This is a genomic window from Yersinia similis (genome assembly GCF_001053095.1).
Lineage (GTDB): Bacteria > Pseudomonadota > Gammaproteobacteria > Enterobacterales > Enterobacteriaceae > Yersinia > Yersinia similis.
Genome location: NZ_CGBP01000008.1, coordinates 115,344 through 169,620 on the forward strand (window position 1 = coordinate 115,344; position 54,277 = coordinate 169,620).

The following is a 54,277-nucleotide window of genomic DNA, read 5'->3' on the forward strand; positions in this document are numbered from 1 at the left end:
TACAATAAATCAAAAGGAGGCTAAAAAAGAATAGAGAGAGAGACAATACGTAATGATTTTCGTTTTTTTAACGAATATCATTATCGTTATCGATTATTTGTTAAAAATAATTGTGATCTCCGTTACGAAACCCCAGTCTTCAGGCTAGAATTTCGTGAAAATCAACTTCTTTATGTGTTAAGAATCACATTTCAATCTATTGTTTTTACATTATTTTATTCTTTTTATCTTTAGAGGATGTTTTTGATCTAATATCCCAATTGTCACGTCATTAGAAAGCCGTGCAGCTATAGATATGATAAATGTGTATGCGTAAGTTTTCGCAAACATAAAACCAATAAAACGAAGCTTTGTGAAAGAGATCATAACTTTTGATCTTTCTCATTGAAGATAAACGTAAGCGTAGTAATCTTAATTCGAAGCCAAACGAATATAATTCGATTGGCTTCGTAAGGGGACAGAAGTGAAAGCGGCAATCGAAAGGCGCATGGAAATCTTCAATATCGTAACCCAGCAAGGGAAAGCTCGTGTCGAAGATCTAGCCGAAAGATTCAATGTCTCAAGTGTCACCATTCGTAGTGACCTGAGTTTTTTAGAGAAAAACGGGTACATCGTCAGATCGCACGGTTCGGCTATTCCGAACACCGGCGTTATCGCCGAGCTGACTGTCCATGAAAAGCGACGCCGTAATTCCGGCGTGAAATCGCTGATTGGTCAGGCAGCGGCGAAACTGATTAACAGTGGTGACACCGTCATTCTGGATTCAGGAACGACCACACGGGAAATTGCGGCCAACTTGAGGTCGGTAGAGAACGTAGTGGTTATGACGAATGGTCTTGATGTGGCTATGGAGTTAGCATCAGCCCCCGGCGTGGAAGTCCTCATCTCCGGTGGTGTGTTGCGTAAGAGTGCGATGTCTTTTTCTGGTTCTCAAGCCGAAGCCAGCCTGAAAAACTTTCGTTTTGACAAAGTTTTTCTGGGTGTTGATGGTTTTGACTTGCGAGTTGGTATCACCACATATAATGAGCAGGAAGCGAGTCTTAACCGCCTAATGTGTGACATCTCGGAACAAATTATTGCAGTGGCTGATTCGACCAAATTTGGGAAACGTAGCTGCCACATGATTCGAGAGTTTGGTGATATCGATATTTTGGTGACGGATTCGGATATTCCTGAAGAGTATGTGCAGCGACTACGGGATATGCGAATTGAAGTGATCATAGCTGAAAAAGAGAAGTAACACCTTGACTCCATAGTGACATTCTTAATGTTAATTGTGGAGTTAATGTATGCATCCTTTAGAAAAGCTGGTTCAGCGCCATAAAGCTGGGGAACAAATTGGGATTTACTCAGTTTGTTCTGCCCATCCTCTTGTCATCGAAGCTGCGCTGGAGCAAGCGTTAGAAAATGACTCAGAACTGTTAATCGAAGCCACCTCTAATCAGGTTGACCAATTTGGTGGCTATACCGGTATGACTCCGGCTGATTTTCGTGATTACGTTTTTGCTAAAGCTGATGCTCTGCACTTCCCTCTCGAAAAACTCATTTTAGGCGGCGATCATTTAGGGCCAAACCGTTGGCAGCACTTGCCTGCCAACGAAGCCATGGCGCATGCCGATGATCTGATCGCGGCGTATGTCGCGGCGGGCTTCAAAAAAATTCACCTCGATTGCAGCATGTCCTGCGCTGATGATCCTGTTCCCTTATCCGATGAAATTGTGGCCGAGCGTGCCGCACGTCTGGCCGCCATTGCAGAAGCAACGGAATATCAACACTTCAATATACACACCGCCGTTTATGTCATCGGAACAGAAGTGCCTATCCCTGGTGGCGCGACCGAAGAGTTGAATGAAATCGAAGTCACCTCACCAGAAGCCGCACGTAAAACGATTGAATGCCATCAAAAAGCGTTTGAGAAAGCAGGTGTTGCTGAGTGCTGGCCACGGGTGATTGGTCTGGTAGTGCAGCCTGGTGTTGAGTTTGATCACACCGGTGTGATTGATTTCTGTCCAGAGAAAGCCCATGAACTCAGTAAAGTCATGGATGATTACGATTATCAGGTATTCGAAGCCCACTCCACCGATTATCAAACCGATGATGCCTACCGCGCACTGGTTAAAGGCCATTTTGCCATTCTGAAAGTAGGCCCGGCGCTGACATTTGCTCTGCGTGAAGCCCTGTTCAGTTTATGTCATATCGAAGAAGAGTTATTCCCGGCAGAACAGTGTTCCCGGCTTCGTCAGGTAATGGAAGACGTAATGCTGAAATCGCCGGAATACTGGAAAAAATATTATCTCGGTGATGCTGAACAAGTGCGCTTAGCCCGCGTTTACAGTTTCAGTGACCGTATGCGCTATTACTGGCCGATGGAAGCGGTGCAGGCCGCACAGGAAAAATTGTTTGCCAATCTGAATAGCGCACCGATCCCGCTGCCACTCTTGAGCCAGTACATGCCACGCCAGTTTACTGCGGTTCGCGAAGGCACACTGCCTTTTGAAGCGACGGCATTGGTCAAACAACAAATCAAAAATACGCTTATTGGCTATGTTAATGCATGCCACCTTTTTAACGGGAACTCATCGAAATGACGCAATATTTAGGATACAACCTGGAAGAACTCACTCGCTTACATGCCAGTTGGACTGCACAGGAAATTGAGCAGCAGCCTGTATGTTGGGGAAAAACACAGCGTATTGTAGAAGAGAGCCAGGCCGCGATTAATGATTTTCTGCATCAGGCATTAGCCGCAAGTAACACGCGGATTATTTTTACCGGTGCTGGAACATCAGCCTTTGCCGGGCGTGCGCTGGTTCCACTGTTAGCACCTTATCTATCCCATCGTATTGAAGCGATTGCGACAACGGATTTGGTGGCAACACCAGAACAATACTTCGCCGAAGATATCCCGACACTGCTGGTTTCATTTGCCCGTTCCGGCAACAGCCCGGAAAGTGTGGCTGCGTTACAAGTGGCATCGGCCTGTTTATCTCGCTGTTTCCACTTGGTATTGACCTGTAATCAGAGCGGCCAGTTATATCAATATTGCCAGACGGCACCAGGCGCACTGGCCGTACTGATGCCAGCAGAAACCAATGACCAATCACTGGCGATGACCTCCAGTTTTTCCTCCATGATGATGGCAGCGATGGCCATTTTTGCCGGTATCGACAAGTATTCGAAAGAAATTGAAAGATTTTGTAAGGGATCTGCGGATTGGTTCAAAGAAATGAATCGTAAAATCATCGATAATACTAAAAGTTCCCAATACCAAAGAGTTATCTACTTAGGTAGTGGCGGATTACAGGGGCTGGCCCAAGAGTCAGCACTGAAGTTACTCGAATTAACCGCAGGTAAAGTTGTGGCTACTTTTGACACTCCGTTGGGGTTCCGCCATGGTCCGAAATCAATCGTTAATCCGGACACTTTGGTTGTTGTTTACATCTCTAATGACCCCTACACACGTCAATATGATCTCGACCTGTTAGCTGAGATCCGCGCCAACAACGTTGCCGGTAAGGTTATTGCTGTCGCAGCACAATCAGATGCTTATGTCACGGCTGGCGACCATATTCTGGTGCCAGGTATGACAGAAAGTTCTGACTTAGGCCTGCTGTTTGCCTATCTGATGTTCGCACAGTCCTTCGCTTTTCATAGCTCAGTTGCCTTAAACAACACACCGGATAGCCCATCTCCAACGGGCGAAATCAATCGTGTGGTGCAAGGTGTGACTATTTATCCATTTAAAAAATAACACACAGGAATATCCCTATGACTCGGCCAAATATCGTCTGGACTCGTATCGATGAACGTTTACTTCATGGACAGATCCGCATTACCTGGGGAAAGCACACAGAAGCCAATTTAATTCTGGTGGCCAATGATGACGCTGCCGATGGCCCTAACTCGGCTTTCATGCAGGCGGGAATGAAAGCCTCCGCTGGCGGTGAATATGCAGTGCGCTTTTTCAGTATCCAGAAAACAATTGATGTCATCCATAAAGCCTCTCCTCAGCAGAAGGTTTTCATTCTGTGTAACTCCCCGACGGATGTTGCGCGTTTGGTCGAAGGCGGTGTGCCAATTACTCAGTGTAACGTGGGCAATATGCACTACCACGAGGGTAAACGTCAGATTGCCAAAACAGTCTCCGTGGATGAAAAAGATCTGGACGCTTTCCAACGTATGGCCGCGCTTGGCGTGACCTGTACAGTACAGAACACGCCAGATCAAACGCCAATTAATGTGATTGAACTGGCCGCCAGAGCATAAATCCACGACGTATTACGCCAAGACATAGGGAATTAAAGGATAAATTATGCTTTTTGAAGCTACGTTAGTCGGAATTTGGGCCTTCTTGTGCGGTATCGACAAGTATGACGTTGCCCTGAATATTCACCGCCCGTTGATCACCGGCCCAGTTGTCGGTTTGATCATGGGCAATATGGAAGTGGGTTTAATCGCAGGTGCGACGCTGGAACTGGCTTGGCTGGGTCTGGTGCCTAATGCGGGTGCTCAGCCACCCGATGTGACCATGGGGACTATCGCCGCAGTTGCCTTTGCGGTGATGACCGGTCAGTCGCCAGAAGTGGCTATGGGCGTTGGTATGCCAATTGCTGTCCTGATGCAGATGATTATTATCGGTTTCTTTGCCATGACAGCATTCACCATGGGCAGAGCAGATAAGTATGCAGAGCAGGCAGATACGGCGGGAATATCGCGCTTGTTGATAGGCACGCTACTCACCCGTTCGATGCTCTATTTTGTCATCGCCTTTGTCACCGTCTACTTCGGTGAACATGCGGCAACCTGGATTGATGAAAATACACCAACCGCCCTGTTAGAAGGCTTAGGTATCGGTGCGAAGATGGTTCCGGCAATCGGCTTTGCTATGTTGCTGAAAATTATGTGGTCGAAAGAAGTGGCTGGTGTGTTCTTTATCGGCTTTGTGATGACGACTTATCTAAAACTGCCAATCATGGCGATCGCCATTCTGGGTGCTGCTGTTGCTGTCCTGTACTACTTCTTCAGTGGCAACAATAACGGCAGCAATAACAACGATAACAACACCAACAAACAACCAGAGGATTTCGAAGATGGCATCTGATATCACAGTAGATAAAGACCACACTGCAAAAGCGAAAACGGACAGCCTGGTGGATAAAATTGACTCCTATCAGGATCTTGAAGTTCGCAAAGTGGTTACCCGTAAAGATCTGTGGAAGTGTGCTATCCGTGGCCTGTTCATGGAAGGTAACTTTAACTTCGAACGTATGCAGGCCGGTGGTTTTGCTTATTCGATGATCCCTGCATTGAAGAAAATCCACGGTAACAACCGTGCAGATTTGGCGAAATCGCTGAAGAACCATTTGCAGTTCTTTAATGCCAGTCCAAAGCTGTTCACCTTCCTGTTAGGCACCGCGGTGGCGATGGAAGAGAACAAAGAAAAGCCGTCAATGATCAACGTGATGAAAGTCGCGGGCATGGGGCCAACTGGCGGTATCGGCGATGCGATTGACCACATGACGCTGATGCCACTGACGCTGGCGCTGGGGGCTTCCATTGCAATTGAAGGCTCCATCGCTGGCCCATTTGTGTTCTTCATTCTGTACCAGACCGTGCACTTCCTGGTCTATTTCGGCCTGATGTTTATGGGCTACCGCGCAGGTACTGCAGCAATGGTGAACATGGGGGATGCCACAGAGAAACTGGCAAAAGCCGCCAATATCATGGGTATCTTTGTTATCGGCGCGTTGTGCGCCACCTTTATCAGGCTACAAACCACCGCGGCGATAGATCTTGGCGGGAAAACAGTGGAGTTACAAACCGCTCTGTTTGACAAGATCATGCCGAATTTACTCCCGCTGGCATTAGTGTTCTTTATGTTCAAGATGGTGAAAGGCACGGGTTTCTGGGCGAAACCACCGGTGTTGATTTTCTCCACGCTGGCGGCCGGGGTCGTCGGTCATCTGCTGGGCATTGTCTAATCGCCATCGCCGCATCGTGGCTATGCATGATGCGGCGTAACAGAACAGCCTGAATATCCGGGCAGTAAGGATGTTGTAAATGATTGGAATTGTTGTTTCTGGCCACATTAATTTTGCTTCTGGTATGGCTTCCGCAGTACGTGCGATTACCGGTGAGCAATCTCAAATGCTGTTCATTGATTTCGTTGAGAGTATGTCAACAGACATGCTGGAAAGCGAACTGCGCCATGCGGCACATGAGGTAGACAGCGGCGAAGGTGTACTGTTTTTAACCGATATTCCTGGTGGTTCGCCTTGTAATCGCGCACTGAATATTTTGATGAGTGGCAGCAACGTTGAGCTGCTTGCCGGGGTTAACCTGCCAATGATTGCAAATGCCGCCTTTGAACGTGAAGGGGCTTCACTGTCAGAGCTGGTCGAAATACTGATGGATATTGGCGCGTCCAGTGTACAGAACCTACGTGCTGAACTGGACACTGCTCTGGTTACTGATGACTGCGAAAACGAGGATGGGCTCTAATTATGCGTACTGCCTATCTTGCTGAGCGTACATTTACCCCGCAAGGCATTGAAACCGGCGTCGCGGTTATCGTCGAGCAAGGCGAAATTGTGGCAGTAACACGCGAGCTACCAGCGGATGCAGAAATTGTGCATCTGACAGGGAAAACCCTGATCCCAGGCCTGATCGACATTCATATTCATGGCCGTCAGGGGGCGGATGTCATGGATGCATCTGCGGATGCATTACGCACCATTGCTCGCGCCCTACCCCAAACGGGGGTTGTCGCTTGGGTCGGCACCACCGTCAGTGCGCCAATACAGGATATCTTTGCGGCTCTGGCGCAGGTGCGTGATTTTATTGCAGACCCGGATAACGCACGTGATACCCGCACCGCAACACTGCTGGGCAGTTTTCTGGAGGGGCCATATTTCACCGCGCCTTTTCGGGGTTCACACCCTAAAAAATATCTGACGACACCAACACCACAAGAGCTGGAACAATTACGGCATTCGGCAGGCAACACCTTGTTACGTGCCGCTATCGCACCGGAGTCACCCGAAGCGTTGGCCGCGATCCGCTGGCTGGTGGATCACGGGATCAAAACCTCAGTGGCACACACCGCTGCTAATTTTGAGCAAGTCACGGCGGCCTATCAGCAAGGTGCGGATTGCGGCGTACATTTGTATAACGGCATGTCAGGGTTGCATCACCGGGAACCGGGCTGCTGTGGTGCCGTGTTGTATCACGACATGCTGGCAGAGCTGATTGCCGATGGCATTCATGTGCATCCTGTGATGATGAATCTGGCGTATCGCATGAAAGGTTATCGCCGCATTGCACTGATCACAGACTGTATGCGCGCAGGGGGGCTGGGTGAGGGGCGCTATTTACTCGGCGCACAGCATATCACTGTACGTCAGGGGGAAGCGCGCACCGATGATGGTTCACTGGCAGGCAGTACCTGTAGTCTGGATCAAGCGCTGCGTAACATGATCCAACATGCGCAAGTCCCCGAGTGGGAAGCGGTACAAATGGCCAGCGCAGTACCCGCCGCTTATCTGGGATTAGCGCCAACGCTGGGGTCGATCCAAACAGGTGCTCAAGCCAGCATGGTGGTGATGGAGAGCGACTTTACCGTTGCCGCAACACTGATTAAAGGTGAATGGGCTTATCATCACCCAGCCATAGTGCCGTGCTGCTCACGGCCAGGTCCTATGCCGATCGCTTCACTGACATAACACCTTTTATGCTTATTTACACCTCATAGATTTCAGGATGTAGTCAACGCATCTGCCTTCTGAAAAGTAACTCAATATTAGCATGGTGCCGCCGTTGTGATGGGCGGCAGGCATCGTGCGCCCAAATTATAGGAAGACACAACATGCAATTATTTGATTTGAAGGGAAAAGTGGCAATTATCACCGGATGTAATACGGGTTTGGGCCAAGGCATGGCCATCGGCCTGGCAAAAGCCGGTGCAGATATTGTTGGTGTGGGAGTCGCTGAAGCCCCGGAAACGCAGGCACAGGTTGAAGCATTGGGGCGTAAATTCCACTTCATCACTGCTGACCTGATACAACAGAAAGACATTGATAGCATTGTCAGTCAGGCGGTGGAAGTGATGGGGCATATTGATATTCTGATCAACAACGCCGGGATTATTCGTCGTCAGGACCTGCTGGAATTTGGCAACAAAGATTGGGATGACGTGATCAATATTAACCAAAAAACCGTGTTCTTCCTGTCACAGGCCGTGGCGAAACAGTTTGTGAAACAGGGTAATGGCGGCAAGATCATCAATATCGCCTCCATGTTGTCATTCCAAGGGGGGATCCGCGTGCCCTCTTACACCGCCAGTAAATCCGCAGTAATGGGCTTAACCCGTGCATTGGCGACTGAACTGTCGCAGTACAATATTAACGTAAACGCGATTGCGCCGGGTTATATGGCAACCGATAACACCGCAGCACTGCGCGCAGACACGGCCCGTAACGAGGCTATTTTGGAGCGGATCCCCGCATCCCGCTGGGGAACACCAGACGATTTAGCGGGCCCGGCGATTTTCCTTTCGTCCTCTGCCAGCGACTATGTGACCGGGTATACATTAGCAGTGGATGGCGGCTGGCTGGCGCGTTAAGTAAGGGAGTATCACATGAGCAATATGACACAGCAGACACGTGCGCAACAGGCGCGTGAAACGATGAAACAGGTATATCGCTATCAGGCGGCAAACCAAACACGCAGTGTGATCCGTCGAAGTGGCAAGACGCGTTTTATTAAAGACACAGACTGGGAGCGTGGTGTGTTCTGGTCATGCGTTGCCGCCGCCTGGCAGGCAACCGATGACGCAGAGTATCTGGATGGCGTCATGAATTACACGCTGCATACCGGGTTCCGCCCTGGGCCAAATCTGCGCTTTGCCGATGATCTGATTTGCTGTCAGGCCTATCTGGATGTCTGGCCGCAGATAGCAGTACCGGAAGCATTAGAGCCAACCATCAAAGCCGTCTCTGCCATGGTGGATGCGCCAAAACCGGGCCGTGAAGATTGGTGGTGGTGTGACTCATTGTTTATGGCCCCTGCCACCTTTGCGGCATTGAGTCAATCTACCGGTGACGCCCGTTATCTGTCTTATATGGATACCGCATTCTGGGACGCAGTTGATTATCTGCGCGACCCTGACAGCGGTTTGTTCTACCGTGATCATCGCTATATTCCTGACGGTAACGGCAGTGAGTTACGTGAAGAGAATGGCGAGAAAGTTTTCTGGAGCCGGGGTATTGGCTGGGTATTGGCTGCCATCCCACGCCTGCTCGCGCGGATGCCAGAAGATTATACTCATCGTCAGCGTTATCTCGATCTGTTTACTGATCTGGCGAGTAAAGTGATCCGTTATCAGCAAACGGATGGTTTATGGCGTACCAGCCTGCTCGATCCTCAACGTTTTCCAGCACCAGAGAGCAGTGCAACAGCGCTGTTCTGCTATGGGCTGAGCTGGGGGGTTAACCAAGGTATTCTGGCACCAGAAACCTATCTGCCCGTGGTGGAAAAAGCCTGGGATGCCTTGCAGGGTTGTATCCACGATAACGGCATGATGGGCTGGGTTCAGCTACCGGCCTTTAATCCGCGTGATGTGAAATTTGAACACAACATGGATTATGGCGCGGGGGCTTATTTATTGGCCGCGACGGAAATGATACGTCTGGCCTAACAAGGTTGTTCTGTTTGCCCGTTCGCGGGGGAACTCAGTAGCCGTGATGTGTTATTCATTTTGTTGCACTGGCGCACATCACCTGATGTGCGTGAGGTTATTGACAAAGTGCCCGCGACGGAGAGAACAGGCAGATCGTAAAGACGCCGTAAATACATCCATGTAGGCTCGAGCCGCGCCATCCTTGGCGCGGACGCTTTACTCCTCTGCCTATCCTCACCGTTCAAGATCACGTCATCGGGGTTTGTCAGCAGTCTGGCGCACATCACCTGATGTGCGTTTTTTATAGGCGACACCTTGGCCAACAACCTTCCGAAACCTTGCGATTATATTGCGTTAACTTTCATATATGTGATTCAGCGCCTTTTAGTTCTCTTTTTATTTGCGTAAATTAGTCAGTATTGTTTCACTTTCTCGGAACGTCTATCTGATGGCACAGCCACATACTCAACAAGCCTATTTTCACATGATGGCAAAGCCCACCAGCTATCGTTGTAATTTGGATTGTGAATACTGTTTTTATCTTGAAAAAGAGACGGTACTCCCTCCCCAGAAAAATCCCTCACCGACCATGAGCGACAGCATGTTACGGCGCTATGTGCGTGATTACTTGCGTTCTCATGCCGGAGATACAGTTGATTTTGCCTGGCAAGGTGGCGAACCAACGCTGGCTGGGCTGGATTTTTATCGCAAAGCGGTGGAATACCAACAGCACTATGCGAACGGTAAAACCGTTACAAACAGCTTTCAAACCAACGGTATTGCCATTAATCGGCAATGGGCCGCATTTTTTGCCGAACATCGTTTTCTGATCGGCCTGTCGGTGGATGGTATTGAAGCGGTACATGATAAATACCGTATTGCCGTAAATGGTCAACCCACCTTTGCCCGCGTGAAGAAAGCGCTTGATCTACTGCGTGAATATCAGGTGGATTTCAATACGTTAACCGTGGTGAATGATCAAAACTGGGATAAAGGACGTGAAACCTATCAGGCGCTGAAAGCGCTGGGGTCAACCTTTATGCAATTTATTCCGATTGTGGAAGTGGATACCCGTTGCCTATCGCGGACAACAGGCCATTACTCACCGCCAGCCAACCCTCCCATGGCTCCCTTTACTGTACCTGCGGCGGGATATGGGCGTTTTATGAATGACGTGTTTGATGCCTGGGTGACGGAGGATGTGGGAAGCGTCTATGTCCGTGAATTTGACAGTTTGCTCGGGACCTGGATGGGCTACCCCGCCGCTAGCTGCATACAGTCGGTGACCTGTGGTCAGGCGCTGATCATCGAAGCGAATGGGGATATCTACAGCTGTGATCACTATGTGTACCCAGCGAATCGTTTGGGTAACATCGCTGACACCTCGCTAGTGAAATTAGCGACATCTCGCCAGCAGCAACGCTTTGGTGATGCCAAACAGGAAAAACTGACACAGGCGTGTATTCGCTGTGAAGTGAAGGCGCTTTGTCAGGGCGGTTGCCCAAAGCACCGCATCATGGCGTTGCCAGATGAAAAACATAAACACAATTACCTCTGCGCCTCCTATAAACACTTTTTTAATCACACCGCCCCGCTGATGCAGGCCATGTGCCAGATTATTCAACGCGGGGGCGTTGCTGCGGACATTATGCCGCGACTGGCACAGTCTAAATAACTTTTGAGGAACACATAATAATGAAGTTACCCGCAGGAAAAAGAAGCCTGTTGGCAGGGATGATCGCTGCCGCTGGTATGAGTATGACACCTGTGACTCTGGCGGCACCGGCAGAAAAACCAAATGTGTTGCTGGTAATAATGGATGATCTGGGTACCGGGCAGTTAGATTTCACCCTCAATAATCTGGATAAAAAAGCACTAAGCCAGCGCCCAGTACCCGTGCGCTATCAAGGCGATCTGGACAAGATGATCGATGCGGCACAGCGGGCGATGCCGAATGTGTCTCTGTTGGCAAAAAACGGGGTCAAAATGACCAATGCGTTTGTGGCGCATCCAGTATGCGGGCCTTCCCGCGCGGGTATTTATACAGGTCGCCACCCAACCAGTTTTGGTACTTACAGTAATGATGATGCCATGCAGGGGATCCCACTGGATATTAAACTGCTGCCCGCATTGTTTCAGGAGCATGGCTATGCAACCGCGAATATCGGCAAATGGCACAATGCACGCATAGAGAAAAAAGCGTTCGTCGCCGATGAGGTCAAAAGCCGCGATTATCACGACAACATGATCTCCGTCAGCGCTCCCGGATATGCACCTGAAAAACGGGGTTTTGACTATTCCTACAGTTATTACGCCTCAGGCGCGGCATTGTGGCACTCTCCGGCAATCTGGCAAAACAGTAAAAACATTGCCGCCCCAGGTTATCTGACCCATAACCTGACAGATGAAACGCTGAAATTTATTGATGACTCAGGGAAGAAACCATTTTTTATCAGCCTGGCTTACAGCGTGCCGCATATTCCATTAGAGCAAGCATCACCCGCGAAATATATGGATCGGTTTAATACAGGCAACGTTGAAGCAGATAAATATTTTGCTGCCATTAATGCCGCAGATGAGGGTATTGGTAAAATTATTCAGCACCTACAAGAGAAAGGTGAGCTGGATAACACACTGATTTTCTTCATTTCGGATAACGGGGCGGTTCATGAATCCCCAATGCCAATGAACGGTATGGACCGTGGTCATAAAGGACAAATGTATAACGGTGGGGTGCATATTCCGTTCGTCGCTTACTGGCCAAAACAGATCCCCGCAGGTACGCAAAGTGATGCGTTGGTGAGTGCATTAGATATTTTACCGACGGCATTGAAAGCAGCAGGTATTACCATCCCAGCGGAGATGAAAGTAGATGGTAAAGATATTCTACCGGTGCTGGCAGGCAAAGAACAAACCTCGCCGCATCAATATATGTACTGGGCAGGACCGGGGGCAAAACATTACAGTGATGAGAATCAGTCGTTCTGGCATGACTACTGGAAATGGATCACTTACGAAAATCAACAGGCCCCTAAAAATGATCATGTAGAGACATTATCGAAAGCCTCTTGGGCGATCCGCGATCAAGAGTGGGCGCTCTACTTCTATGATGACGGCACCAATACACCAAAATTATTTAATGATAAGCATGATCCGATGGAATCAAAGGATTTAGCTGATCAGTATCCTGAGCGTGTCAGCGCGATGAAATCGGCATTCTATGACTGGATCAAAGATAAACCCAAACCCGTGGCTTGGGGGCAAGATCGCTATCAGATCTTAGAAGGTTCTGCTAAAGGTTAAGCTATTGCGCTGTAACGGGGGGAGATGAGGTGGCGCGGGTGTTTTCGTCCCCTCCCTTATCCCCTATTACCACTCTTTTTATTACCGTTTTCCTTATCATAATGACTTGCAGGAACACTGATCATGAGTGTTGAAATTAGCGCCAAACCCCGCCCGATCATTCCTTATGAACATCCTGATGCGGCGATGTATTACCAGTTGTTTAAACAGCATATGATCCGCCAGTGGCATAAAAAACGGCCTTATGCGAGACATGATGCTCGCTTACAAGCCCTGTTTCAGAATCAAAAGGTGTCGTTGCAAAGCCAGTGTGACTACCTGGTGCGTTATGTGGCTGAAGCATTTGATCATTATGCCGTCTGGGATTATACCCATGCTTATTATCCGGGGCGCCCCAGCCAGCAAAATGCGCGCACTGATGCACTGGAAGGTGTAAGCCGTGTACTGCCGACGCTAGCGGCTTGGTTACACAGCCAACCTATGGGTCTGGATAATGCGCGACTTGCCGATCTGAAAGGCGGGGAGCTAGACATTGTGGCTATCTTACGTCGCACGTTCTTAGCCGGAACCGACCCGACCCATCGTGGGTATTGGGGCACACTGCATGATTATGATCAGCGTATTTGTGAAAGTGCAGACTTGGCATTGGCTTTATGGTTGAGCCGTGAGTCGGTCTGGCAGGCGTTTACGCCACCAGAGCAGCAACAAGTGACACGCTGGTTCAGTCAGGTTAATACTCTACAAACAGTGGATAATAACTGGCATCTCTTCCCGTTAACTGTTCAGTTTGTGATGCGAGCACTGAACGGCACTGGCAATATCAGTGATGATAAATACCAGCGTATCAAAGAGTTCCATGTCGGTGAGGGCTGGTTTCGCGATGGAGCACAGGGCAATTATGATTACTATAACGCTTGGGGGTTCCACTACTCTCTCTACTGGCTCGATCAAATAAATCCAGATTATGACCAACAGTTTATTCGTTCCTGCATGGCGGAATTCGTCGCCGCTTATCGCCATCTGATCACCCCACAGGGGATCCCCTTCTTTGGCCGTAGTGCCTGTTATCGTCTGGCTGCATCAGCGCCGTTACTGGCAGTTGCCAGTCACTCACCGGACGTCGTTCATACCGGTGAAGCCAAAAGAGCATTAGAAGCAACGCTGCGCTATTTCATTGGTCACGGTGCTATGCGTTTCGGTGCTCCCACACAGGGATTATTCGCAGATGATGAAAGGCTGGTGGACAACTACAGTGGGCCAGCTAGCAGTTTTTGGTCACTACGGGCGTTGAATATTGCGCTGTATTGCGCCAATGACTGTGGGTTATGGCAGTGTGAAAGTGGCAAATTGCCTGTTGAGACCGAGGATTTTAGTTTCAGTATTAATGCCATCGATCTCTTTGTTATGGGAACTTTCGAAACGAAAGAGGTTGTTGTTACTTTTCGTCATGATTACACCAAAGAGCAGACACCACTGACCCGTCGTTTAGTGTCACAGTCGTGGCTAGATCGTGTGAAAGAGAGCGTTATCGGCCGTGCTGAACGGCCGATAAACAATTTACTTCGCAAAGGCGTGACCAGCTACAGCTCAAAAATGATGTCACTCTTCTAACTGCGTTTGCTTTCGATGTGATGTAACACTCTTTTAATTGATTTCTTTTTGTTTGTATAAGCTTTTTTTTATGGTTAAATGAAAGGAAATGAAATCACGGAGGTTTAGTTATGTTTTTGGTTTCTTCCCGAGAAATGTTACGTCAGGCACAGATCGGAGGCTACGCAATCCCAGCCTTCAATATCCATAATCTGGAGACCATTCAGGCCGTAGTTGAAACAGCGGCTGAAATGGCTTCGCCAGTCATTTTGGCCGGAACACCGAGCACCTTTTCTTATGCGGGCACGGAATATCTGGTGCAGATCTGCCAACAAGCGGCGCGCAATTACCGTATGCCTTTTGCACTGCATCTGGATCACCATGAGTCGTATGACGATATTGTCCAGAAAGTCGCGGCGGGCATCAAATCCATAATGATTGATGGCTCTCATTTTAACTTTGAGCAAAATATCGCGCTGACACGCCAGGTGGTGGAGTATTGCCATCGCTGGGATGGTACTGTCGAAGCAGAACTGGGCCGCTTGGGTGGCCAAGAAGATGATCTCACGGTTGATGCTAAAGATGCGCTGTATACCGATCCTGATTCGGCGGCACATTTTATTCAGGCGACAGGGATCGACTCTCTGGCCATTGCCATCGGCACTGCCCATGGGATGTACAAAGAGGCCCCTCGTCTGGACTTTGATCGCTTGGCTCTCATTCGCCGTAATACTGATATACCTCTGGTACTGCATGGCGGATCAGGGATCCCAGATGAAGATGTTCGTCGTTGCATTGAATTGGGGATCAGTAAAGTGAATGTGGGTACAGAGCTAAAGATCGCATTCTCTGGTGCACTGAAAGCCTATTTCCTTGAAAATAAGGGCGCGAATGATCCCCGTCACTATATGGTTCCGGCTAAAACCGCCATGAAAAAAGTGATTCAGGATAAAATTAACGTCTGCGGCAGCGCTGGCAAACTGTAAAGCGCCAGGAGAGGAAGCAGATTATGACGAAACACGTTGCCGTATTGCTGGCGCACGGTTTTGAAGAAGCAGAAGCCGTTATTTTCATCGACATCATGCGCCGTCTGGATATCCGGGTTGATATTCTCTCCTGCGAAGCAACCACGGCCTTGAACACCTATTTTGAAACACCGATCAGCGCAGATGCGCTGTTAAGTGACCGTCTGGATCACAACTATGATGCGGTCATGATGCCCGGTGGACCAAAAGGCACAGACAGCCTGACGGCGGATCCACAAGTGATTACGTTTCTAAAACGCCATATTGCTCAGGATAAATATATCTGCGCCTTGTGTTCCTCTGGGGCCAAGGTCTTGGCGGCTCATCATTTGCTGGCCGGGCGAACTTACAGTACCGGTGATAAGTTGGCTGATAAATTTGATGATGGTGTCTATCTGGATCAGGATGTGGTCGTTGATGGCAAATTTATTACAGCCAAAGGGCTGGGAGTTAGCTTTGAGTTTGCCTTCACCGTTGCCCGCCATTTGCTCAGTGATAACCTGTCAAAGGTTGAACACCAGGCCAGCCATATCTATTTTAAACATTGGTCAGCACAGACGTAATTATCACCATTAGCCCCTGTACACGATGTTCTCCCCACAACGGCATTATCAGTACCATTTTCGTTTATATCGTCAGTACCGTTGCCGTTTATATAGCCAGCACCGTTGATGAACCGCATAGTCTGCGGTTCGTCTCTTCGACTACGCGAAACCGGTATTGAAGCCACCACAACGATCCCTTGCCCTCCCCTGCGTAACCTTCCTGTTCATCGAATCAACCTTATAAATCATAGAGCAGGTCCGTCGGCTTAGTTACTGCGGGCATCGCCCTATTCTGATTGACCTGCTTTACCGAGGAACGGACCACCAGCTTACCTTGCAATAATAGATTGCTAAAAGGTGCATCCGGGCGTAACACCCGCCGCTGTAACAATTGGATAGCCTCTGCCCCCAGTTCATCACGAGGAACATGCACCGCGGTCAGTGGAACATCATGGATCTCCGCCAAATTAAAGCCATCCATACTCATGACTGACACCCTGTTGGGCACATTCAAGTTGAGTTTATTCAGCGCATTAACCGCGCCAACAGCCATATAGTCGCCACCGACCAAAATTGCCGTCGGTAGTCGGCTTTCATCCTCACAGGCCGTGAAAAATACCGTTATCGCCTGCTCCGCCTCTTCAGCGCCAAAGCCGTGAGTGGTGATCAGATGCTGATGATCATCGAAGCACATATTATTACTGGCAAACGCGTCTTTAATTCCCACCAACCGCAACTCCATGGTATTGCGGCGCAAACACTGTAGCGTCAAAATACGGCGATGCCCTTGCTGTATCAGATAATGGGCAGAAAACTCGCCAATCGATTGGTGGTCAGGAGAAACGCTATCCAGTGACATTTCTTTATCGCGACAATTAATTAATACCGCTGGCTTATGAAGACTAGCGGCCAAGGCATGGACCCGTGGATCATCAATGCCAATAATAATCGCCGCCTCACTCTGTGGGTGGGTCATTTTATCTAAAAATAGCGAAATATCACTGTGGGTTTCGGATAACCCGCAGTACCGGATCATCACTTCATGTTGGCTAACCGCCTGAGTAATCCCTTGTATGACTTTGTAGTAAAAAATATCTGTTCGTACATCAAAAGCGCGATGAGGAGCGAACACCATAATATTATTCAACATCAACCGCCCGCTGGATAAATTCTGCAAAATCCCCTGCGATTTCGCATACGCCATTACCTGCTGTTTCGCTTTGGTGCTGGTATTCCCTTTACCCGCTAACACTCTTGATACCGTGCTAATCGAAAGACCGGTTTGATTAGCTATTTCTTGTATTTTTAGCTTTCCATTCATTTTGTGATCTCTCTCAAATTAGCAAATGAAAAAATTTTCATTACCATAAAATGGCTAGATAAGGGCGATACGAAATATAAATGATGAAATATTAGCCGCCTTATGAAAATTCTTTCAAAGAAAGGCATATTAAAGCCAATTCAAGCTGGTTACCTTGGTTTTTATAAAAATATTGTGTTTTGGTGAACCAATATTTTTAATTTATCAGTCCAGTTAGCTTTGATTAAATATAAAAAAACTCAACATTATCAATTGAGTATATTTTATTGCTCTGTTTTATTGTGAACAAGATCACATTATAACGCTGCGTAATCTTAATAACTGAAGATGGAACATACAAAAATAACAAGTTGGTCCAATTAATTTTATATGGACTAACACAAGGGGACTGGGATGAGTATTGATATTAATCAATCAGCTAAAGTTGTAGGACGGCGGAAAATAAAATCATTACGTTGGTGGATGCTGGCCTTATTTTTACTTGGGGTCACCGTTAACTATATAACCCGTAACTCTCTAGGGATTCTAGCCCCTGAGTTAAAAACCAGTCTGAATATGACTACCGAGCAATACTCATGGATTGTAGCCTCTTTCCAACTGGCTTATACCGTGTTCCAACCACTTTGTGGCTGGTTGATCGATGTCATCGGTTTAAAAATGGGGTTTCTGATTTGCGCCAGTGTCTGGGCAGTGGTCTGCATGATGCATGCCGGAGCGGGTACTTGGTTCCAACTGGCAGTATTACGCTTCTTTATGGGCAGTGCCGAAGCCGCAGCAACACCGGCAAACGCCAAAGCCATTTCGGATTGGTTCCCGAAAAAAGAACGGCCCATTGCTGCTGGATGGGCTGGGGTGGGGTTCTCTATCGGTGCGATGTTGGCCCCCCCTATTATCGTACTCGCACATGTAGCACTCGGTTGGCAAGGGGCATTCTTGTTCTCCGGCGCATTAGCCATGATTTGGGTTCTGCTGTGGTGGCGTTTTTACCATTCACCGGATACTCATCCAAATCTAAGTCAAGAAGAGTTTGAACTGATTCACCAAGATAATGAACCCGTACTACCACGACTGCCATTCCTTAAATCCTTAGCCATTCTAAGTAAAAATAAGAAATTTTACGGTATCGCTATTCCCGCATTTCTGGCGGAACCGGCCTGGGCCGTGTTTAGTTTCTGGGTACCGCTGTATTTGGCCACCGAACGCGGCATGGACCTAAAACAGATCGCCATGTTCGCCTGGCTGCCATTCCTGGCGGCAGATATTGGCAGTGTCGCCAGTGGCTATTTAACCAAACTCTATCAGAAATGGTTTGGTTGCAGCCGAGTCAACTCGGTGGTTGCCAGTTCGGTAACCGGTGCTTTTATGATGGTGTCATTGGCCTTTGTTGCCATCACCAAAGATCCTTATTTGGCCATTGCTTTAATCTCCGTTGGCGGCTTTGGGCACCAAGTCATCTCCTGCATGCTCAGTGCATTAGTGGTTGAATCTTTCGATAAAAATCAGGTCGCTACCGTCAATGGCCTCCGTGGTTCTTCCGCCTGGATCGCCAGCTTCCTGTTTACATTATTAATCGGGGCCGTTTCAGACACCATCGGCTTTAACCCGCTGTTTATCGCTATGGGGTTCTTCGATCTGATTGGGGCCGTATTCCTGATTGCCCTGTTCGCTGAGCGCCGCAACAAAACCCAACCGGCGGTCTGATTTTATTGACCCAACTGATGTTATTGACCCAACTGATGCGATTAAACCATCAGACGCGATTAACCCAGCAGCAGCACTGTCTGTGCTGTTGCCAGAAAGAAGATGAGCTGTGATGAAAACATTAAAAAACTGGCTGTTAATAAATGCGTATCCCGATCACCTTGAACTGCGGGTCGATGACCGTCATATTTTTTGTCTGTATGTATTAGAACCAAACTTATGCAGGGTGCTGATTAAACGCGAGGGGGAACTGGCGTTGAGCCGCACCTGGAGTATTGCCCCGCAAAGTGATGTGCCATGGTCAGGCCGCGATCGCCTGAGTCTGGAAGGCTTTTCCCTCCCCGGTTATCAATTGGAGAAACATGAACAGCAACTGATAGTCACGACGGAGTGCCTTCGGGTAACCATCCATCAACCACTGCATCTGACATGGGAATATAAAAGCCAGCATGGTGAGTGGCTACCGCTGGCCGCAGACCGGCCAACCAGCGCCTATCTACTCAGCCCACAGGGAGAAGCAATTGCTCACTATCAGCGCCGTTATCCCAATGAGCAATATTACGGGTTGGGCGAAAAAGCCGGTGACCTGAACCGCGCAGGTCGTCGCTTTGAAATGCGTAATCTGGATGCGATGGGCTATAACGCCGCCAGCACTGACCCGCTCTACAAACATATTCCGTTTACTATCACCCGCCGTGATGATGTCAGTTTTGGCCTTTTTTATGACAATCTGAGTAGCTGTTGGCTGGATTTAGGCAATGAGATCGATAACTACCATCTGGCCTATCGCCGTTATCAGGCCGAAGCGGGTGACCTTGATTACTATATGTTCCTCGGCCCGAAAGTTTTGGATGTCACCAAAGCGTTTGTTCGCCTGACCGGTAAAACCCAATTTGGCCCTAAATGGAGCCTGGGTTACAGCGGTTCAACCATGCATTACACCGATGCCCCTGATGCTCAGGTGCAACTGCAAAAATTCATTGCATTGTGCCAGCAGCATGACATCCCTTGTGATTCATTCCAGCTCTCTTCCGGCTACACCTCCATCAAAAACAAGCGTTATGTATTTAACTGGAATTACGACAAAGTGCCGCAACCGAAAGTCATGAGCCAGACGTTCTTACAAGCAGGTATCAAATTAGCCGCCAATATAAAACCGTGTTTATTGCAAGATCACCCACAGTATCAACAGGCTGCGGAGCGGGGACTCTTCATTCGTGACAGCGAAACTGATTTACCTGAACGCTCTACATTTTGGGATGATGAAGGCTCCCACCTTGATTTCACCAATCCAGACACCGTGAGTTGGTGGCAGGAAAACGTCACTAAACAACTGTTAGAGATGGGGATCGGTTCTACCTGGAATGATAATAACGAATATGAAGTGTGGGATGGTGAAGCCCGTTGCAATGGTTTCGGTGAATCTATCGCCATCAAACATATCAGACCGGTAATGCCTTTACTGATGATTCGAGCTTCAATGGAAGCGCAGAAAGCATTCGCACCAGAAATGCGCCCGTATCTGATATCCCGTTCAGGCTGTGCAGGGATGCAGCGCTACGCTCAGACCTGGAGTGGTGATAACCGTACCAGTTGGCAAACACTGCGCTATAACATCCGTATGGGGCTGGGGATGAGCCTGTCAGGGCTGTATAACCTGGGGCATGATGTCGGCGGTTTTTCTGGAGATAAACCGGAACCCGAGCTATTTGTCCGCTGGGTACAAAACGGTGTGATGCATCCACGGTTTACCATTCACTCATGGAATGACGACAATACAGTAAACGAGCCATGGATGTATCCAGCCGCCACGCCGATTATCCGGGATGCGATGGCATTACGATATCGATTATTGCCTTATTTTTACACGTTGCAATGGCAGGCCAGCCATGATGATGAGCCAATGTTGCGCCCTACGTTCCTCGACCACGAGCACGATAGCCTCACATTTAAAGAGAACGATGACTTTATGCTAGGCCGTGATCTGCTGGTTGCCAGTGTGGTGGAAGCTGGGCAACGGCAGCGACAGATTTATTTACCTGATAATCAGGTAGGTTGGTATTGCTTCCATAGCGGGCAATGGTTCAGCGGTGGGCAGACAATCATATTGGATGCACCACTAGAACGATTACCTCTGCTGGTGCGAGCAGGTGCCGCCCTGCCGCTGTCTCGACGTATCGCCTTTGTTAATCCTGAGGCTGACTGTCAACGCGAATTGGCGCTCTATCCCACTCAAGGTGGCGGGCAGTCCAGCGGAATGCTATTTGAGGACGATGGTGAGAGCCACCGCTGGCAACAAGGCCATGCGCTGTGGCTAAGCTGGCAGGTCACCACCGATAATCACCGTATTGATATCACCTTTAGTCGCACCGGGAACTATCAACCGGCATGGCGTGAACTGACTATTAATCTGCCGCAAAATGAAAGTCGCACGTTATCAATCAACGGTGTCGCAGGTAATACACTGGATTTAACCAAACTGGCCTAACCGGCTAATGTTAAATACAAAGCGGGTTTCCTTATGGAAGCCCGTTTATTTTTGTACGGGTAAAAACGGCGATCGCAGCAACTTTATGGTTCAACTTGCCAAACGCTGAGCAATAAGGCGCAACTCTTCGGCAATTTTGTGTAAATCACGATGCTCTTTAGCCTGAGGTCCAGTGGAATTACGCACGACCAGTTTGGCGGGTAGTATCGATGAGGAGCGCATGGACTCGTTATCACTGGCGCTAAGCATACGCCGAACCGCCTCTTTTCCCTGCAAATCTAAATCAAGTGACACGGTAGTGAGTGCCGGGTAGAAAAACGAACTTTCATAGGTATCATCGTAACCAATGACCGACTTCTCCCCCGGTACCGCCAGTTGGTTTTGGTGAAACGCACTCAACACCCCAAGCGCCATTTGATCATTGGCCACCAGCACAGCACTGAACTGCGGTGTTTCACGCAACATCTGTAACGCGCCTGAATACCCACTTTGGGCATCCCAGTTTCCATGGATCACACTGACAGGCGATAAACCATAATCGGTAAGCGTCTCTAGCCAGCTTTTAAGCCGCAAATTTGCCGATACCGACTGCTTAGGTCCCGCCAGCAACGCAATCTCACGGTGCCCCAATTCATAAAGATATTTGACGCTAGCACGGGTGCCATCTGCGGGGTTAAACGAAACGTTAAACACTGAACTATAGGGGTCAACATCGAGAAAAAGACAAGTGACATCATCATTATCTGCAGCGATTTTCTCTGCTACAGCCGTCTCTAGAGGAACATTGATAATGACCTTGCCTACCCACTGAGATTTTAGGTCATTAATAGAATGCTGAATGCTTTGATTGACGCTCTCATCAATCATGGAGATCAGTACTTGATAACCTTCAAGATGCGCGTAGCGTTTTATTGCTGCGGCGACCTGTGATGGGGCATGTAACGCGAGTGACGTGGTTACCAGCCCCATCGTCATACTTTGCTTACCAACCAATTGTTGGGCAAGGCGGTTGGGTACATAACGCAGCAGCTCAATTGACTGCTCAACCTTGCGACGAGTAGCCTCAGATACTTTAGCCGATTTATTCAGTACCCTGGAAACCGTTTGATAAGAAACACCTGCATGACGGGCAACATCTTCTAATGTGGTGCTTTTCGACTTCATAGTCTGGCTCCCTCTAAGTGTTATTCCTTGATTGTAACAGGGGCATAGATGAAAAACCCAATCACCTGAATACACCTATAAATCCCATCGATAAATGTATTACGATCACAATAAAAAATCCAGTGAGCGCCATCACTCATCCTTACAAAATTGCCTGATTTATTTGCAGTAAATCACAATAAGCATACAAAATAATTGCTTGATTTTACGTTTAGGCATTTCATTGGATACGTTATGTGAACGTAATACAAAAATTATAAACGAGGATGACATGAAAACCAGTTTACGCACACTGTCCGTTGCTTTAGCTGCGGCGTTAGTTTCACCATCTGTATTAGCAATAGAAAAAATCGATTTCCACGGCTATATGCGTGCTGGTGTAGGCGTTTCCAGTGATGGTGGGCTTGCAGAATGGCAAAAAACGATGGTTGGCCGTTTGGGTAACGAATCCGATACCTATGGCGAAATAGGACTTGGGGCTGAGGTCTATAAAAAAGAAGATGTCAGTTTCTACCTTGAGAGCATGGTCAGCATGCTGTCAGACGGCTCTAATGATAGCGAAACGACCATTGGTGACGATGCTCAATTCGGCCTGCGCCAATTAAACTTACAAATAAAAGGGCTGATCCCCGGCGATAAAGAAGCGGTGATCTGGGGGGGGAAACGCTACTACCAACGCCACGATTTGCACATTATAGATACCAAATACTGGAATATTTCAGGCTCCGGCGCAGGGATTGAAAACTATACTGTAGGTCCAGGCGCACTTTCTGTGGCCTGGGTCCGTGGTGACGCAAACGATGTGGATACCCGAATTACTGGCGATAGCGATGTCAACATCAACTATATCGACGTGCGCTATGCAGGCTTTAAGCCATGGGCTGGCTCGTGGACCGAAGTGGGTATCGACTATGCAATGCCAAACCCAACCAAACAACAGAAAGAATACGGTGGGTTGTACGATGCTGATAACGCGGTGATGTTAACCGGTGAAATCAGTCAGGACATGTTTGGTGGCTATAATAAGCTGGTGCTGCAATACGCAAATAAAGGCTTAGCGCAGAACATGATCTCCCAGGGTGGGGGTTGGTATGACATGTGGCATAAGACTGACGAGGCTAAGGGATATCGTGTGATCAACACCGGTCTTATTCCTATTACCGATAAACTCTCTTTCAACCATGTACTGACTTGGGGTTCGGCTAACGATATTACTGAATATACCGATAAAACTAATTTGATTTCTCTGGTAGGCCGTGCGCAATACCAATTTACACAATATGTACGTGCTATTGGTGAAGTGGGTGGTTTCTATCAAAAAGATACTTATCACAATGGTTCTGACTACAAACAGGGTGGTGAAAAATACACTATCGCATTAGGTTTGGCCGAGGGTCCTGATTTTCTGTCTCGCCCAGAATTGCGTGTTTTCGCTTCTTACTTAAATGATTCAGAGAATGGTAAGCCTTTCGAAGATGGGACCTCTAATGACACGTGGAACTTTGGTGTCCAAGTAGAGGCCTGGTGGTAATCGTTAAGATTAAGTAGACATAAATTTATCTCTATAAACATATATACCCGTAATATTTCAAGCTGTATATGCGTTGGCTGCTTTCGCTCATTCCCGTTGCCGTCTTCCTACAACTTGGTTTATTTAGGGTATAGCATGAATTAAATATCACTAATTTTAATATGACTCGGTTATTCTTCTATGCTCACGACCCTTAGGTAGTGAGCATTTTAGTTTGATACCCGTCATACCTCAAGCTGCATGTGCGTTGGCTACGCTCAATAACTCGAATTATTTGGGGTATACATTATTATTTGCAAGCCAAATTGTGAGTTAAAAATAAATTCTTTAGGATTGAGAGAAATGCTCATCAAGTATTTTTCGCAGGTTATCTGACTGTTTGCCAAATATAGCATGTACCTCTTGCCCAAGAATAATAACGCCTAATGCCCCCGCTTGTTGTAGCGCTTCAGAATTAACCTTGGAGAGATCGTTTACCGTCACCCGTAAACGCGTGATACAGGCATCAATATTCTTGATGTTCTCTTTCCCCCCTAAATAATGAAGTAGCATTTCGGCTTGTTGTTTTTCTTCATCAGTGAATGATGGCGTTGGCTTTGGATGGGAAAAATAGTGCATAAAAGATTTCAGGCTGATCATGACATCTACCTTTCTGTTGGTGGGTTGAGTGAAATTGAGTTAATTCGTTGTAAGTCGATGTAAAAAAACGCCCACTCGGCTGAATGGGCGTGTATGGCATTCAGTTAAGTCTTATTCAAGATGGCGAGTTAGTACTCGGCTTCCCCATGGGGCGAGCGTCAGGTTACCTTGTACAGGCTGCTGGTCGACCATATCGCGGTATACCGCAGGCAACACCAGCGACTTGCTGTCATTACTGTAGTTTTCCACCACGATAAATTCACGCTCACCATCGGTACGACGGTGAGCGGTAACCCCATAAGGGAACTGGGTGTCTAACGCACGTGCCAAGTTTAGCTCATCAGCAATGTTCATGAAGAAATCACGCTGGAAAGCCGCATCGTTACGTGAAGCGACATACCAGGCTTTACCTTCGCCAACAAGGTTTACGGTCACCGCCGCACGGTCAGCATAGAAATCATCTCTATAGCGCGCGACGGCTGTCGCCCCCTCAAGATGAATCAAATCGCAGAGATGGATGGCCTGATAAGGCCCCTGTAGACCGGCTTTATTGCCTGCAAGCCCTTGAACTTGATTGCTCTCGCCATCGGCCAGACAATCAATCTCTTCAGACCAGATACCTAACAGCGGCCGCAGAGGGCCTGGGAAGCCACCGAGATGGCACAGGTCAGATTCGTTGACAATGCCGCTCCAGTAGGTCGCGACAAATTGCCCACCTTGCTCTACAAAACGCGTCGCCTTTTCAGCAAACCCTTCGCGAACCATATAAAGCATCGGCGCAATGACCAGCTTGTAACCCGACAGATCGCAGTCGGCGTTAATGATATCGACCGCAATACCCCGTTCCCAGAATGGACGGTAATGCTCGGCAACGGTCTTCTCATATTCCAAGCCACAGTTACGTGGGCCTTCGGCGTCGTCCATAGCCCAACGACTTTCCCAATCAAAAATGATGGCAACATCAGCGTCTACCTTGCTTCCCCTCACCGGTGCCATAGCCTCAAGTATACGGCCCAGTTCGCTCACCTCCCGCCCAACACGGGTATCAATGTGGCCAACATGGTCGACAACCGCACCGTGGAACTTCTCAACGGAGCCACGACTCTTACGCCATTGAAAGTACTGCACTGCATCCGCACCGTGTGCGACAGCCTGTAAAGAAGAGAGGATATGCATCCCCGGTTTCTTCAACTTACTGGTAGGTTGCCAGTTGGTCGCGCTCGGCGTTGATTCCATTAAGACAAATGGACGGCCCTGTTTCAGGGTACGCATGAGGTCATGATACATCGCGGTATAACAGGCAAGCTGAGTTTCATCTTTCTCACGATGCCACATCGGGTAGCTGTCCCAAGAGATAAAATCAATCACCTGTGCCAATTTCCAGTAGTCGTAATCGTAGAAGTACTCCATAAAGTTGGTCGTGACAGGCAACTCTGGGTTTGCCGCCTTAAGTGGCTTGGCCTCTTCAGAACAAAACTCCGTAACCTGAGCGGTATTAAAACGCCGCCAGTCAAGGTTCAGACCATGAATTGAAACCTCACCTTGTGGTGCTGGAGACTCAATTTGTGACCAATCGCTATAGGTGTGGCTCCAGAAAGCACTCCACCAGGCTTCGTTAAGGTTATCCAGCGTTTGATAGCGATCCTGGAGCCAGAGGCGGAATTTTTGCTGACAGGAATGACAGTGACATTCGCCGCCGTATTCATTAGAGATGTGCCAGCCAATAACCGCAGGATGATGGGCGTAACGCTCTGCTAACTTCTGGTTTATCTGCCGCACTTTCTGGCGATATACCGGCGAGGTCATACAGTGGTTATGACGCCCACCATGCAGCGCAGGCACCCGATCACGCCCGACACGTAAAACTTCAGGATATTTCTGCGACATCCAAGCCGGACGTGCGCCACTTGGCGTCGCCAGGAATATATGGACACCGGCAGCATAAAGTTTTTCAATTAATTCATCTAACCAAGAGAAGTTATATTCCCCTTCACTTGGTTCAAGTTTTGCCCAACTAAATATTCCCACTGACATGACATTGCATTTTGCCTTTTTCATCATGGCAATATCTTTATCAATAATGTCAGGATAATTTTCCCATTGCTCTGGGTTATAGTCAGCGCCATGCAATAACGCAGAAACTTTCGCGCTTAGGGGCGGAAACTTAGACATAATACATCCTTAAATAATAAATGCTTGGTATCGCCCATAATGGGCAACGATTAATTAAAAACTTTTATCGAAGGCAATACTTTTCCTTGGCAATCAAATAACGCCTGATTTTCACGTGCATTACCTGTTTTCCAATTATCATTGATATATTTCATTCCAGCCGGTGTTGCCCAAGTATTTCCCGGAACAGAAATCCAGGTCGGCTCCCAGTAAAATATCCCCTTCCCTCTGCCATCAGGGACATTAATAACACTCTGCATCAGATCATGAATGAAATTCGCTTGTCCTTGAACCGTTCCGGGATAACCCCCATCTTTCTCTTCTTTAGCGGTAAAGCTATTTTCGGCGTTATCACAATTTTCCAAGGTATAGCCATAAGCGGCTTCCACGACGATGACATCTTTTTGGTAACGCTGGCTGATATCATCCATGTTGGTTTGCAAGGCGCTAATCGGGCCGTCCCAGTAGGTGTACATCGACAGACCAATAATATCGAACGGCACATTACGTTTGGTTATTTCATCAAACCACCAATGGAAGGTGTCATTCTTGGTGCCTTCAGCGAGGTGCAGCATGATTTTCACATCTGAAGGGGAACTGAGGTTCTCACGTAAACCGCCGATGGCCGCATTCAGCAAACCCGCCAGCCGATCAAACTCACCACCGCCTTCCCCCCAGCTTTTTCCTTCTGGCCAGAGAAGACCGCCATTGGATTCATTGCCGATTTGCACCATATCAGGCAAGACACCCTCTTTTTTGAAGGTGGCAATGGTATCGCGGGTATAGTCATGAATGGCGACTTTAAGCTGGTCGTAATTCATTTTCTGCCAAGCCTTCGGCTTAAATTGCTTACCTGGATCGGTCCAGAAATCGCTGTAATGGAAATCAAGCAATACCTTTAAACCTTGGGCTTTCGCACGTTTAGCCAGCGCCAAAGTGGTCGCCAAATCGTTACTGCCACCGCCGTAACTCTGCCCATCGCTGTCTTTGGGATCGACCCACAAACGCAGACGAACATAATTCACGCCGTTAGCCTTCAGGATAGCCATTGCATCTTGTTGAACATTTTGTTCATTAAAAAATTTGCCACCTTGTCGTTCCACTTCCGCTAACGTGGAAATATCAGCCCCTTTAATAAAATCTGCTGGGACATTTTTTAATGGCGCAATGGTAAAGGGTTCTGCCGCATTAGCCCCAACCATGAGGCTTAGCGATAAACAAACAGTCAGTAATGCCGGTTTAAAGAATTTCATTATATTATCCCTTAGTACTTCCTGACGTTAGGCCGGAAACAAAATATTTCTGTAGGGCCAGGTAGAGAATAGCAACGGGGACTGCAATTAATACGGCTCCCGCAGCGTAAGTGGTATAGCTAGCGCCCATTTTTTGCGCCACGAGGTTATATAAACCAATCGGTAACGTATATTTATCTGGAGTACGTAAAATTGTGCTCGACAAAATAAAGTCACCCAATGGGCCAGTGAAGGAAAATAACGCCACCACCGCCACAATAGGTTTAGAAAGCGGCATGATAATTTCAATGAAAATACGGAAATTACTGGCCCCATCCATACGTGCCGACTCATCAAGATCTTTTGGGATCGCGTCGAGATACCCCTTCATTAAATAGGTATTCATTGGGATCATGCCCGCGACATAAATCAGTACCAGAGCCATATGGCTGTTAATTAAACCCAACAATTGCGAAAGCACAAAAATGGCAATCAGTGCAGAAAATTGCGGGATCATTTGCAGCAATAGAAAGAGCATTAACCCATTCTGACGCCCTTTAAAACGAAAACGGGAGAATGCATAGGCGGTGAAACTGACACTGATCAGCGTTAAGACCATGGTCAAAAAACTAATTTTCATCGAGTTCCAGTACCAGGTCATATAATTCACCTCGCCGTTAAACAGATCGGCGTAGTGCTGGAAGGACAGGTTCTCAGGAATTATCGACGTACTGAGCAGGCTATTACCGGCGTTCAGTGATGCACCCACCGTCCAAATCAGTGGGTAAATAATAATGACCGATACCAGAATAATAACCAGCCAAGAGAGCGATAAACGGATCCATTTCTCTTGTTTAATACTTTGTGACTTAGCCATGTTCCCGTCCCTTATGCCATATCATCATTTTTAAATGATTTTGTTGCGCGGAATTGCCACAACGCCAGGCCAACCACAAAGATGGAAAGCAAAATAGTAATGGTTGCTGCTATTGCGTATTGCGAAGAAGACATGGTCAATTTATAGATCCACGACACCAGAATATCGGTGCCTCCTGCGTTTGACCCCGCCACTGCCGGCCCACCGTTATTAAACAAATAAATAATATTGAAATTATTAAAGTTAAAGGTGTACTGCGTGATGATAATCGGCGCAATAGAATAAAGGACCAACGGCAGCGTGATGGTGCGCAATTTGGTGCTGGTACTCGCGCCATCCATGGTGGCAGCCTCGTATAAATCGTCGGGAATAGCCTGCAATACCCCGGTGGTCATGGCAAAAACAAACGGGAAACCCAGCCACGTCTGCATCATAATGAGCGCCGTTTTAGTCCAGAACGGATCCGTCATCCACGCTTTAGGCGCAATGCCAAAGAAAGCGAGAATGGAGTTATTAATCACCCCAAACGAGTCGTTAAACATCCCTGCAAATACCAAGATGGTGACAAAACCCGGTACTGCCCATGGCAAAATAAAGATAGTGCGGATCAAAGGCTTAAAGCGCAGATCTTTTTGGTTGACCAAAATAGCCAACAATACACCTACGGTACATTGCAACGTCGTTGCCAGCAGCGTCCATACCACGGTCCATTGCAGCACGTCGAAGAAGGTTGAACGCCAGATACTCAGGGTGAAAATATTAACAAAGTTTTTAAACCCTACCCAGTCAACCAATTTAGCGGGAGGTGTGTGATAAAGGTTGTAGTTGGTAAAGGCAATCGAGAAGCCAAATAGGATTGGGAAAATAACCGCGAACACCAGCAGAATAAATCCGGGGGTGATCATTAAATACGGGAAGCCTTCGCTTAACAGGAGTTGGTATTGTTTGCGCACACTATTAAGCGGAATACCTGCATCACGTTTTTTCCCATTAACCCAAGCATCGCGTAATGAAAAATAATAAAGTGCCACGCCAAAGCCAATAATCAGCACACTGATTATCCCCTCAGCCAGCAGGAAAATTGAGTTGTCACGCGGAACTTCTTCTCCGAGGGTATACAAACCCCAGAGCCCCTCTTGCAGAAAATCAAAAAATACGCCGACAAAACTGCTTATCAGAACTAAAAATACGAGTCCCTTTGCCCATTGGCGATGATAAAACTGACCAAACCCAGGTACTACCGCACACAGCACCGCGGCAATGGCATGGCGACCAGACTGTTTTGCTGCCGCTCCGTTATCGCCAGAACTGATAATCACACACTGCTCCTTCTTTCATCACCCTTTAGGTTATTCACCAGGTGTTGATTGCTGCAGTCAGTTTGAAACACAGGTGGTGCACAAAAACCATCGCATACCAAAGGTACGTGGGGAAATTGAACGCCACCTAAATTCATACTGACCCGTTAAATAGTCTGATTACTGATTACTGGCCTGCATGGCTTCGATTTGCATATTGATCTGCTTAACGGCGTTATCGAGAGCGACTTTAGGCTCCTGTTTGCCCGTTACGCTTAGCTCTAATGCTGAGTTCGCAGGTCCCCACACTTCGCCCATTTCCGGAATACCAGGCATCGCAGAGGCTCGGCTTGCCTGAATGGCTACCGCACTGGCTTTCTCATCATTTTTAATCAATGGATCGTCAATCATGGCTGTCAACGCGGGGATCTCTTTGGTGACCTGATAGCGGATTTTCACGTATTGCGGTTGATTAATAAATTCAATGAACTGCTGGGCGAGTACTTTATCTTTGCTCCAGGTAGAAACGACATACCCTTTAACGCCGAGGAAAGAGCTCATATCTTTGCCGTTCGGCAATGCTGGCAGTGGTGATACACCAAAGTTAATACCAGCGGCTTCATACGGTTGGAATGCCCATGGCCCGTTAATTACCGCAGCCGCTTTTTTCTCAGTGAATAATGAGTCAATAGCATTCAAACCGTTATCACCGATGGTGCCGATTGGAAACAGACCGCTAGCATAGAATGTTTTCAAATAGGTTACGGCCTCAACAGCCCCTGGCGTATTTAGCCCGATATCGTTAGCCTTCAAGCTACCGTTAGCATCTTTACCAAAGATGTAACCGCCCATTGGCTCAATCGCTCCCCAGCTGTAATAGATCTGATCGAACTTCGCCAACAGACCATATTTATTTTCTGCGCGTTGTTTCTTAGAGAATGCAGCGTACTCATCCAAGGTAGCTAACGGCGTTGGCAGCATGTCTTTGTTGTAGATCATCACCAGCGTTTCCACGGCTTTCGGTAAACCGTAGAGAGCATTATCCATGGTGAAGGCCGCGATAGAAGGCTTAGTGAAAGTAGCGACCATTGTCGGATCAACGCTGAGCGGTGTCAGCAAACCTTGTACTACCGCACCACCTAACTGATCATTGGGAATCACCAACACATCAGGGCCGATACCTGCAGGGCCATCAAGGCGGAGTTTTTCAATTTGTTGTGCGTAAGGCATTTCCAGCACATTGACCTTAACCTGATGCTGTTTTTCAAAATCAGCGATAGCCTCTTTAATACCGACCGATTTTTTGATGTCTTCCCAAACTGTTAATTGCTGTGCAGCAGCGTGGGCAGCAAAACCAGCAAACTGGGTGACTGCCAGTGCGGTTAAAACAAGCGCAGTGATTTTATTGATTTTCATTATTTTCCTCGGGTGAAGGTATAACATTATTGTGTTTAACGCTCGGGATTAAATACAAATACAAAATGACAAACACCACATCTACGCCATCTGCAGAACATATCATGCTGATGTCTTACTATGTTATACGCTACGCTTTGACGCCCATTAACTCTATAGGAATCTCATCATTGTGTGATCATGGTTGCAGAAATGAAAGTGTATGATAGGGACGGAAATAGAGCGAAGTTATAGTTCTTCCATGCTTTTCCATCATCACATACCATTACAGCCAATTGTTATACGTTATACATAAAATCAAGAAAACGCACCGCAGGGTGATGTGTGATAGCCCCCTGACTGATAACTTTCGAGGATTACCGGATGTCCAGCATTAGACTGAGAAACGTGACCAAACGTTTTGGCAAAACCGAAACACTCCATAACATCAACCTTGATATTGAAGATGGGGAATTTGCTGTCTTCGTTGGCCCTTCCGGCTGCGGGAAATCAACACTACTAAGAATGATTGCCGGGCTTGAAGAGATAAGTGATGGTGAGGTTTTGATTGACAATGAGGTGATCAATGATGTCGCTCCCTCACATCGTGGCGTGGCGATGGTCTTCCAGTCCTACGCGCTCTACCCACACATGACGGTAGCCGAAAACATGGGCTATGGTTTGAAAGTCAATAAGGTGCCTAAAGAGCAGATCCGTCACCAGATAGAGATGGTGGCTAAAACCTTACAACTGTCCCATTTACTCGACAGAAAACCGAAACAACTCTCCGGTGGGCAGCGTCAACGTGTCGCCATTGGCCGTGCCATTGTGCGTAACCCGAAAGTGTTCATGTTTGATGAACCACTTTCCAACCTTGACGCCGAGCTACGTGTCGAAATGCGTTTGCACATCGCAAAACTTCATCAGGAAATGAAGACCACCATGGTGTATGTCACCCATGACCAAGTGGAAGCGATGACATTAGCCGATAAGATTGTGGTGATGAACTACGGCAAGATCGAGCAAATGGGCTCACCGATGTCGCTCTATTACAACCCGGTGAATAAGTTTGTTGCCGGTTTTATCGGTTCGCCAAAGATGAATTTTCTGCCCGCGACAGTGGAAAGCTGGCAGCCTGACTCAGTGACCGTTACCGTCGCAGAAGGTCACAGCCTGACATTGACATTGCACACCTCACCACTACAGGCCGGTGATCCAGTCACTATTGGGATACGTCCAGAGCATCTCAGCGTGGCTGATAGCACTGTGCAGACGTTGGATTTTCATTGCGAAGTGGTAGAACGACTGGGGAATAACACCTATCTATTTGGTCAGTGCCACGGTCACGATGGCTTCAAAATGCTGTTAGCAGGAGATGTCCATTTCCGCCCTTATCAGAAGCTAAATCTGAGTTTTGATGCTGGATACTGCATGGTGTTTAACGCTGATGGGTTGCGCATAAATGCAGTGATTCCGGTGCCCCACGAATAAATTAGGCTAATATGACGGCGTCAATATATTGAAAAGCTGTTAGGAAGACCAGGCGGGTTTCCTGTTGAAGCCCGCTGAGTATTAAGATGACAACATGTCTATTTCACCTTGGCTAATATCAGCATTTCGACGCTAATCTAAGCATCTGCATTCACTTTCCCGGCCCGGCTAATCCCCCCTTTAATCCCCCTTCTGACCATGACTCCTGAGCATCAGTCACTCCCATGACATTAAATATCACTTTGCCGTTGTGACATTCTGCTTATCACTCTCCATAGGTCTGCGCGGCAGGATGAACATATGAACAAATAAAAATCTAAAGACATACCTTTAAAGACAACATCACCAGATCAGATAATCGCTTCCTTACAAAAAACGTTGCGTAAATCTCGTTAATTACCGCTTTTAACTTCATTTCCTTGAAGTATGTAACGTAATTGTTGCTAAGATGTAGACGTTTATCACCTCACACAGTAGTGTTCATTTGTTTTTAATGCGTTCATATGAGGCATCCATGAGTCGTAACGAGATACTGGCAAAAAAACCGGACTATCTATTAGAAGCGACGGGGCTAAAAAAAACCTTTGGTGATGTTATCGCTCTAAACAATGCTGAATTCTGTTTAAAACGGGGTTCTATCCATGCGCTTTGCGGCGGTAACGGGGCCGGTAAATCAACGTTTCTTGGTCTATTAATGGGATTTATTCAGCCTGATGATGGGGCGTTCTTCATCAATGGGCAATACTGTGAATTCGACTCACCGGGACAAGCCTTAGCCGCAGGGATTACCATTGTTCAACAAGAGCTCAGCGGTGTACAGGATCTGTCTGTGGCCGAAAATATTTATCTGGGTTCTGAGCCAAGCCGCTTTGGCATTGTCGATTTTGGTGCGCTTAACCGCCAGGCCGATGTGTTATTACACGAGCTGGGTTTCGCCATTTCACCCAAAGCCAAAATGCGCAGTCTGAGCGTCGCAGAACAACAACTGGTGGAAATTGCCAAAGCGCTGTCACATACCCATGCCGATATTATCATTATGGATGAACCCACCTCCGCATTAGGTGAAGAGGATGCGCAAAAACTGTTTCAGGCCATCAATAAACTGGCCTCTATGGGAAAAGGAGTTATCTATGTCTCCCACCGCTTGTCAGAAATATTTCAAATTGCGGACAGTTACACGGTATTTAGAGATGGTAGTTATATTTGTGAAGGAGAGATTAGTAACATCACTCGCGAACAACTGATTGAACATATTATTGGTGGAGAGATTGACGGTGAGTTCTCCAAATACAATATTCCAACCAATGAGCCATTATTTAAAGCCTCTGGTATATGTTGGAAATCGAAAGTGAATGATGTCAGCCTGACATTACATTGCGGTGAAATTTTAGGGATTTATGGTTTAGTCGGATCGGGGCGTAGTGAATTTCTTAATCTACTGTTCGGTCTTGAGCGTGCTGACCACGGGAGCATCCATATCGATGATGAGATATTACTGAAACACACACCAGAAAAAGCGATCAACGCCGGTATCGCTTATGTGACCGAAGATCGTCAAGAGACAGGATTAGTATTGAATCGTTCGGTATCGGAAAATATTAATATATCCTCATTAAATGTCATCAGCCGTATGAGTATCATTAATGAAAATGATATTCAGCAGCGTGCTGACCACACGATCCGCATCTTTAATATTAAGACACCGAGTAGCCAACAATGGGTGGCTAATTTAAGCGGTGGTAATCAACAAAAAGTGGTATTAGGCCGTTGGGCGCTTTTAGACCCTAAAGTTTTATTATTAGATGAGCCGACCAGGGGAATCGATATTGGGGCAAAAAAAGAAATTTATCGCTTTATGTCGGATTTTGCCCTCAAAGGGAAAGGCATTGTTATGGTCTCCTCCGAGCTTTCTGAAATTATTGGCATGAGCGACAGAATCTTGGTCTTTAAAAAAGGGAAGATAGTCGGGGAACTTACGGGTACTGAAGCAACACAGGCCAAATTAATGTCTATGGCGGTATAAATTACGCCAGAATTCATATTATTACATTGCACTGAGAGCGTCGAATATGAGCGATTCCCCCCCCCTAGTAATGTCTCTGACACGTACCAGTAAATTCAGGAAGGCCATTCATCAATACGGGATCATACTTGCCTTTGTTGGCTTGTGTGCTGTCATTGCTCTGGCTGGTGAATTTGCAGTAAACAGCGGTACATGGAGCGAGAATTATTTTTTATCACGGGATAATACGCTCATTATTCTACGCCAGGTCTCGATCAACGGCATTCTGGCTATTGGGATGACGTTCGTTATTATCACCGCGGGTGTTGATCTCTCTGTTGGCGCAGTTTTAAGCCTGGCCGGTATTGTCGCTGCGCGTTTTGCGACGAATAACAGCGCCATCGCCTTGGGGGGCACCGATTGGCCACTGTTAGTGCCCATCGTGATTGCCATTGGCATCGGTTTAGCCTGTGGCGTTATCAATGGTATTATCTTAGGTAAATATCGTCTGCAACCCTTTATTGTCACTATGGGGATGCTATCTGTCGCCCGTGGCCTGACATTACTCACCACCGGCGGAAACCCGGTATCACAATTAACCGATGAATTCCGTTGGTTAGGTAACGGTTATGTTTTGGGTATTCCCGTACCGGTGTTGATCTTTATTATTCTGTTCGCCATTGCCTGGTTTGTCTTGAATAAGATGACGTTTGGCCGTTACGTCTATGCTGTGGGCGGAAATGAAAAAAGTGCCCGCACATCCGGAATCAACGTATTACGAATTAAAGTGGCGGTATATACCCTTTGCGGCATTTTGGCGGCTATCGCGGGTTTAATTTTAACGGCCCGTACTGGCTCAGCACAAACTGGCGCTGGCGCATCCTATGAATTGGATGCTATCGCGGCGGTCGTTATTGGCGGCACCAGTATGGCTGGCGGTATTGGAACTCTGCGCGGAACCTTATTTGGTGTGCTGATAATAGGTGTGATGAACAATGGGCTTGATTTACTCGGCGTACAATCCTATTACCAGCAAATTATCAAAGGCATCCTTATTGTCTTTGCTGTCATGCTTGATCCATCCCGTAAACAATAATTTTTATAAAAAAATATCTACAAACGACAATATCTACAAACAACAATGTCCATAAAGAATAATACCCATAAACAACAACATTATTAATCTATACCCAAAATAATTCGAGTTGCAGGAAGACCGGCAAGGGAGATAATCCCGAATCACTTACTGTAGTAAGTGATTCGGGTTGTTGAGCGTAGCCAACACACATGCAGTTTGAAGTATAACGGGTATATACCGTAAATATATAATTTCAAAGTAAGTTGAACGCACCAGGAGCTTTTATGAAAAAAACAATGATACAAACTCTGCTTGCTGCAACGCTGATCTTTTCCTTTGCGGCATCAGTACAAGCGGCCCCGGTAAAAATTGCTATTTTGATGTATGGCATGAAAGCTGAATTTGTTCAGCTAATGGAGAAATCAGCCAAAGAACATCCGGCGGTAACACAGGGGTTAACGACACTGACCATTTTCGATGGCCGCTATGATCCATTAGTCCAGAATAACCAGGCCGAAACCGCAATACGTACCCGCTATGATGCCATTATTATTGTTCCGATAGATTTTGAAGCCAACGTAGATGTGGTCACGATGGCGAATAAAGCCAATATTCCGGTGATTGTCGCCAATGCCCGTTTGAATACAGATAAAGCTACCAGTGGGATCTTCTCTGATGATGTTCAAGGGGGTTATCTGGAAGCAAAGGCGGTGCTGGATAAAATGCAGTGTCAGGGCAATGTGGTCGTTATTGAAGGGCCAATCGGGCAATCTGCACAGATCCAGCGTGGTCAGGGCAACGATAAAGCGATTGCTGAATGTGGTCCTGGAAAAATCAATGTACTGGAACGTAAAACTGCCAACTGGTCACGTGCCGAAGCGATGCCATTGATGGAAAACTGGCTACAAAAACATCGTGGCAAGATTAATGGTGTGATCGGGCAGAATGACGAAATGGCATTGGGTGCTATTGAAGCGATCAAGAGCGCTGGCCTGAATGTCCAAGATTTTGCCATTGCCGGTATTGATGGTGTTTCTGATGCGATACGGGCGGTTAAACAAGGTGAAATGATGTCTATCCTGCAAGATGGCCAGGCTCAAATACAAGGGGCTATTGATATCGCCATGCGTTCGGTGCAAGGGGAGAGTTACCAGCCCATGTCAACGATCTGGCAGCAATATCAGGGAAAAATGGATTGGCAACAAGGGACGGCCAAAATGTATGAAGTACCTTGGACTGAAGTGACGCCACAAAATGCGAACGAACTGCTGAAAATGCGTCAGTAAGAGAAAATGTTCGCTATCGCCCCCCGACAGCGGAAAAATCTGCTGTCGGGTTTAAAGGGAAGCCCCGCCTAAAAACTGGAGTATTTATTGAATCTGCGCTCGAACTGCATCTATGGGCACCTTACTCCCCTGCCTATCCTCACCGTTCAAGATCGGGTCGTTAAGAGATATCATCAACCTCAGTAATTTTTATTTTTTGCTCTATCAAAGATATCCTCTAAATAATTTTTTTTGCCGCCTGCCTGTAGCTCGAATTATTCAAGGTATATCCACCCACAAAATACAAACATTTCATTGTCATTTCACCCCCATTCCATTAGCAATACCTTCACCACTCACGAAGAACTTCATATTTTCTAAAATAATAATTTATACTTTATTGATCAACGCACAAGAATGATCTCAGTAGGACCAAAATAAATAGTTAAAATTTACTTATCAATTAATCACCGTCCATTGAAGCATTCAAAAAGATCAATCCTCAAGACAGAGAGATATTTACCTTTTTATCGTAGGAAATAACCGATAATATGCACGAAAAATCCTACACTTCATCATGATAAAAACATTTCTTTAATTAACACCGAATGTCTAAACTTAATATTTAGTTACAAATTAAGATTTGGCATAATTGAGTAAATATTCTTATTATCCACCTCGTCTTTAGCAAACATTAACATCGTTCGTTTACCTACGTACCGGGCATTTGGGACTTGATGCATCCGTTAGAGCTTGATGTATCCGTTAGAGAAAGTCTGCACAGAACAATTGGGCCATAGTGGTCGGGAAACTAATGACGAATGAAGAATAAAATATTCAAATTAATAGTATTAATGTTTTTTTTTAGCCTTCCAACTCAAGCCTTTGCCAATAAAGAAAACGATAAAAAAATTATCATTAGTAACCTACCATCATCCTCAACATGGGTGCAAACGGCCATATCAGAGTCTATTGACAGCCAGAACAATACGATAAATAAAGACTATATCAAGGGAATGGCATCAGGAAAGTATATATACATAATGAATAATAAAATAACGATAGAGGGAGTATGTACTTTTAAATATGTCATTAAAAAAAGCAGTCCTTTAAATTATTGGCACAGTGATAAAACCGTCAATTTATATAAAGAAGAGTTTCTAAAAAACGGTTTTAAGTTAGGCGAAAATTTAGCTTTTATTTCAGCTGAAGATCCGAGTAATGATTGCGACTCCCCTTACTCTCAAATCGCCATAACTAATAATGTGATATTTACTGTTTATAATGGTCATGTTGTATTTTACAAAAATTCAAACAATGTTAATGAATTGGCATTATGAACAGTATTTGAAATATTCTCGATTGCTTCTATACACCAAATAACTCGAGTTACAGAAAGACAGCAAGCGAGAGACAAATCGGTTAGGCGCAGATTTAAACGCTCCATGCAACTTGAAGTATGACGGGTATATATACCAACATTAGACCACCTTCCTAACATGCTCTGATTAAAAATTTTTCCGTACAACAACAGTCAATGAATCTTCGGCTGAACCCGTTACTGAATCGTGGCTCTTTGTCGTTAAGCAAGCAGTAATTGTTAACTGATCGCTAAATGTTAAGCAAACCACAAATTTGATTGCCTGGCTTCCCCCTATTACTTATGCGGGATAATCTTAAGAGCAATGGAATATACTAAGAAATAAGGAATTGTAATGCGAAGTATCGGGTGGCGTTTTCTCATTCTGGGATGGCTGGTTTTATTAGCCGGTTGTGCGACTGATGTTTCTTTATCAGGAAAAAACAAGAGCGCAGAAGCTAACCGAATTCAGTTTCAACGGATGGGTTCTGCTCCAGAATCCGGTGCAGCAGATGTCACCAGCCTGGATCTCCAGCCTGGCGATATTTTGTTGTCATCATCAACCGGCATTAATTCGTTGGGTATTCGTATATTTAGCCTTGCCCCAGTCAGCCACGCGGCTATTTATCTGGGAGAAGAGCAAGTGGCCGAGGCAACCAGTGCAGGTGTGAATATTGTTAGCCTTAACGAGGCGATAGATCATAACACAGCGGTTATTGCCTTCCGTTACCCCGGATTAACCCCGGAACATGCCGCTAAATTGCGTGAGTTTGCATTAGATAAAGAGGGCTCGGATTACAACTTCGGCGGGATCGTATTGATCGCCCCGTATATGATAACCAAACGAATATGCGAATTACCGTTATTTAATGCGACCATGCGTAACCATTGCCTTAGCCTGCTCGCTACGGTGCAATTGGGTGACGGTGGGTCACTGACGGAAGATCAGCGCTTCTTCTGTTCTCAGTTTGTATTGGAAGCCTACAATTATGCAGGGCACCCAATCAGCGACTCCAATCCGGTATGGATCACACCGGCTGATTTACTGCATATGCGCGAAGGCGACAGTTCTTCATTCCGCTCAAATCAGCCCCTATCGTATGTTGGCCATTTAAAACAACGCAGTAACTTATTTACAGGTAACAAAGGATTGGCGATGAACAATACAGACACATTACCCGAGGATAAAAGCCCCCGTATGCTGAGCCAATAACCGTTTGGTGCTGCTCACCGCTGAAGAGCGTATTCTTATCAGAAGGGAGCACAGCCCAAAGCAATATATGTACGGCTGGTATTGCCACTCACCCCCCATTGACCAAAATAGCCAATTCCCAGTTCAACATTTTGATTTAAAAATCATTTTTTGATATCTCCGAAGAGGGGAGATCTGGCATTAAAACTGCACATATTGATTGCGGTACCGAAACCACTTGATTGCACAGCTCACTGGTTTGCCACCAAGAGCACGCGGGATGCGTTGTGCAGTAACCCGTTTTAGATATATCTTTTTTCATTTCTTTCTTGCCAATTTAGATACATCGGTCTAAATTAGATATATCGAAGTTGTTTCGATATATCTAAAGGAGATTTACAATGTTTGGTCATTCAAAACACGGTCATCGTCATGGTGGTCATCGCTATGAAGGACAGGGCCACAGCGGTGAAAAAATGCGTCGCGGTGGTCGCCATAGTGTAATAGCAGAAGATGCCGAATCGGCAAGAGGCGGCAAACATGGGCGCGGGCGTGGCGGTAAAATGCATCGCCTGTTCGAACATGGGGATTTACGCGTAGTCCTGCTGGCGCTACTTAATAAAACCCCCAGCCACGGCTATGAGCTGATTAAGGCTATTGAAGAAGCGTCATCAGGTTTGTATGTGCCAAGCCCTGGGGTCATCTATCCAACACTGACGCTGTTGGAAGAGCAGGATTTTGTCACACCAGTGGCCACGGGTAATGGCCGCAAAAGCTACCAGATTACTGACGCTGGGAAGTTTGAACTACAGAAAAACCAAGCTATGGTCGATGTAATCTTTGCTCGTCTGGCGCAGGTAAACCGTCATAAAGAAGGGAATCTGGCAGAAGGTATTGCCGATGCAATGCACCGCTTACGCCACATTCTACGTAGCAATATGATGCGTGCGGATCTCACCCCAGAACAGGTAGCACGTATTAATACCGCACTACTGGCTGCGGTAGAAACCATTGAAGAAGAATTGCAACCGGTGGTGGTGCAACCTGCGGCAGTTGATGCCACTGTACAGGAGAAAAACTGATGCCCGGCTATCGTTATCGAATCACTATTGAACCCTTGACTGACCGTAAGGGCGAAGCCATTGATAAAGCCCCTGTCACCTTTGAAGCCGAGAATCATGATGAGATCCTCAGCATCATCGAGCGGTTACAGGCCCGTGAAGATCTGGGCTTCGGCCAGGAGAAAACTGCCGCCTTTGCCTTAGGTTTGAAGCTTTTCTCGGAAACCATGATGGAAAATCGTAAGCATCCGCTATTTGAGCCGCTGCGCGGTGCATTTAAAGACTTTATGATCCTACTGAAGAAAGGTTCACCGCGCGACCATAGTGTGAACATGCAGAATAGTGATCATGCGGAGTAGCCTCTCTTGATAAGAGACTGGCTGAGTTTTGGGATTAAGGGTTAAGCTCGTCACTGAGCCGTCAAGAACACCACTGGTTAGCCGCCATCATCACCGTATAGCTCTCACAGTTGCTCACCTCTGAGAGCTTATCAAGGTGCAGCCGCAACCACAGCGATGACCATGGAAAGCCACTGGAATGCCGTTATCCTTAAATGAAGGATGTGCTTCTATAATGAAGGTATTACCATGCTGTGGGCAAGATACCGGGTCATTCAGGCGTGCCACACCAATACCTGCAAATTTCATTTTGCCAGACCCACTGAGCACTTGCCCGCCATGCGTGGTTTTATCGCCAATACAGATGACGCCTTTCATATACACCTCAAGTTTTCTATTAATTAATTTTACTTACTGGTATTGCACTTTATTTTCAATTAACTGATAGATAAGCAATGTACTATTCCCTTTCTATAGCGAACTTAGCGCTGTTGCAGTTAGTATTTTATTCATTGTGTCATCAAGTGGGGTTTCTTTAAAAACCTTCGTATCTAAGACGGGTAAGAGCAATGCCGTATCGCCATAATTTGATGTAAAATTGACATCACTCTTGACCGAAAATAACGTTTCAATCTCTTACAAGAAAATATGCTGTTTTTCGCCATTATTTTTTTCAATTTTGGCAAGTATTTGTTCAAGATCATCGGAGTCTTTATTATTTTTCATCATACTTTTCTGGAAAGTTATTTCTTTCTCTAATCCCTCTAAGTTTAATTTAATCTTGAATTGACCTTTTTTGCTTTCTACCAGATCAACGTGCTCAATTGAGATAATATAAGTATTCGACATCAAGGCTGGTGTAAATACCAGATTATCGCCCATTAATGCAATCACAGGGCGATTTCCCAACCGAATACCATTTGTAATCTGAAACACACCGATGGTAAAAATGTACATATCCAGTGGAATATTATTAGAAAACATATAAACACTCATTGCCGTTAAAAACACACCCGACATAAAATAAGGAACAGTGACAAAGTTTAGATATTTATTAAGCTTACCCGTTTCATTTAATGAAAACTTCTTCAAGCCACGGTAAATATAATCGTTATAGGTAAGGCGATAACCAACAAAGAAAACAATACTGAGGGGTAACATACCTATACAAGAGATAATGACCAATACAAATAAAAATTTATTAGTTTTATCTATAAAAATCACGCTAAGGATTTGTAATACAAGACTAACAGAAAAGTAGTATCTCAATACGGCGAGAGCATCAAGCGACATCCGATCTCTATAGCCTAACTCATCATAGAATTCCTGATAGTCTACAGTGAAAAACCAACTGCCCAAAACAAGCACTAAGTTTAGTGATAAACCTATCCAGACCAGTAAACTTACCTTTTTCATAAATTACCCTTACAATTCAAAAACATAATATTATTTGATTTATTGTACATATTTATACCATTTATCCAGCACATCTCATTTTAATATGAGTTAATTGTAATATCTCATAACGATCACGTGAACCGTCACCGCCTATAGTCAAGCTGTAATAGCCTGTTTTAGAGACATGCCCAACGGGTGATAAAATAATTTCATGGTATATCTCAATATGGCTATCGTATAAGATGACGTAAGCTATCATAGAGCAACCAAGCAATGGAAATAAAAGTTTCAAGTTAGCATGATACAAATCAATAATGCATCAAAGCCGCAACTTTAAATAAGAACATTCACACAGAAATGTAGGAATATTCAACCAAACCATGATTAACTCATAAAAGTTAATCAAAAAAATTAGTTTATTTTTATTGGTTTTAAATGGTCGCATAAAAAACAATAAAATAGAGTGAGTACCTTGTCGGTTTATATTTAAAATACATTTATTAGTTCCTATTTTTAACCCTCTCAACTATTTCGCTTTGGGCAATAAGGTTTGGCAGCTCGGCATTTATGGAAACACACGGCCACATGGGTGATTCAGGGAGGTTAAAAATTATTTACCGTTAGCAGGTTCAGAGCGAAGATTATTAAGCAAAAAGACGACTTCTCCCCGATAAAAAGGGGAAGCAGCCAGATACTGTTCCCATTGCGGATCCCACTCCCCGTGTTGAACCAAACCAATCTTGAAGGGAAGACGTAATTGCAGCAAGGCGGGTAAGTAACGTGAGTACTGATTAACGGTTGATCGCCCCTGATAGGTTTGTATCACCAGTTCATCAATCGGCAACGCATTGAGCTGCTGGATGCTACCGGTTTTTGCCCAGTCCAATAAGCCGGTTACACCAAGTGCAAAATTTGGATCCAGCTTAGTGCGCACCCGGCGCAGGAACCCAGCGTAATCATCAAGACGATAGGTGCCCGCATCGAAATCAATCTGTAGCCCGATGACCTGATTTCCAGCGGCGGCCCACCGCCGGGGTAAATCAATCAGAATCGCCAAAATATCATCTGGTACATCCAACGTGGTGATGCGCACCGTGACCCACACCGCAGGAAGTGTCAGCCTGGAGCTGGGTAGCCCCATTTTCTGAAACCAGGCGGCTCGTTGGCGAATAACCACTTCCCCTTGATGCAGATAAACCTGATTCGCCTGCTGTAAAGCGGGCTGTGGGTTCACACCTGACCACAGCCAAAACGCCTGATAATCATGGGCATACACCTTATGGCTCAACTGCGGTTTGTCGCTAACCTCTGCCATCGCTGGCGGCATAAATAGCGCTAATAGGCAGCTTACCAGTAATAGTTGAGCCGTTCTGCCCATCGGCTACCTTTATACTGACTTTTCAATGAGCTAAACCAACGCTTACGTGTTGCAATATCGACATCCTCACCCCCACATTGATTATAGCCCGATGGGGCATAGCACATGACGGCCCGGTAAAGCGCATAGCTTTTATCTTCTGGCTCCGCCTTCGGATCGTTGATAACGTATTGATAATAATCGAAACGATTGGGCTGAGTGATTACTGCATCATGTGCGCGGACTGCGGCATTCAGCACCTCATTGCCTTCACCTTCCTGATAAGTATTGATATTGATGGCAGTTACACGAAAGAACTCTCCCAAGCAGTTGAGAGCATGTCCATCCGTTTTATTTTTGACCAATGCTTTTACCGTGCCATCTAACGCAGCACAGGCATAGCCCTGCTCCACATTATCGCCCTGCCAATCGAACGCCGCCAGGTCTACATCGGCAAAGCTTTTTTGATCGACGGATTGCAGAATATGAGGGCTTAACTGTTTATCCTGCTCATAACCCTGATAATCACCAAGCATAAGATCCCGCAGTAATAGCGTGTGCAGAGCAATGGTTTTTTCCTCATCATTAGCACCAGAAATAACTTGCTGTTGTAAAAGTGCTTTTTGAGCTTTTGTTTTGAGTATCAGAGAACGATAACGCAGGTTTTTGATTGGGCTATCTGCAGTAAATATGGCCTCAACCTGATTACTGTTCACCAGAACAGCAGCGAGTTTGAGTTGCAGATATTGCTGTTGTTGCGGCGATTGCACCAGGCCCAGCAGCTTACGCCAATGTGCTTCGGCCGGTGACCACTGTTGTTGAGCCACCAATGCATCACCATACAAAATCTGTTGACTGAAGGTGACAATGTCAGTGGCAGGGAGAGAGTCGACAGCCGAGACAGTGGCGACGACACCGGCATAATCTTGCTCATGATAATAGAGCCAGGCCGTCTGTAGATACTGCCAAAGGGGGAGCATATCCGCATCGACAAACATCGGTTTATAACTTGCCAGTTTCGCCTGCGTAACCTCCAACTCAGAGTCACTCTGGCGCCCCCCTAATCGCAACCAACGTAATGTTTGCGTGAAGGTCAGTAAAGGTGCTTGCATATCGCTGATAAAGGGCTCGCCACCAAAGGCATCTTTGCTGGTAAATTTAGCATCAACTTCTGATACGGTATCCCACAAAGCTTCAGCATTCGGTGCTGCCAGTAATGTCTCTTCATACAAACGCGCCAGTTGTTGCCAATCAGAGAGGTACCAGTAAATACGGCGCTCCAACCCCTGAATCGACTCTGCGTAAATGCCTTGGGGATAAGCAACTAAATAGGCCCGAGAATAATCCAATGCCTGACGGGCGGCATCCTGATTGATATTTTTAGTTTCAAACATGCCATATTTATCCGAAGCATTTGTACTGCTCTCATTGAGCGCAACCCGGAACAACATATAAGTCGCTGTTTCTGCGACCCATGCTTGAGAACTCTTTTGGAGGGCAGAAAATAAAGCGGTGGCCTCTGGGTAATCGCCCCGATAAAATGCATTGGCACCATGAAGATAATCGCTAAAAGCATCAACATGTGAGCCTGGCACAATGTTAAAAGGTGGCGGTGTAATTCCACCGTCGATCGGTGCATCGACATTATGAAAAATATTGGATCGCCAGAGGGCTAAATTATGTCGATCATCGGCAGTTAAGGACGAGTCTGCCAGTAAAGCGGTAAAAAATTGCTCAACTGATGCGGGATTATTGGAGATATGCCGTGCTTCTCTATATCGGGCATTGGTTCCCTTAAACGAAGCCGAATTGATGCCTAGCGTCTTTGCCATCTTATCAAATGGTGTTTCTTCCGAAGGGCTATCATTATTCTCATCTGTAAGACTTTTTTCCCGCTTCGGGAAACTCATTTCATCATAATAAAACTCACCAAAATGGTAATTCCTACTACGGGTAATATCCGCTGGCATCGTTAAACGTGGCAATATGAAATTTTTTGGTTCTCCAACCAATAACATCATATTAACCCGAGTATCATTGTAAACATCCAAAAAGGGTACACCACTGAGCGGGCAATATTTCCCCCACACACAACCAGTATCATCAGAGGAAGCCTGTGATGGAGGTACCGCCATACCTAGCATGCCCATTATGAGGCCCATCCATAACTTACCGTTTATTTTCATTCTCGCTTGGTACCCTTCAGGAAATCCGACATTGTCGCTTATATTTTCAGCAAAAAGAACAAGAAAGCACTGAAACCCAAGATGAATATCGGATACTGCTGCCACGAATAAAAACATACCGTTAATCAAGAGCTGAAAGCGATGATGTTAGATATGTATATTCATCTGGCCAAATTTAGTGTACCGATTAATCTCTGGTTTGATTGGCACCCTCTAGCAGCGCGGTAACGAATCTGCGCTAATGGTGTCAGAGCATCGAAAAGCGCCTTTTATTCTTCGGTGAGCGTCATTTCGATGCCTTAGGCTTGACCGGTATAGAATTTTCTCATTAATAATGATAGCGAGGGCCTTTCTGAACAAAATAGTCAGTGGGCTATTTATTTAGAGCGTCCTGATTTAGTTTATTGATGAGCTGTAGAACTTGTTCATATAGTTGCTTATCGTCAAGTTCATATTCCTCTCTGTCTGAGTCAGGATTATAGAGATCAGCCAAACAAAATATACTTGATAAGCACTCGCTTAATTTTTCATTGTCTTTAAGACAGATACGTTGGTCACGCTCTATCCTCCAAAACTCAATGTAAGCATTCGCAAAAACCTGCGCTGACACTCTTTCATTAATAAATGATTTAGCGAATTCTAAAATAACTATGCTCATCGTAGGGCTCCTGTTTAACAAGGCTGGCTGCTCTACCAAGCCTCAATTACTCATGTGAGTCAATTTCGTTGAGCCAGCAATTAAAGTCTTCTTTTTCATATAAATACTCCCTGTCAGTTATCGGTAAATCTGCTCCCCCCAAGCATTGAAGTACTTTCCAAACAACCTGATCGCTTACTCGAATGTGATCATCATCAATTATTGCAAACGCCCATTCAGAGGCGCTTGAGCGGTCAAGTTCCCCTGACATTAAGCGCCTTACCTCCGGCAGTGAAATGCTCTCAACGTTACCATTTGCTACCATTGCAGAATAAATATATAGCCCGGACCTTCAGCTTTTCAGTGGGGTTTCGCTGTTGGCCGCCAAAGATATTATTTGCCAGATGGTCAATAAAATGGAGAAGCTTGGCATTCAGGCTAGTGCGGGAAGGTATTTAGGCCACCAGCACCGTTGATAATATCAAGCGTAGAATGAAAAAAGCTGGCAGGTGGATGATTGAAGCAAATACACAAAAAGCCACTGTTGCTGATAAACCGTCCAACTTTATGGGGTCAGTTCAGCTGACAGTGGCCTTGATTGGGTAGCGAATACAGATAAAGGGGCTTCAGATCCCCCTACCGGTTATATAACCTTTCGTCCTTGCTTGTAGGCTTCTTTGGCTTCGTTGAGGCTCATTTTATTTGCTCCACCTACATAATCAGGTTCTTTGGACTGGATTGGGTCATCCTCCCATTTACAAATAGGGCAAATTTCATAATCCCCAAGATTATCTATTGTTTTTGATCCGCAGCACGGACATGAATATTCATCACTCATTGTTTATTCCAATATCCCATTTTGTCTGACGGCTTAAACATCGTTTTAGGCACTCCATCTTTTGTCTTTACTGCAAACGTATTTAACTGTGGATGGTAAAATAGTTCATCACCATTTGGGCGAGTTTTTGTAAGTGTACCTTCCGGAGGATTATTAACGAAATCATGAGTGCTCTCAACATATTCTTTCGCATTATTAAAAGGCTGGTCTGAGAATTCATGACCATGCTTAACCCAGTGTTCATAAGCATTAGATACCGGTTCGAGCCTTTTGGTTTTCGTCCAAATTGGCGTGTCTGGATTTTTACTCAAATAAATATACAACGGTGGCAAATCAAGCAACGGATGGATCAGAATATAATCGCGGAAATCCTTCTCCTCTGGCATGGGTAATGTAGTTGAATGCTCGCCGGTTTCGTCAGCTTCCGGCATCGGTAATACCGTAATCGTAGTGCGAATGATCGGCCCGTCGTTATTACCGGTATTCGATGGGGCTTTAAATCCGGGATCATTCGGTGTCCACAGAATGGTTGGCCCTGCCGCGCCATCTTCCCAAAACTCATAATTGCCGGTAAAGACATTGAGCGTCATTTTGCGTACTGGCACTCTGTCCAATCCACCTTCAGCACTCATATGATAGCCCTCGGCTTTTAACCGGCCATTTCCGCTATCAACCCAGCGAAAACGCACGCGTGTTGGTGCTGAGCCACCATTCTTAGCAATGTTTTCCAGCTTGAGTTTGTCGAGTAAATCGGTTTCACCTTCATTCAGGGTGCCCGGCATCATTCCCATGATAGCAGCACCGACAGGTGATGAACCCACCATCCAGCGTCCCGCCGTCATCAGGTTACCACCGACAAACCGCATTCCCTGAATACCCGCTTGCTCTAAGGCCGCCAGACCCGCCCCAGTCGATACCGGTACAACTACCGCGGCCGGAGCCGCACTGGTTCTCCCCAACACCCGCTTGTACCACGGTGTCTTAACATCAGGCTCTGTTTCCACAGGTTTACGCCTGGCAGTTTGAGCGCGTTGATCCACTTCATTATTATCAGTTGGGGAGGTTGGTGAGGGGGGAATAGTCTGATAAAAGCCCATTTTGCCGAAATTGCGGTGTGGTTCACCCTCGGTACCCGCATCGGTACACCCCTTTTCCCGCAGACAAGACTTGGCAAAAACGGGGGTTACGTCTGGTGGTGATTCGGAGGTCTCCGTGAATGAGGGTGCGATACTGGACTGACCGGAGGTAGGTGACCCGATTAACTCATAGGCATCATTCATCATCGAAGGGATAAATCTTGCCTTGCACGGACAGTTACTTGTGCTGTGTAGTGAACCCGCAAACTTGCGTCCCAGTATTGTGTCTCCGGGAATGTGCCCGACAATGATGTAGGTTCCCGGATGCTTACCGCAGGTAATACGGTCTTGTTCACGGGCGACGGCTCTTCCCATTATTGTGTGGGTCGGTTCCCCTTCGGTGATAACTCCCCCGCAAGTTGTTTCATCGCCCACAACCAGATAATAACCTTTTGCCATATCATCCCTTATTTATCCGTTTGCCAATATCAATTTGGCAATATGCCCAAAAAGGTAAGGGATAATGATGAGTTCGGCAATTAAAAGCTGAAACCGTGTTCTGTTGTTGAGTAAGGGGATCAACCAGCCCGAGAAAAGCCTCAACATTAACGGGTTAACTTTCGAACTGTATAGCTCTAGAAAAGGCGGGTACGTCCTCTACACATTGATATGTAGATTTAGCCAGAACCATGTAGAGCTTGAGAGAGGATAAAAACCATGAAATGCTTATGGAGTAAGGGATTGGTAGGGGTTAGGAGAGTTTGAGATAATTGACGTGAAGGGAACATAACAGAAAACCTATCAAATTGTATTTAAACAATTATTAATTTCACTATATTTTTAATACCCCCAATTATACCCCCAGATATTTTTATTCGGATTAGCTTAACTGAAAGATAAGGTTTTATCAGGCATCAGAAAGCACAATAATCATCGTGATACTGTTCCTCTGATGCACTGACTATCAAAAATCCGGAATAAACCCCTCTTTTCGCAAAGCATGAATGACACCACGCATCAGGTCTGATTTCGAAAAACCGGCGGTATAAATTCGCGATCCCACTTCAACCGGTTGCAAAAAGCCACGGTCAACTAACTTACCAATCTGATAGGTAATTTGAGCCGACTTAAATCCCGGTAAAACCTCTTTTAAATCATTGGCTTTTACCGTCCCCTGGCTAATGGTTCGCTTAAGAATTGTAGATTCCGTCTCATTGATTACTCCCCGCCCCTTAGAATACTCGAGCGCTGGATAAAGAATTTTTGAGTTTAAAAAGTGAAGATTAGAGAGCTTATCGACTTTCTTTAACTCCGCCGATATACCGGTAAGAACATACAGGCACCATTGCTCTAGCCCCTCAACAGCCCCCGTATCCGCTTCGGCCAGCATCGAGTAATAGCGCTCACGGTCATTACAAAAAACCGCCGTTGGGTTTAGCACCCGCCCACTGGTTTTCACATTAAAGCCGTACTTTATCAGCAAAGAATAAGTCAGCAGGCGCACCGTTCTGCCATTGCCATTACCAAATGGATGAATCCAACCAAAACGGTGATGTGCGAGAGCCACTTTCATCAGATCATATTTTGGCGCGTCTGCGCGATTCATAAAATCGACCAATTCCTGCATATAAGCCGGAACATGGATGAATTCAGGCGGAAAATGAGTTGATTGAGCAATACTCACTCCGTGACTGCGATAGGCTCCCGGCGTTTTATCCCCTTCCCGTTCAAGTCCATTTACCGTCATGGCGTGCAGTTCTCGAACAAAATACTCCGTGATATCTTCACCAGCATGCAGATGCTCATCAATAAAGTTCATGGCATGTTCGATGTTGCCAATCTCTTTCAATTGATCCGTGGAGTCCTCAACCCCTTCAACTTTACTTTCAACGTAATCGGCTAACGTTGTATGGTTACCTTCGATTCTTGCTGAACCCAAGCTTTCCAGCATATGAAAAATACTTTTTAGCTGGGCAAATAACAGAGGATGCACGGCGGTTTCAAGGCGCAGGTGTCTCAGTAACTCAAGCTCGGTCAACGCATCAACCAGTGGCGAGTCGAAACTGGGGTTTAACAGTGCTAAATCATAGTGATTAAATTTAGGCATAAAGTTAGATTATCTCAAATATGTAAATATTATTATCTTAAAAATAGATTAAAAAACACTTTATAGCCATTATGTTAACAGATTATTGTTTGTAGATTATCTCAAAAGTAACTTTATGATTATCTCAAAAATTTATGGTGATACATCCGATTGAATATCACTGTACACCGAACTGAAATCAACACCATCCCCTACTACTTTCACTTTGAACCATTATGTTCGGTATCATTCAAAGCAGGGCCAACCCTAAAATGGATGGAGCGCTTTGTGATGGATGGATATCTGAAAGTTATAAACCCAACCTGCCCGACGAGGAGGATGATCACGAACTTCCCTTCTAAGGTATTAACAGCATGAATTGTTATGATTACGTCGGATTTAACCGGACTGAAATAGAACAGCTTTTGCAGATTAACCTGCACGACAGTGACGAAGAATATCAAAACATACTTAAAGATAAATTGCCAAAATGGTTAACGCCATTTATATCCAGAATCAATATTACAATAAAAGAAACTGCGGCATTAATTGTCGGGGTGATAGCAGCGCTGTAACGAATCTGCGCTGTAATTGTGTCAGGGCATCGAAAAGCGCCTTCTGTTCTTCGGTGAGCGTCATTTCAACCCCTCAAGGTTTAACCGGGCTGAATTACCCAGTCTATTATATGCATCTATAAATCATTATCTGCTTTAATTCGAGCCAGTTGTGCAGCAAGAAACTCGACTAAAGAATCGAATGATTCGTATGCTTCATCAATAGCGATACGATCACGAACCTCCCATTTATGGGTCCGAACGTCATAAACAAACGAGTCGGTCCCTGTTGAGCCTATAAATATTAGGTAGTTTATTTCATCGACAACTAATTCAGGCGCTTCGCGGAGGATATTGGTTTGTTCATCGTTATATTCAAATAATTCGTTATGTACTTCATCATAGTTCGATAAACCGTAAACAGAATATCCATCAATAATGAAACCATCCATTAGAGAAACAAACTCTAAATACTGATCCCCAAAATCTGGTTGTACAGCACCAATACCACGCCCGAAGTCATGTTGTTCCACATGTCCCGTGAATTTAGGGTGTATCATATACCCTAATATTTTCCCAACACGACTCAGGTCATCAACAATATTGCGCATATAATTACACTATTCATTCAATATCAGGGTCTGGCCGAAGATTGTCGATAAGTACCTTCAATAAACCAGGTATATCGTCAAAACTATCCCAAAGAGTATCTACTGTACCGATACGATCACGTAGCTCAAATTTTTCACTAATCTGATTAAAAATAACAACATCAGTTTCGTTATGCCCAATGAAAACATAGTCATCAAATTCTACAGGATAAAGCTCTGGTACTTCATGCAGGTTAGCTCTGGCTCTACGGATATCACGAATATTTTGTTCATCAGAAAAAATACCGTACATAGTGGTGCCATTAAGGCTAAAACCATTAAGAAAATAGAGAAATCTCAGGTATTCATTTGCGAAGGTTTGCCCCCCCATTTTGATTAATACCTGCATTGCTTCGGTTATGTTGACTGAACCGGGATCTTTTAGGCCAGAACACGCCTCAACGCCATATTTAGCTAAGGAGCGAGAAATAGAATAAATCTCATCAACATATTTAGTCAGTTTTTTAACATTATCATGTTCAAGTAGTGTTTTAATTTCAATCATAATAATCTCTATGGGTAAACAAGACCTTGAGGAATCGGCCAAAGCACTTCTTTCGAAGCCTCGTGTGGCAATCCGTTAGTGATTTTCTTTTGCGCATTAGTCAGAACAGTATGCTCTGGGCTGTCTTTGATAAGCACTAGATTATCTAACGTATTAGTTCCGCTGTCGTCTAAGGGTAGTTTGTGATGCACAACCCAGCCGCTAGGTGTAATGCCATTAGACAAGCCGTCTATTTGCTCTAAAGTAAAGCGCTTAGCAACGTCGGGATTATTTGCTATAGATTTAACAAATTTAGTCCGAACAGAGCGGAATTGGCTTCGCAACATAGCGGCCTCTGCACGGTCTCGTCGGAAATAATCCATCTTCACAACATCGACGTTTTGTAGCAATACGTTCTTACCTTTATAGGTGCCAAGGTACCCCTCCAGTTTTTCCAGCTCAACAGCTTTCCCTAACTTAGCGACATCGCCTAATTTGCCAACTTTTTCTACCGTTCCCAACCCCTTAGTACCCGCCAACTCCGCCACGGATGCCGTGACTACCATGGCGGCCGCACCGGCTAATCCATTGCGCTGATAAGCGTCTGTCACCGCCCCTTTCGTATTATCATAAATAGCCTTGCCAGCGGCTTGTTGATTTTGCTGTCGGACTTTATTTATTGCGGCCTGCTCTGGATTAAAGGCACCAGCCATATATTCTTGGGCGGAAGGCCCCATCAAAGTACCTAGCCCCTCAAGGGTACCTGCTGCGCCATCAGCAATACGACCACGGGCGGCATCAGTTGTGGCTTTGTCATGTGTGAAAGGGGTGGCTTCCCATAAGGTTTTGGCGCTATCGGTGACAGATTGCCATTTTGCAGATAATACCCGTCCAGATTCATCGGAAGCACGAGTTACCATAGAACGATCGGGTATCGTATTCGTCGTGCTCTTTAGTCGCCTTGTTTGTGTTGAACGTGGCTTTTCACCCGTTCGCTGATAGTTCCGACATTTCACCGAATCGTCAAATGCCTTGATAATCTTCGCGGCACCCTCGAAACGGAAAGAATGGGGATTGGCAGACATCAACTGACCTTCGCCATTGATGTAGAACAGCCGGGCAGGGCCGTACATATCACTTAACATCACCACGTCACCCGAAAAAACCCGTTTTTCCAGCTTCTCTTTTTCACGTATCCCGCCTGGACGTGGCTGATCCGGAGAGAATCGCTGTTCACGTTCCCGCATATTGATAAGATAACGGCGGG

At 46.1% G+C, this 54,277-nt stretch carries 47 protein-coding genes and 1 pseudogene; 27 read left to right on the top strand and 21 right to left on the bottom strand.

The window, feature by feature from the left end; translation table 11 throughout:
* The first annotated feature begins 463 nt into the window (after nt 1-463).
* From agaR to AC971_RS08505, 15 genes are all read left to right on the top strand, one after another.
* Nucleotides 464-1,240, top strand: coding sequence for a transcriptional repressor AgaR (gene agaR / locus AC971_RS08435; protein WP_002209875.1), 777 nt, complete (start codon nt 464-466; stop codon nt 1,238-1,240).
* A gap of 49 nt (nt 1,241-1,289) precedes the next feature.
* Nucleotides 1,290-2,588, top strand: a complete 1,299-nt coding sequence (gene kbaZ, locus AC971_RS08440; RefSeq protein ID WP_025381060.1) for a tagatose-bisphosphate aldolase subunit KbaZ — start codon at nt 1,290-1,292, stop codon at nt 2,586-2,588.
* The gene (locus AC971_RS08445; protein WP_025381061.1) at nt 2,585-3,751 is read left to right on the top strand and encodes an SIS domain-containing protein; all 1,167 of its coding nucleotides are present in this window, start codon (nt 2,585-2,587) and stop codon (nt 3,749-3,751) included. The genes kbaZ and AC971_RS08445 overlap by 4 nt, the downstream gene beginning before the upstream one ends.
* A gap of 17 nt (nt 3,752-3,768) precedes the next feature.
* Nucleotides 3,769-4,266: a PTS N-acetylgalactosamine transporter subunit IIB gene (agaV, locus tag AC971_RS08450; RefSeq protein WP_025381062.1), complete on the top strand. Its 498-nt coding sequence runs from the start codon at nt 3,769-3,771 to the stop codon at nt 4,264-4,266.
* 46 nt (nt 4,267-4,312) lie between these two features.
* A complete protein-coding gene (agaW, locus tag AC971_RS08455) occupies nt 4,313-5,101 on the top strand; it encodes a PTS N-acetylgalactosamine transporter subunit IIC (RefSeq protein ID WP_025381063.1) in 789 nt (262 codons plus the stop codon).
* Nucleotides 5,091-5,981 (top strand): PTS system mannose/fructose/sorbose family transporter subunit IID, encoded by an 891-nt coding sequence (locus tag AC971_RS08460; protein WP_002209880.1) that lies wholly within the window; start codon nt 5,091-5,093, stop codon nt 5,979-5,981. The genes agaW and AC971_RS08460 overlap by 11 nt, the downstream gene beginning before the upstream one ends.
* A gap of 79 nt (nt 5,982-6,060) precedes the next feature.
* Entirely contained in the window at nt 6,061-6,501 is a 441-nt protein-coding gene (gene agaF, locus AC971_RS08465; protein ID WP_025381064.1) for a PTS galactosamine/N-acetylgalactosamine transporter subunit IIA, read from the top strand.
* Between the two features lie 2 nt (nt 6,502-6,503).
* Nucleotides 6,504-7,721 carry an N-acetylglucosamine-6-phosphate deacetylase gene (nagA, locus tag AC971_RS08470; protein WP_025381065.1) on the top strand — a complete coding sequence of 406 codons (1,218 nt, stop codon included), beginning with the start codon at nt 6,504-6,506 and terminating at the stop codon, nt 7,719-7,721.
* A gap of 143 nt (nt 7,722-7,864) precedes the next feature.
* On the top strand, nt 7,865-8,620 hold the full coding sequence (kduD, locus tag AC971_RS08475; RefSeq protein ID WP_012104704.1) for a 2-dehydro-3-deoxy-D-gluconate 5-dehydrogenase KduD: 756 nt from the start codon (nt 7,865-7,867) through the stop codon (nt 8,618-8,620).
* A gap of 15 nt (nt 8,621-8,635) precedes the next feature.
* Complete coding sequence (locus tag AC971_RS08480; RefSeq protein WP_025381066.1) at nt 8,636-9,694, top strand: glycoside hydrolase family 88/105 protein; 1,059 nt, start codon at nt 8,636-8,638, stop codon at nt 9,692-9,694.
* A 430-nt stretch (nt 9,695-10,124) separates the two neighbouring features.
* Nucleotides 10,125-11,351, top strand: a complete 1,227-nt coding sequence (locus tag AC971_RS08485; RefSeq protein WP_025381067.1) for an anaerobic sulfatase maturase — start codon at nt 10,125-10,127, stop codon at nt 11,349-11,351.
* A gap of 20 nt (nt 11,352-11,371) precedes the next feature.
* The gene (locus AC971_RS08490; protein WP_025381068.1) at nt 11,372-12,979 is read left to right on the top strand and encodes a sulfatase family protein; all 1,608 of its coding nucleotides are present in this window, start codon (nt 11,372-11,374) and stop codon (nt 12,977-12,979) included.
* Between the two features lie 123 nt (nt 12,980-13,102).
* A complete protein-coding gene (locus AC971_RS08495; protein WP_025381069.1) occupies nt 13,103-14,590 on the top strand; it encodes a DUF2264 domain-containing protein in 1,488 nt (495 codons plus the stop codon).
* Nucleotides 14,591-14,700: 110 nt separating this feature from the next.
* Nucleotides 14,701-15,555: a tagatose bisphosphate family class II aldolase gene (locus tag AC971_RS08500; RefSeq protein WP_025381070.1), complete on the top strand. Its 855-nt coding sequence runs from the start codon at nt 14,701-14,703 to the stop codon at nt 15,553-15,555.
* A gap of 23 nt (nt 15,556-15,578) precedes the next feature.
* The gene (locus AC971_RS08505; RefSeq protein ID WP_025381071.1) at nt 15,579-16,157 is read left to right on the top strand and encodes a DJ-1/PfpI family protein; all 579 of its coding nucleotides are present in this window, start codon (nt 15,579-15,581) and stop codon (nt 16,155-16,157) included.
* 220 nt (nt 16,158-16,377) lie between these two features.
* On the opposite strand, the gene AC971_RS08510 is transcribed toward AC971_RS08505, so the two are convergent.
* Nucleotides 16,378-17,460: a LacI family DNA-binding transcriptional regulator gene (locus AC971_RS08510; protein WP_025381072.1), complete on the bottom strand. Its 1,083-nt coding sequence runs from the start codon at nt 17,458-17,460 to the stop codon at nt 16,378-16,380.
* A gap of 393 nt (nt 17,461-17,853) precedes the next feature.
* Here AC971_RS08510 and AC971_RS08515 point away from each other — a divergent pair, with 393 nt between their 5' ends.
* The gene (locus AC971_RS08515; protein WP_025381073.1) at nt 17,854-19,161 is read left to right on the top strand and encodes an MFS transporter; all 1,308 of its coding nucleotides are present in this window, start codon (nt 17,854-17,856) and stop codon (nt 19,159-19,161) included.
* 112 nt (nt 19,162-19,273) lie between these two features.
* Entirely contained in the window at nt 19,274-21,649 is a 2,376-nt protein-coding gene (locus AC971_RS08520; protein ID WP_025381074.1) for a glycoside hydrolase family 31 protein, read from the top strand.
* A 90-nt stretch (nt 21,650-21,739) separates the two neighbouring features.
* On the opposite strand, the gene AC971_RS08525 is transcribed toward AC971_RS08520, so the two are convergent.
* Nucleotides 21,740-22,813, bottom strand: a complete 1,074-nt coding sequence (locus AC971_RS08525; RefSeq protein ID WP_025381075.1) for a LacI family DNA-binding transcriptional regulator — start codon at nt 22,811-22,813, stop codon at nt 21,740-21,742.
* Between the two features lie 271 nt (nt 22,814-23,084).
* Between AC971_RS08525 and AC971_RS08530 the strand changes: the two genes are divergently transcribed.
* Complete coding sequence (locus AC971_RS08530; protein ID WP_025381076.1) at nt 23,085-24,344, top strand: maltoporin; 1,260 nt, start codon at nt 23,085-23,087, stop codon at nt 24,342-24,344.
* Nucleotides 24,345-24,671: 327 nt separating this feature from the next.
* On the opposite strand, the gene AC971_RS08535 is transcribed toward AC971_RS08530, so the two are convergent.
* The 6 genes from AC971_RS08535 to AC971_RS08560 form a co-directional block, all read right to left on the bottom strand.
* Nucleotides 24,672-24,983 carry a PTS sugar transporter subunit IIB gene (locus tag AC971_RS08535; protein WP_002209896.1) on the bottom strand — a complete coding sequence of 104 codons (312 nt, stop codon included), beginning with the start codon at nt 24,981-24,983 and terminating at the stop codon, nt 24,672-24,674.
* A 111-nt stretch (nt 24,984-25,094) separates the two neighbouring features.
* A complete protein-coding gene (locus tag AC971_RS08540) occupies nt 25,095-27,155 on the bottom strand; it encodes a beta-galactosidase (protein ID WP_025381077.1) in 2,061 nt (686 codons plus the stop codon).
* A gap of 50 nt (nt 27,156-27,205) precedes the next feature.
* Nucleotides 27,206-28,408, bottom strand: coding sequence for a glycoside hydrolase family 53 protein (locus AC971_RS08545; RefSeq protein ID WP_025381078.1), 1,203 nt, complete (start codon nt 28,406-28,408; stop codon nt 27,206-27,208).
* 4 nt (nt 28,409-28,412) lie between these two features.
* Nucleotides 28,413-29,264, bottom strand: coding sequence for a sugar ABC transporter permease (locus tag AC971_RS08550; protein ID WP_002209899.1), 852 nt, complete (start codon nt 29,262-29,264; stop codon nt 28,413-28,415).
* Between the two features lie 11 nt (nt 29,265-29,275).
* Nucleotides 29,276-30,583: a carbohydrate ABC transporter permease gene (locus tag AC971_RS08555; RefSeq protein WP_025381079.1), complete on the bottom strand. Its 1,308-nt coding sequence runs from the start codon at nt 30,581-30,583 to the stop codon at nt 29,276-29,278.
* A 159-nt stretch (nt 30,584-30,742) separates the two neighbouring features.
* A complete protein-coding gene (locus AC971_RS08560; protein WP_025381080.1) occupies nt 30,743-31,978 on the bottom strand; it encodes an extracellular solute-binding protein in 1,236 nt (411 codons plus the stop codon).
* A gap of 363 nt (nt 31,979-32,341) precedes the next feature.
* Between AC971_RS08560 and AC971_RS08565 the strand changes: the two genes are divergently transcribed.
* The 8 genes from AC971_RS08565 (at nt 32,342) to AC971_RS08600 (ending at nt 41,765) form a co-directional block, all read left to right on the top strand.
* Entirely contained in the window at nt 32,342-33,448 is a 1,107-nt protein-coding gene (locus tag AC971_RS08565; protein ID WP_025381081.1) for an ABC transporter ATP-binding protein, read from the top strand.
* Nucleotides 33,449-33,962: 514 nt separating this feature from the next.
* Nucleotides 33,963-35,471, top strand: coding sequence for a sugar ABC transporter ATP-binding protein (locus tag AC971_RS08570; RefSeq protein ID WP_025381082.1), 1,509 nt, complete (start codon nt 33,963-33,965; stop codon nt 35,469-35,471).
* Between the two features lie 70 nt (nt 35,472-35,541).
* On the top strand, nt 35,542-36,546 hold the full coding sequence (locus tag AC971_RS08575; protein ID WP_025381083.1) for an ABC transporter permease: 1,005 nt from the start codon (nt 35,542-35,544) through the stop codon (nt 36,544-36,546).
* A 266-nt stretch (nt 36,547-36,812) separates the two neighbouring features.
* Nucleotides 36,813-37,814 carry a substrate-binding domain-containing protein gene (locus AC971_RS08580; protein WP_025381084.1) on the top strand — a complete coding sequence of 334 codons (1,002 nt, stop codon included), beginning with the start codon at nt 36,813-36,815 and terminating at the stop codon, nt 37,812-37,814.
* 800 nt (nt 37,815-38,614) lie between these two features.
* Nucleotides 38,615-39,133, top strand: coding sequence for a hypothetical protein (locus tag AC971_RS08585; RefSeq protein WP_025381085.1), 519 nt, complete (start codon nt 38,615-38,617; stop codon nt 39,131-39,133).
* Nucleotides 39,134-39,508: 375 nt separating this feature from the next.
* The gene (locus AC971_RS08590) at nt 39,509-40,366 is read left to right on the top strand and encodes a YaeF family permuted papain-like enzyme (RefSeq protein WP_025381086.1); all 858 of its coding nucleotides are present in this window, start codon (nt 39,509-39,511) and stop codon (nt 40,364-40,366) included.
* 380 nt (nt 40,367-40,746) lie between these two features.
* Nucleotides 40,747-41,427 carry a PadR family transcriptional regulator gene (locus AC971_RS08595; protein WP_025381087.1) on the top strand — a complete coding sequence of 227 codons (681 nt, stop codon included), beginning with the start codon at nt 40,747-40,749 and terminating at the stop codon, nt 41,425-41,427.
* Nucleotides 41,427-41,765 carry a DUF3861 domain-containing protein gene (locus tag AC971_RS08600; protein ID WP_025381088.1) on the top strand — a complete coding sequence of 113 codons (339 nt, stop codon included), beginning with the start codon at nt 41,427-41,429 and terminating at the stop codon, nt 41,763-41,765. The genes AC971_RS08595 and AC971_RS08600 overlap by 1 nt, the downstream gene beginning before the upstream one ends.
* Before the next feature lie 114 nt (nt 41,766-41,879).
* On the opposite strand, the gene AC971_RS08605 is transcribed toward AC971_RS08600, so the two are convergent.
* The 9 genes from AC971_RS08605 to AC971_RS08645 form a co-directional block, all read right to left on the bottom strand.
* Nucleotides 41,880-42,122, bottom strand: a complete 243-nt coding sequence (locus AC971_RS08605; protein WP_038401982.1) for a PAAR domain-containing protein — start codon at nt 42,120-42,122, stop codon at nt 41,880-41,882.
* A 258-nt stretch (nt 42,123-42,380) separates the two neighbouring features.
* Nucleotides 42,381-43,160, bottom strand: coding sequence for a hypothetical protein (locus tag AC971_RS08610; RefSeq protein WP_025381089.1), 780 nt, complete (start codon nt 43,158-43,160; stop codon nt 42,381-42,383).
* A 592-nt stretch (nt 43,161-43,752) separates the two neighbouring features.
* Nucleotides 43,753-44,520 (bottom strand): DUF3142 domain-containing protein, encoded by a 768-nt coding sequence (locus AC971_RS08615; RefSeq protein ID WP_025381090.1) that lies wholly within the window; start codon nt 44,518-44,520, stop codon nt 43,753-43,755.
* A complete protein-coding gene (locus AC971_RS08620) occupies nt 44,490-46,649 on the bottom strand; it encodes a PA5441 family protein (protein ID WP_025381091.1) in 2,160 nt (719 codons plus the stop codon). The genes AC971_RS08615 and AC971_RS08620 overlap by 31 nt, the downstream gene beginning before the upstream one ends.
* A 409-nt stretch (nt 46,650-47,058) precedes the next feature.
* The gene (locus AC971_RS08625) at nt 47,059-47,343 is read right to left on the bottom strand and encodes a colicin immunity domain-containing protein (protein WP_011192913.1); all 285 of its coding nucleotides are present in this window, start codon (nt 47,341-47,343) and stop codon (nt 47,059-47,061) included.
* Nucleotides 47,344-47,389: 46 nt separating this feature from the next.
* On the bottom strand, nt 47,390-47,593 hold the full coding sequence (locus AC971_RS08630; protein WP_002209915.1) for a hypothetical protein: 204 nt from the start codon (nt 47,591-47,593) through the stop codon (nt 47,390-47,392).
* A gap of 372 nt (nt 47,594-47,965) precedes the next feature.
* Nucleotides 47,966-48,160 carry a CPCC family cysteine-rich protein gene (locus tag AC971_RS08635; RefSeq protein ID WP_024063134.1) on the bottom strand — a complete coding sequence of 65 codons (195 nt, stop codon included), beginning with the start codon at nt 48,158-48,160 and terminating at the stop codon, nt 47,966-47,968.
* Nucleotides 48,157-49,695: an S-type pyocin domain-containing protein gene (locus tag AC971_RS08640; protein WP_002214794.1), complete on the bottom strand. Its 1,539-nt coding sequence runs from the start codon at nt 49,693-49,695 to the stop codon at nt 48,157-48,159. Before AC971_RS08640 ends, AC971_RS08635 begins: the two co-directional genes overlap by 4 nt.
* 505 nt (nt 49,696-50,200) lie before the next feature.
* Complete coding sequence (locus AC971_RS08645) at nt 50,201-51,343, bottom strand: Fic family protein (RefSeq protein WP_025381092.1); 1,143 nt, start codon at nt 51,341-51,343, stop codon at nt 50,201-50,203.
* A gap of 353 nt (nt 51,344-51,696) precedes the next feature.
* On the opposite strand from AC971_RS08645, the gene AC971_RS08650 reads away from it, so the two are divergent.
* Nucleotides 51,697-51,897, top strand: a complete 201-nt coding sequence (locus tag AC971_RS08650) for a hypothetical protein (RefSeq protein WP_038401983.1) — start codon at nt 51,697-51,699, stop codon at nt 51,895-51,897.
* Here the strand turns inward: AC971_RS08650 and AC971_RS24650 are convergent.
* From AC971_RS24650 to AC971_RS25090, 4 genes and pseudogenes are all read right to left on the bottom strand, one after another.
* Nucleotides 51,884-51,961: pseudogene (locus AC971_RS24650) on the bottom strand (terminase small subunit); the annotation flags it as partial. The gene AC971_RS08650 and the pseudogene AC971_RS24650 overlap by 14 nt on opposite strands.
* A 52-nt stretch (nt 51,962-52,013) precedes the next feature.
* Entirely contained in the window at nt 52,014-52,487 is a 474-nt protein-coding gene (locus AC971_RS08655; protein WP_025381093.1) for a YrhA family protein, read from the bottom strand.
* Nucleotides 52,488-52,500: 13 nt separating this feature from the next.
* Nucleotides 52,501-53,031, bottom strand: a complete 531-nt coding sequence (locus AC971_RS08660; RefSeq protein ID WP_025381094.1) for a YrhA family protein — start codon at nt 53,029-53,031, stop codon at nt 52,501-52,503.
* An 8-nt stretch (nt 53,032-53,039) separates the two neighbouring features.
* Nucleotides 53,040-54,277 (bottom strand): HNH endonuclease signature motif containing protein (locus tag AC971_RS25090; protein ID WP_053084912.1); only part of this gene is annotated, 1,238 nt, incomplete at its 5' end.

Excerpts from the sequence above, each read along its gene's own strand:
- kbaZ (WP_025381060.1), top strand. The coding sequence starts at position 1,290 with ATGCATCCTTTAGAAAAGCTGGTTCAGCGCCATAAAGCTGGGGAACAA.
- AC971_RS08445 (WP_025381061.1), top strand. The coding sequence starts at position 2,585 with ATGACGCAATATTTAGGATACAACCTGGAAGAACTCACTCGCTTACAT.
- agaV (WP_025381062.1), top strand. The coding sequence starts at position 3,769 with ATGACTCGGCCAAATATCGTCTGGACTCGTATCGATGAACGTTTACTT.
- agaW (WP_025381063.1), top strand. The coding sequence starts at position 4,313 with ATGCTTTTTGAAGCTACGTTAGTCGGAATTTGGGCCTTCTTGTGCGGT.
- AC971_RS08460 (WP_002209880.1), top strand. The coding sequence starts at position 5,091 with ATGGCATCTGATATCACAGTAGATAAAGACCACACTGCAAAAGCGAAA.
- agaF (WP_025381064.1), top strand. The coding sequence starts at position 6,061 with ATGATTGGAATTGTTGTTTCTGGCCACATTAATTTTGCTTCTGGTATG.
- nagA (WP_025381065.1), top strand. The coding sequence starts at position 6,504 with ATGCGTACTGCCTATCTTGCTGAGCGTACATTTACCCCGCAAGGCATT.
- kduD (WP_012104704.1), top strand. The coding sequence starts at position 7,865 with ATGCAATTATTTGATTTGAAGGGAAAAGTGGCAATTATCACCGGATGT.
- AC971_RS08480 (WP_025381066.1), top strand. The coding sequence starts at position 8,636 with ATGAGCAATATGACACAGCAGACACGTGCGCAACAGGCGCGTGAAACG.
- AC971_RS08485 (WP_025381067.1), top strand. The coding sequence starts at position 10,125 with ATGGCACAGCCACATACTCAACAAGCCTATTTTCACATGATGGCAAAG.
- AC971_RS08490 (WP_025381068.1), top strand. The coding sequence starts at position 11,372 with ATGAAGTTACCCGCAGGAAAAAGAAGCCTGTTGGCAGGGATGATCGCT.
- AC971_RS08495 (WP_025381069.1), top strand. The coding sequence starts at position 13,103 with ATGAGTGTTGAAATTAGCGCCAAACCCCGCCCGATCATTCCTTATGAA.
- AC971_RS08500 (WP_025381070.1), top strand. The coding sequence starts at position 14,701 with ATGTTTTTGGTTTCTTCCCGAGAAATGTTACGTCAGGCACAGATCGGA.
- AC971_RS08505 (WP_025381071.1), top strand. The coding sequence starts at position 15,579 with ATGACGAAACACGTTGCCGTATTGCTGGCGCACGGTTTTGAAGAAGCA.
- AC971_RS08510 (WP_025381072.1), bottom strand. The coding sequence starts at position 17,460 with ATGAATGGAAAGCTAAAAATACAAGAAATAGCTAATCAAACCGGTCTT.
- AC971_RS08515 (WP_025381073.1), top strand. The coding sequence starts at position 17,854 with ATGAGTATTGATATTAATCAATCAGCTAAAGTTGTAGGACGGCGGAAA.
- AC971_RS08520 (WP_025381074.1), top strand. The coding sequence starts at position 19,274 with ATGAAAACATTAAAAAACTGGCTGTTAATAAATGCGTATCCCGATCAC.
- AC971_RS08525 (WP_025381075.1), bottom strand. The coding sequence starts at position 22,813 with ATGAAGTCGAAAAGCACCACATTAGAAGATGTTGCCCGTCATGCAGGT.
- AC971_RS08530 (WP_025381076.1), top strand. The coding sequence starts at position 23,085 with ATGAAAACCAGTTTACGCACACTGTCCGTTGCTTTAGCTGCGGCGTTA.
- AC971_RS08535 (WP_002209896.1), bottom strand. The coding sequence starts at position 24,983 with ATGATCAGCCTGAAATCTTTTATGCACTATTTTTCCCATCCAAAGCCA.
- AC971_RS08540 (WP_025381077.1), bottom strand. The coding sequence starts at position 27,155 with ATGTCTAAGTTTCCGCCCCTAAGCGCGAAAGTTTCTGCGTTATTGCAT.
- AC971_RS08545 (WP_025381078.1), bottom strand. The coding sequence starts at position 28,408 with ATGAAATTCTTTAAACCGGCATTACTGACTGTTTGTTTATCGCTAAGC.
- AC971_RS08550 (WP_002209899.1), bottom strand. The coding sequence starts at position 29,264 with ATGGCTAAGTCACAAAGTATTAAACAAGAGAAATGGATCCGTTTATCG.
- AC971_RS08560 (WP_025381080.1), bottom strand. The coding sequence starts at position 31,978 with ATGAAAATCAATAAAATCACTGCGCTTGTTTTAACCGCACTGGCAGTC.
- AC971_RS08565 (WP_025381081.1), top strand. The coding sequence starts at position 32,342 with ATGTCCAGCATTAGACTGAGAAACGTGACCAAACGTTTTGGCAAAACC.
- AC971_RS08570 (WP_025381082.1), top strand. The coding sequence starts at position 33,963 with ATGAGTCGTAACGAGATACTGGCAAAAAAACCGGACTATCTATTAGAA.
- AC971_RS08575 (WP_025381083.1), top strand. The coding sequence starts at position 35,542 with ATGTCTCTGACACGTACCAGTAAATTCAGGAAGGCCATTCATCAATAC.
- AC971_RS08580 (WP_025381084.1), top strand. The coding sequence starts at position 36,813 with ATGAAAAAAACAATGATACAAACTCTGCTTGCTGCAACGCTGATCTTT.
- AC971_RS08585 (WP_025381085.1), top strand. The coding sequence starts at position 38,615 with ATGAAGAATAAAATATTCAAATTAATAGTATTAATGTTTTTTTTTAGC.
- AC971_RS08590 (WP_025381086.1), top strand. The coding sequence starts at position 39,509 with ATGCGAAGTATCGGGTGGCGTTTTCTCATTCTGGGATGGCTGGTTTTA.
- AC971_RS08595 (WP_025381087.1), top strand. The coding sequence starts at position 40,747 with ATGTTTGGTCATTCAAAACACGGTCATCGTCATGGTGGTCATCGCTAT.
- AC971_RS08600 (WP_025381088.1), top strand. The coding sequence starts at position 41,427 with ATGCCCGGCTATCGTTATCGAATCACTATTGAACCCTTGACTGACCGT.
- AC971_RS08605 (WP_038401982.1), bottom strand. The coding sequence starts at position 42,122 with ATGAAAGGCGTCATCTGTATTGGCGATAAAACCACGCATGGCGGGCAA.
- AC971_RS08610 (WP_025381089.1), bottom strand. The coding sequence starts at position 43,160 with ATGAAAAAGGTAAGTTTACTGGTCTGGATAGGTTTATCACTAAACTTA.
- AC971_RS08615 (WP_025381090.1), bottom strand. The coding sequence starts at position 44,520 with ATGGGCAGAACGGCTCAACTATTACTGGTAAGCTGCCTATTAGCGCTA.
- AC971_RS08620 (WP_025381091.1), bottom strand. The coding sequence starts at position 46,649 with ATGGGCATGCTAGGTATGGCGGTACCTCCATCACAGGCTTCCTCTGAT.
- AC971_RS08625 (WP_011192913.1), bottom strand. The coding sequence starts at position 47,343 with ATGAGCATAGTTATTTTAGAATTCGCTAAATCATTTATTAATGAAAGA.
- AC971_RS08630 (WP_002209915.1), bottom strand. The coding sequence starts at position 47,593 with ATGTCAGGGGAACTTGACCGCTCAAGCGCCTCTGAATGGGCGTTTGCA.
- AC971_RS08635 (WP_024063134.1), bottom strand. The coding sequence starts at position 48,160 with ATGAGTGATGAATATTCATGTCCGTGCTGCGGATCAAAAACAATAGAT.
- AC971_RS08640 (WP_002214794.1), bottom strand. The coding sequence starts at position 49,695 with ATGGCAAAAGGTTATTATCTGGTTGTGGGCGATGAAACAACTTGCGGG.
- AC971_RS08645 (WP_025381092.1), bottom strand. The coding sequence starts at position 51,343 with ATGCCTAAATTTAATCACTATGATTTAGCACTGTTAAACCCCAGTTTC.
- AC971_RS08650 (WP_038401983.1), top strand. The coding sequence starts at position 51,697 with ATGAATTGTTATGATTACGTCGGATTTAACCGGACTGAAATAGAACAG.
- AC971_RS08655 (WP_025381093.1), bottom strand. The coding sequence starts at position 52,487 with ATGCGCAATATTGTTGATGACCTGAGTCGTGTTGGGAAAATATTAGGG.
- AC971_RS08660 (WP_025381094.1), bottom strand. The coding sequence starts at position 53,031 with ATGATTGAAATTAAAACACTACTTGAACATGATAATGTTAAAAAACTG.